Genomic DNA, 57,671 nt, shown 5'->3' with positions numbered 1-57,671 from the left:
TACTTTAATACCTTGCTCTGCTGCATAGCTGCTAAGGCTTGTTATATGCGGTTGTGAACGCTCTGAGCATACGCAGGTATTTTCATCAATAATGTACAAGGTATCTGCATTAGTGATGCCAAGCTCCATACTTTGTTGAAAAGCAGGTAACCAATTTGCTGTGGCTAGCTTTTTATCTGGATCAAAGGTGCTTGCTTGTTGAGAATAAGCAAACACCAAGGCTAATGCTACAGAGGCAACCCAAAGTAGAGTTGCCATTATCAGCCATTTGCTATTTGAATTTAGCAATACCTTGCTCCAGTACATCGATACTTACATCAATTAACTGTACGCGATCGGTGAGTTTTTCAATCATCAAGTTGTCGTTGGCTTGGTTAGCAATTAAGGCCTGTGAATTATCGGCAATAGCACGCGTATTGCCCGCTTGATTTTGCACTACATGTGCAACCGATTGTGAGCTGCTTGCAGCAACATTCACCTGCTCTGTCATCTCGGTAATTTGCAGTTTCATCTGCGAACTAATTGCTGATAACTGCTCTATAAGCGCAACACTACCCTGCATCGACTTAGTTGATGAGGCGCTATTTTGCATCAAACTTTCAAGCGTATTGGTTATTTTATCCGTCGTGTTTTTACTACGCGTTGCTAAGTTTCTGACTTCATCAGCCACTACCGCAAAGCCGCGGCCTTGTTCACCAGCACGTGCAGCTTCAATTGCAGCGTTAAGCGCAAGTAAATTCGTTTGCTCAGCAATTGACGAAATCTCATTAAGCAATTCAGAGATATGCGAACATGCACTTACAAGTTGGCTAATGTTTTGATCTGCTTCTTGAAGGTTATTAGCAAGCTCAGCCGTTTTGCTATCGGTATTCGCCACTTCATTTAATGCCTCTGTGGCACTTAAATGGAGCTGCTCAAACTGTGTTTGTAGTTCATTACTTTCTTGTTCAACATGGGCAAAGCCTTCGGCGACTCGTTCACCTGACTGCGCGATATCCGTCGATAGCTGCTCACGATGAAGTGCTTGCTCATGCAATTCGTCGTGTACTTCAAGTAATTGTTTAGACTGATTTTTTAAAACACTACTTTGGCTTTGAACATCACCTATCACACTCGATACGAAACCCAGTAAACGGTTAAAACCCGCTACAACTTCACTGTGGCTATCATCCGCTCTTAAACTAATATTAATGCTGTTTTCGTCGGCCATTATCTGCTCTGTCGTTGTGCTTAACGATAAGCCAGAACTACGTTCACGATGTAGGGTTTTAGCAATATAGCCGGCTACAATTGCTTCAACAATGGCATACACGGCATGAATAAGTACGGTGCTAAAATACAGTCTGTCTGGGTCAAAAACGTATAAACCGACTTCGTTTATCTGTAAAAAGTAAAAGCTCAAATGGTGAACGGCCACAAAAGCAAGTGCAGTAATAAACACGCGCCATTCAACAAACATGATCAACACGGCCATCAAAATAAATATTTCAAAGTGAACTTCAATGAGACCGTAGCTTTGCTGGATGTGTAAAAACGAAAACATCATGCAACCGGCAGCCACAACATGGGCTGTTAACTTGCTCGTTGGATATTGATGGAGCATCCAAAGCGGTAAAGATAGCAATAATAAACCCGTTACCAAACCGGTAATAAGGGTCGAATAGATAAAACCTAAAATTAAAGATTCAACAAACAATAAAAGGAATAAATAAGTAAAAAGGCGGCGCACACTCGTCATAGATAAAGCCTTAATTATTAAATAATTTACAAAAATACAACTAATCGAGCCAATACGGTTTGATGCGCATCATGGTTCACTTTATTAATTGCAATAATGCTCTAAATTGATCGGTCCCTGCTTTTTCTAGCCATTGAAATATCACACTTTCTGTACAGCTAATAATAGCACCTGCTGCCAATAGCTGCTTAATTGCTAACTCTTTGTGTTTTTCGTTGCGTGATGCAATGGCATCTTCCACTACAAACACCTGATAACCATTGGCAATTAAGTCTAAACAAGTTTGCAGTACACACACATGCGACTCTGTACCCGTTACCACTATTTGCTTACGGTTAAAGCCAGCCAATAAGTTGTTAAATTGAACCTCTTGGCATGCGCTAAAATGTATTTTGTGATAGCAGTTAGTGCCAGTTATAAAAGGTAAGAGCTGTTCACTACTTTTACCTAACTTGGTTGGGTTTTGTTCGGTAAATAAATAGGGAATATCTAAAGCTTTAGCTGCTTTTATTAACTTTTCGGTCTGATTAACAGCTAAGCCAAAGTCGTTAATTACCGGTTCAAGCCCTGCCTGAAGGTCAATAATCAATAACAATGCATTACTTTTTTGGCTTATAAATGAATGGCGCATCACGTTCTCAAATTGCTGATAATTGAACTAGTTATAGCATAGGTTTCAGTTTCAGCAACAAGTAGACCTTATTACTATTTTTTCTTTTCAGAACCATTAATTACGGTCATAATTGTGCTATATTTTGTTAAAAATTATGCGCAAATAATAATTTAGGGTTAATCAGTCAGTGCCTAAACTTTTTCTTTTGATTTTCAGTTTGCTGTTCTTCACGCTTTCCTCTTCGGCGTTGGCACAAAACTATGCTTTGCAAATGCAGCGTATTTCGACCGATGAAGGACTTACGCAAGGCAGTGTAACTAAAATCGTGCAAGATGATTTAGGCTTTATCTGGATTGGTACTTACCAAGGCTTAAATAGGTATGATGGTTATCAGGTAGCGCCTTTTGCTGGAGAGTACATGCTCGATCAGCGACAAATTACCACAATGCATAAAACTGACGACGGAAACATTTTCGTCAGCACTGAGTTTTCAGGTGCTTTTCTAATAGACCCAAAAACACTAAAAGTCGAAAAAATCTATTCTGGCAAACTAGACCCTGAAGATGTTTTCTTTTCGCCTATTTTAGCAATCACTGAAGACGATTACTTTTTTTACTTCGCTATTGCTCAGCACGTTTATTCATACAACAAGCAATCAAAAAAGTTTTTGCATGAGTTTTCTATCAATAAAGAAGAGCACATTGTGCGAGCACTCACCCTGCACGACAACTTTTTATATATCGGCACATCAAATGGGCTTTTCTCAAAAAACCTTGCAGATGATCATATCTCGCATATTCCGCTAACCGATAAATCTCAGGTCACCGAAGATAATAAAAACGTAAAATTTTTAAGGGTCGATGCGCAACTGGGCTTATTTGTTGGCACTGTAGAGGGCATGTTTGATATCCCTTTTAACGCTAACCGTTTATTGGCATTTGATAAGGTAAGGCTGTTAATCCCTAACTTAAATATTTGGGACTATTCTGTTAACTCATTTGGTGAATATATCGTCACAGAAAAAGGATTGTTCGAATTTAATCGCCAAACCATGTCGGTTGAGTTCATCTTAAACTTTGAACAAAGTAAGTTTTTGATGTCTGACAATTCAATTCAAGATGTAATGATTGATAAAACAGGATTGCTGTGGCTTGCATCTCGCTCTCAAGGCGTTTTTACTTGGTCAACACTCGCAAGACGTTTTAAACATATTGAATTAAAAAATAACCAAGCTCGCTTCAATAATAATGTCTGGTCGGTATTACAAGATCAAAATGATACCGTTTGGATAGGTACAGATAATGGCCTAATGAAGTACAACCAACTTACTAAAAATATTACACCATATTTAGTTAGTAACGATGAAAAAGCCTTTCATGGTGAGCATGGTATTTATGGTATTACTGAAGCTAACATTGATGACAGCAACCGTTATCTGTGGCTAATGAAATACATAGGTCTTGCCTTGTTTGATAAACAAAAAGGTGAACTAGTGCCTATAAAAGGCAATGCTGAGGCCATGCACCTTATAAATTACGGCCCTAACTGGGGCTTTCGTGCTATGGGCAATGATCAATTTGCATTTTTAGATGACCAAAATTTTTATAAGTACAATGGTAAAACTGGCGAACTTTCAAAAATTAAAGGACTAAAAGAACAAGTTGACCTAGTTAATGCCCATGCTTTTTTAAAGCCACTGCCAGACCACCCCGACGAATACGTACTGAGTATGTCTGGCAAGTTATACCGCTACAATGAGCAGACTCAAAAGTTAACACTGATATACCAAACAGAAAACTATAACCCTTTAGCGTTCACCACAATTGATGACTGGGTGATGGATTATAACAATACCCTTTGGCTTGGTTCAGCTGACGAAGGGCTTATTGGCATAGATGCTAAAACTTACGAAGTTAAACACCGTATTAATATACAGTCGGGCTTAAAAGCTAAATCTGTTTTTGCATTGCAAATAGATCGTTTTGGTTTTTTATGGTTAGGGACTCAAAATGGCCTTTACCGCCTTGACTTAAGCTCCTTAGAACTTGACCGATACTTTATTCGCGATGGTTTAGCCGTTAATGAATTTAACATTGATGCCGACACCACCTTACATAACGGGCAACTAGCATTTGGTAGTACCCGAGGCGTACTTTTACTTTCACCAGAGGACTTTTTATCGTCGCCTGTAGAGGCAGGTAACATAAATACCGAAATTACCAATGTAACTTTGCTTTCGCGAGAGCTTAACTATCATCCATATAAATATGTGAATACGCCTCTGCAGATCACTTATGATGATATGGGCTTAGCAGTCACCTTTTCTAATTTTGATACCATCAATAAAGATAAAACATCGTACCGAGTGACCCTTGATGGGCCAACCTCACTGCAATACGACAAGCTAACAACCAATGAGGTCTTTTTCACTAAGTTACCGCCTGGTGATTATGTGTTATCAGTGTCGTCGTCAACCGAGTTAAGCGATGCAATATCAGCGTCTAGACAGCTAAGGTTCAACGTTGCACATGCACCTTGGTCATCCCCTGCTGCAAAAGCAAGTTATGTCATTATTGTTTTAGCTGTTTTGTTTTTCCTATTTTGGCAATACCGTGCTCGTCAGCAAATGATCGGCCGTGCGCATGCAGAAGCTGTAAAATCACAACAACAAACCGAACTCGCTTTAAGTAGTACTAAAAGTGGTGTTTGGGAGATTAACCTAGCAGAACAATTTTTAAGAACGACTCGCTTTTCTGCTGAACTGGGCTATGCCGAATATAAAGATGGTATAAGCCTCAACAAGTTTGTGGGCTTAGTGCACCCGCACGATCGCAATAATGTAACTAGCCAGTGGCAACTATTTTGTAAGCAAACAAATAATGAGCAATGGAACACTACTTACCGTTTAAAACATAAAAATGGCAGCTGGCTTTGGTACGAAGACATTGGCCGTATTGTTGCAACCGATGAAAACAACCGTCCATTAAAAATAACCGGTATTTATACCAATATTACAGAGCAACGCGCTAATGCCCAGCAAGCCAGTGTGCTCGGCGAAGCATTTGGGCAAATAAACGACTGGTTGCTAATTTTAGACAATCAACTCAAACCATTTTCTGCTAATGCTAGTTTTGGTGAAGCATTCGCCACGCCAAACAATGTTGCAGAACTTACTAGTCGCGACTTTATTGCAGCCATAGGCCGTGCAAAATACCTTGAATATATAGACGTATTAAAAACACTTAAACCAAAGCAAAATTGGAAAACAGAGGCTGTCATTCGTACTTTAAAAAGCCCTGCACACCCGGTTCATATTAGTGTCACGGCTGTAGCCAAGGAAAGCCAAACAATTAGTCATTATGTAATTGTAATTTCAGACTTAACAGAGCAAAAACGCGCTGAAGACGATTTGCGCTATTTAGCAAATTATGACCCGTTAACGGGCTTGCCTAACCGCTCTTTAATGTATACAAAAATTAGCAACTGTATAAATAACGCCAAAAAATACAATAAACTAGCTGCATTATTATTTATTGATTTAGATAAATTTAAACCAGTAAATGATTCATTCGGGCACGCTGTCGGCGACCAATTACTTTGCGATATCACGCAAAGAGTAAGTCTAATGTTACCTGAAAACGCCGTAATAGGCCGTCAAAGTGGCGATGAGTTTTTGGTTCTTATTAAAGATTTACACTCACCGCAAACACTCAGTGATCTCGTTAAAAAGCTCACTGAAGAACTGGCAAGCAAGGTTATAATTGACGACTTTTCAATCAACATTTCAGCGAGTGTTGGTGTCGCTCTTTACCCATTTGATGCGAAAACAGCAGATGATTTAATTAAAAATTCAGATATAGCCATGATGCATGCTAAGCAATCTGGCCGTAACAATTTTAAATATTTCACAGAGCAGATGAATAACCAGCTGACCAAAAAGCTGTTACTTGAAAATGCCTTGAAAGATGCGTTTAAAGACGATGAGTTATTTAATAACTATCAGCCTATTGTTAATGCTAAAACTAAAAAAATTAACGGCGTTGAGCTTTTAATGCGCTGGAAGAACGAGCAAGGTTTTGTATCACCTGCCGAATTCATTCCTATTGCTGAAGAGATAGGTCTAATCGATGCGCTGACTGAGCAAGCCCTTGATAGAGCGCTAACAGAGCTGCTACCTATGCTGCGTGCTAACCCACAGTTTTATTTATCATTAAACCTGTCACCAACGCATATTTTAAAATCGAACTTAACTGAACGCTTATTACTTATTTTGAATAATCACATGGTTAAGCCTGTACAGCTGCGACTTGAGATTACAGAAAACACACTATTAGAAGATAAAGAGAAAGCTTCTAAGCAGCTGCAAAAACTTAAAAATGCCGGCTTCAAACTATTACTTGATGACTTTGGCACAGGTTACTCGTCACTAACTTACCTAAGTCAATTCCCGATTGATGTGATCAAAATTGACCAAAGCTTCGTGAGAAACATTGGCCAAGATAAAAGTAATGAGTCAATAATAAAAACCATCCATGCGTTGTCATCAAACTTAGGCTTATATTGTATTGCTGAAGGAGTTGAGACAGGAGAGCAAATCAGCTTCTTAACAGAGATGGGCTGCGAAGATTTACAAGGGTACTACTTCGCAAAACCCATGTTGGCCGATGATCTAATTGCAGAAAGTACGATTCAGGGAATTATTGATCGACTAAACGCGCTTTAAACCATTTATTTAAGCAGCGATAAAGCTCATCTTTATTGATTGGCTTCGAGATAAAGTCATCCATACCCGCTACAAGGCAACGCTTTTGATCCTCTTCAAAGGCGTTCGCCGTAATAGCAATAATGATAGCTTCGCCATACAGCGCAGGGTTCTGCTTTATTTCTTGTGTACATTGATAACCATCCATGTGTGGCATTTGGCAGTCCATCAATATAATATCTGCCGCAAAGCTTTTAAGCTGCTCAAGCGCCTGTAAGCCATCGTTTGCCTTTTTGATAGTACACTGGGTGTCTTGCATCATTTTTTGCAGCACGATTTGATTGACAGGGTTATCCTCAACAATTAATACATTTATGCCACTAAGTGTTGGCTTGTCTGTACTTTGTTCTACCGTTGCTTCTGCGTCGCTCACAGTCACAGGCACAATAATAGTAAATTCACTCCCCTCACCTTCTTGGCTCACCAAAGAAAGCCCTCCATCCATCAGCTCAATAATACGTTTACTAATGGTGAGTCCAAGACCCGTACCACCATATTTACGAGTAGTTGATATATCGGCTTGAGTGAACTCAGTAAACAATTTAGTTTGTTGATTTGCAGAAATACCTATACCTGTATCGCGAATTTTTATTACTAGTGCACTATTTGCCATTTGGCATTGCATGTTTATTTCGCCTGACTCAGTAAATTTACCCGCGTTACTCAAAATATTATTGATTACTTGGCTAAACCTCAGTGGATCTAGACGGATATACTCAGGTATGTCCTTTGCTATGCTTAAGTTAAATTCGACACCCGTTTTCACACTGGTATTGCTAAATACTTTTGCTAATTGTTGTAGTAAGGCCTTAATATCTACAGCGCGGTTTTCTAATTTAAGTGCCCCCGCTTCAATTTTCGAAAAATCTAAAATATCATTTAAAATCAACAGCAGGTTATTGGCACTTTGGTGGATCATCGCCAGCTCATCGCGCTCAGTTTCGGGAAGTTTAGGATTTTCTAATAGCAGTTGAGTCATGCCTAAAATACCATTAAGCGGGGTACGGATTTCATGGCTCATATTCGCTAAAAATTGCGACTTAGTACGGTTGGCTTGGTTCGCTACGCGCACTGCTTCGACTAGCTCATTTGTTTTATCATTAACTTGTTGCTCGAGCTGAGCATTAAAATCAGTCAGTTTGTTATTTAACACTTCGTTTTCGTGATTCGCTTGATGCAAGCGATTAAAATTAAGCGCCAGCTTATTTGCTAAACTCGAAAACTGCGACTGCAAACGACTCACTTCTAGCCAAGTTTGTGGTAAGTCGGTATCGGTGATTGCACGCTCAGGTTCAAATTTGTCTATTTGTTCAGCTAGCTTTTCAATTGGAGCGATTAACCAGCGACTTAATTGCGTGATAAACACACTGGTTAATAAAATAATAAACAATATCATCACCAAAGACTGACCCCATGCACTCACCGCAACATTGTTGGCATGTTTGCGATTGAGCATGGTCATTACAATCCAGTTATGCTCTGTTGAGCGAGCTTCTCTGGCGTAAAACTGCTGTTCGTTCTCAGCATCAAACATTTTGAAGCGTGCTTCGTCTGCAAACGAATCTATTTCTTCATCTGTTAATTGTTGTAACTCTTTAAAGTCATCTAATGTGCTAAATACCACTTTGTTGCTGGCATCTAAAATCAACAACTCGCCCTGGTGACTAAATAGACTGGGCCTGAGGCCTGCAAAATAATCAAACATCAGTGAGCCTTCAACGACGCCAGTAAAAGTATCTTCAATATAAATCGGTGCTGATACTGCAACTATTGGTAAAGAGCCAAAACCACGACCTTTAAATATTGTAGAGATATAACCAAGCTCATTATTAGGTGCATTTATAAAGTAATCTCTATCTGCCACATTGGCGCGAATGTTTGACTGCTGCAAACTAATCGCTAACGATTGTGGATAAAAGTGGGTGACATCAGCAAAGGCATCAGCAATTATCTGTGTTCTAAAATCAGGGTATAGGTTTGCCATATTCTCAAGGGCAATTTGACGAGGGACACCGTTGGCAATGCTTCTGGCAGTGAGTACCACCCCTTTTTTATGATGATCGAGGTGAGCATCAATGGTGCGTGCGATTTCTTTGGCTTTTTCTTTTAACTGCGCATTTATCTCATACTCAATGCGCGCATAATGGTTATTGGTTAGTACTACAGAGGTTAATATGACTACCAGCACAACCAGTAAAGTAACAACATAGTTAAGTATTTTATAGAGCGAAGAATAATGTTTATGCCACGAATAGCGACTAAAGAAAAAGCTCAGTAAATCAATAACAGATAAGTAAATTGCAGCATTTAAACAGTACTTAGCAAGTGCAATAGCAATCGTTAGAATTGGTAAACCTAAAAAGAAATGGCCAAAACTCCAAAGTAATGGCAAACCTATCATCAGCCAAAACAGCATACCTCTAAAAAAAACTGGTCGCGATTTTGATAAACAGAAAAGCTGTAAGCAGATGAGCTCTAAAGCAAATACAATGGAAGGCCAGGCATGCCCCCACCTGTAAAAAATAAACCCTGTACTTATAATAAAAGTGATAATTGCAAACCGCCAACCAAGTAGCAGCAAGCTTAAGATCACAAAAAACTGGCCAAGAAGAAACTCTGAGCTGTCTAAAAACCAAATAGGGAGCAGATTAACAACTCCTGCAACACAACCAAATAGTACTGCAGCTAAAAAGTTGAAATATGAAGGCTTATTTTGAAGCAAAAAAGGTACCCTAACTTCATAGTGATACCTTTAAGTTAAAAGAAAATTAAATATTTTGCCACTTTAATTAACATGTTGGCATTCATGACTTTCTATTTGCAGCACACTTTTTCCAATTTTAAAGCGTGACAGCAGTAGTTGTTCGACCTTTAAGCGACACGCTTCATCATGCTTTTCAACGGTACAATGCTGCTTTAAAACAACATGCGCGCCTACAATAATATCTTTGTCTTGGCGCATTACCGTTACATTGTGAACATTCTCTACATGCTCAACAGAGGCAATGCTTTGTTCAATATCAGCTACATTCGGCAGCTTATTTCTGTTCTCAAGTAAACCTTGAATACAACGAATGATCACTTTAACCCCAGTAAACAAGACAAAGGTAGCAATCAACATACTCGAAATAATATCGATTTCTGCCCAGCCAGTTAGGTGGATTAAAATACCAGCAAAGAAGGTTGAAACCGTTGAAATTAAATCAAAAAACGAGTGTAAAAACACTGCATAAACGTTAATACTGGCTTTGCGCCCTTTGTATAACACCCAAGCTGCAGCACCATGAAACAAAAAACCAATAGCTGAAATGACCGACATCAGATAGCTATTAATTTGTAAATCATGGCCATCGCTATGATGAAAGTAACGCTCACCACCCTCATAAAGGATAATCAAGCTAATACTTAAATATAAGATGCCATTGATCAAGCCACCAGTAAGCTCTGCGCGCTGGTAGCCATCATTAAAGTTTTTCGCGAAATATATCGCCATGCTTGAGGCAATAAGCGCGATGAATAAAGAACTGTTATGAACAAACAAATGCCCAGCATCAGCAAGTACAGCAAGCGAATTCGAATAATAGGCGCCAATAACCTGTATCACCATAAACGAGCACGTTATGGCTAAGGCAATCAACAAGCGGCGTCGAGATGCTTGGTGTGTTGTAATATCTGTCATGAAGAAGTGAAATACCTATCAGCTGGAAATGCGGTAATGATATAAAGTCTCAATTGTAATACGCAGCGCACTTAAACGCACTAAAAACTTAGTTAATAGTCCCTTTTTGAAAGTTTTTTGCACGATGTGTTACTAATAAGAAAGGAATTAGCAGCAAACAAGTAAACTGAAACTCTCACTTGTAAGCTAAAAAGCAGTAAAGCGTTAACAATACATGTTGTTAACGCTTTTTACTCGAAGCAGATTTAAAAAGCAGGCAATTAAACTTTAAACTGACTGACTAAATCTTTAAGGTGCTGAGCACGTGATAATAAGCTTTGCGTACCACGCTGCTGTTGTTCAGCGTTATCATGTATTTGCATTGCACTGTCTGAAATATCATGAGCCGACTGATTGATATGCTCAACCACCGTGCCCTGCTCTTCGGTTGCTGCTGCAACTTGGTGATTGCCTTGGCTGATAATCTCAAACTTCTGCTGAATAGACTGAAGTGCAGACACTGCAACGTGCGTAAGTTCTGTGACCTTTTGACTACTTTGCGTACCTTCGGCAATTGCTTCTTGTGATTGCAATGATGAGCTTTGTAAGCGCGAAATCTGCTCTCTAATTTCAGAGGTCGATGTTTGCGTACGCTGTGCAAGTGAGCGTACTTCATCAGCAACCACCGCAAAGCCACGCCCTTGTTCACCCGCTCTTGCCGCCTCAATTGCTGCATTGAGTGCCAATAAGTTAGTTTGCTCTGAAATTGCATTGATCACTTCAACAACCGAGTTGATCTCAGCGGCTTGATTAGCAAACTCACCGATACTTTTATCAACCGTGATCAAAATGTCATTCAGTTCATTCATGGTTTGCGCTGTAGCAGCCATACTTTGATTGGTTTGCACGGTTTCTCGTACTGCTTCTTCCGTGTCGCTTGCTGTACGATGAGCAATATCAGACACCTCGTTAATTGTTTGCCCCATTTCTGTAATAGCTGTGGCAACTTGATCGGTTTGCGCGCGCTGATCTTCGGTAGCAACAAAGGTTTTGTTGGCAAAGTTCGCAAGATCGTCAATCCCCTCTCGCATCGCTTGCTCGGTGACACTGATTTCATCTACCAGCTCAGCTACTTTACCAATAATAGCATTAAAGCCCTTAGCTAGATGACCCAGCTCATTATCAACACTGTCATCTAAACGTTTTGTTAAGTCACCGCCGTGGCCTGCCATACCAAGTAGCTCGTCACCAACACTGCGTATTTTCTTACTCAGCCAATTCGCAAAATAAAGCGTTAGCACTAAAAATATACCAGCAAGCACGACACTTACGATAATCGACATCCAAACTACTGTATTAATCGCGCTTGATATCTCTTGCTTGGGCTGAACCGCGACAAGAGTAAGGCCAGTTCCTTCAATTGGCATAACCCCAGCGTAAACATCTTCACCTGTGAGCTCGACTTGCGATAGAGTAAAGCCAGTATGTTTACTACTCAAAAAGCTTTGTAATGCGCTTAATGAAGCGACGCTTGTGACTTGTTTACCAATATAAGCATCATTTGCGTGTGCAATAATTCGCTTGCTGTCATCAATTAAAAATAAATACCCTTGCTCGCCAATTTTACGCGACGTGACAATGCTAGAAATATCTGAAATATCATAACCAAGCCCTGCCACACCGAGGCGTTGTCCTGCAATTTCAACTAGCGTGTTAACGTATAAAGTGAGGTGTCCGCCCTGCTCACTTACATCTAAAGCGAGCGCTTGGCGTTTATCTGAGCTAATAAAGTCAAAAAACCAACTGTCTCTTGGCTCACTTTGTGAAATTGATTTGAAAAAGCCGTCTTGCGTGTAATAACTCATTGAGTTTTTGCTTACCCAAAACACCGATGAAGCACCGCTTTTTCTTTGTAAGTCAGCAAAGTACGCCATGACACGTTGATGAATTGGCGAGTTTTTCTCACCTTCGCTCATCCACGTATGCAGAATTTGGTTTTCAGCTAACGACTGTGACACAGAGATCGGGTAACGCATTTGAGCGTCAATTTCGGCAGCCACTTTACCCACAGCGTCAGGCAATAATTGCTCTTCTGTTTGATGGTAATAAAGCCGAGAAAATTGGCTGGTATTGATTAAGGCGCTAACCACAGTGACAACAAACAATGCAATTAACACAAAACTAATAAAAATAGTGCGCAGCGATAGATTTCGCATTCAGCAAACCTCATACTTAGTGGTGGAGTTTTGGTTTTAGATCATCCTTGCGTCCTATCAATAATTTTAGGTAACAAGTCTGTGTTAAGCAATTGCTATTTAAGCTTTTACTGTTGTTTTTGTATGAATAATTATCAAACTCAAACAGAATAGGAACAAACGCCAATCTGTACCTTTTTACTAGTTAAAATACTAGATACAAACACCTCACTGAATAAAATCGTGCTTATTATGACCCTGCTTTTATTGCCATTTTTTGTTTGTAGGATTTTGGCGACATGCCATACCAGCGATGAAATGCATGATGAAATGCACTAATTTCAGAGTAGCCACATAAAAAGGCTATCTCAGTAACTGAAAGATCTGTTTCGTTTAACAACGAAACACTTTTTTGCTGTCTTAAACTTGCTAATTCTTTACTAAAACTTGTGCCCTCTTTTGCAAGACGGCGCTGCAGCGTTTTTTCACTCATATTAAGTGCTTTTGCCATTGCTTTACTGGTGGTTTGGCCTTGAATTAAATGCTCTTCAAGTAAAATTCTCAGTACCTGCGTCACATTCGTTTGCGTCACTAGTTTCATCTGACTTGATAACACAGGTTCACTGTCGGTATTTTCGCTAAAAAAAAGGCTGTGGGTCGTTGCGCCGTATTCAATTTTGCAATTAAAGTGCGCATTAATCTCACTGTGTGGCTCTTTACGTTGCAAGCAAATTCGCGTTGGGTGCCAATCTTTTCCCTTTACAGTGCGCGCTATTTTCACACAAAACGCCATAGGCGCTTCGTAGCTTAGCAGTGACATATCCCGCTCACCATCACTAAAGTTAAAGCGAAGTTCATACTCACTACCGTGATCGATCAAAGATACATTATGTGTATCGCCCATCAATTTTTGATACCGCAATATCAGCCGAAAAGCACTCAATAACTGTGTTGACTGAATAATCGCCATGCCTACCACCGGAATAGCGCGTACATTCATGTTACTGCCAACATAAAGACCTAAGTGGGTGTTTGGTAACATGGCTTGCGCTTGCTTCCAAAGCATACTGACACTGGCTTGTGGGTATCGGGCTGTTTGGCTACTTAATTCTGCTAAAGAAATATTTGCCGCTGCAAACAACTCAGTAATTGGTAAGCCCTGCCATTTAAACGACTCAGCCATAGCACGTAGCCACCAGCTTGATAAGGTTCTCATGAGCGTCCTAAATAAACAATTCAATGACCTATATTATCAAGTAAATAAAAGAATAAAAGCCTATTGTTAACCTGTAATTAACAACGGAGACAACAATATGGGCACTGTAGCAAGTAAACGCGAGTTCGCGAACTTTAAAGAGTTTTACCCCTATTACTTACAAGAACACAAAAATAAAGTCTGTCGACGCTTACATTTCATTGGCAGTTGGATTGTTTTGGCTATTTTGTTTGCCGCTATTTATCAGCAGCAATATAGCTTGCTAATTTTATGCCCAGTTGTGGGCTATGGCTTTGCTTGGGTTGGTCATTTCTTTTTTGAAAAAAATCGCCCCGCTACTTTTACACACCCTTTTTATAGCTTTATTGGTGATTGGGTCATGTTTAAAGACATTATTATTCGCAAAGTACCATTTTAGGAAAACACCATGACCATGAAACACACAGTATCAGATCAAGAATGGCAAGCCCGTGTTGAGCTCGCTGCCGCGTATCGCCTAGTTGCTTTATATGGCTGGGATGATTTAATTTTTACCCATATTTCAATGCGCGTTCCCGGCACAGACAACAAATTTTTGATAAACCCGTATGGCATGATGTTTCACGAAATTACCGCATCAAGTCTTATCAAAGTAGATCAACGATGTAATAAGCTGCATGACAGTGAATACCCAGTTAATCCTGCGGGGTTTAATATTCATAGCTGTATTCATATGGCGCGTGATGATGCCCATTGCGTTATTCACACCCACTCACTCAATGGCACGGCAGTGTCTGCCAACAAAGACGGCTTATTGCCTATCTCTCAGCAAGCTGTTGTTGTGCACTCAGGTTTGGGTTATCACGACTACGAGGGCATTGCCCTTAATCCTGCAGAGCAAGACCGTTTAGTGAATGACCTAGGTTCTAATAACTTCCTAATGCTACGTAATCATGGCCTATTAACAGTAGGTAAAACGGTCGCTGATGCATTTTTGTTTATGTATGTTTTTGAAGCTGCATGCGCTGTACAAACTCGTACTTCACAAAATACTGAGCAACTCGTACAAGTACCTAGCGCGATTATTGAGGGTATCAAAGGGCAAACTGAAGTTGCTACTAAGGGACTGGGTGGCGCAATTGCTTGGCCTGCCTTACTGCGCTTACTCGACAATAAAAGTCCGGGTTACGATCAATAAGGATATACCATGCAAATTGATATCATGACTAAAATAGTGCTGCCTTTAGCACTATTTATCATCATGTTTGGCATGGGGTTAGGGCTTAAAAAGCAAGACTTTGAGGCATTATTTATTAGCCCCAAAGCACTTTCAATAGGCTTAAGCTGCCAACTACTGTTATTGCCAAGCGTTGCGTTTTTATTAGCAATGAGTTTTACCCTATCCCCAGAGCTCGCTATTGGCCTGATTTTAGTGGCTTGCTGCCCGGGTGGTGTGACTTCAAACCTTTATACCTATTTATTCAAAGGGGATGTTGCGCTGTCAATAAGTCTAACAACGCTAGCAACATTTATCTCACCGTTTACCTTGCCACTGATTATGCATTTTGCCATGCATACATTGAGTGTGCCGGGCCACGAATTCGCTTTGCCCGTGATTAAAACCATAGTGCAAATGCTGATGATAACGGTACTTCCTGTTTGCTTAGGAATGGTATTTAATCACTTTAAACCCCATTTTAGCTTGAAAATAGAACCCTTTATACGTCGTTTTTCGAGTGTATTCTTAATTGTGATAGTGCTTAGCATTATTCATAAAAATGCTGACCAAATGCTGAGCTTTTTTGCGACCAGTGGCATTGCAACGCTGACATTAAACCTCAGCACGCTGTTACTAGGGTTGTTTTTTGCAAAAATATCGGGCTTAGATCACAAGCAACAAATGAGCATTGCGGTTGAAGTTGGGCTACAAAATGGCACCCTTGCCATTTTAATTGCGAGTACCTTAATCAATAATGCCGCCATGGCAATTCCAGGTGCAACCTATAGCTTATCAATGTTTGTAACGGGTTATATTTTTTGTCGCTTATTTAGCGCGCATCATACAAAACACCTTGCCATTCTCAACAAAGCATAAAAGCCAAAGTGATGACTAAAAACAAGGAAGTTTTTAATCACACAAAAAGTAATAAAAAACAGTTAAAATTTGAGATAACCAAATGAGTCTAAAACACACTTAATAACAAAGTTCATCACCCATCCTAACTATTAATTTTTTATTTATTTTTCATAACTATACCTAAATCATTAGTTATATTTTTTGCTCTGTGGTCAGTCTTGTTTAATAAGATATTTTCGTTCACTATCAACTTATGGCTTGTTATATAGGGACATATTGTGGCCGAACTTAATAACTCTAAATTGCCCGTTCATGTTGCTGAATTAAAGTTTGCACTTGATAACGTACCCGCATACGTTTACATAAAAAATGAGCTCGGGCATTACGTTTATGCTAATAAGCTTACCTTGGGTTTATTTGCTTGCTCTGAGCAAGAATTACATCATAGAAGTGATGTGGACTTTTTCCCGGTTCCTGACGTAAAAAAGCTAGCCAAAATAGACAAGCGGGTGCTCAGCGGTGAGCGGACCCGTGAAGAAGTTGAGCTTACCTTTCCCGACGGACACCAATATATTTTCTGGGAAGTGAAAACCCCTATTATTTGCGACACAGAGCCTAACAAAGTCATCGGCATTTTAGGTATTGCAACAGACATTACCGAACGAAAACACCTTGAAGAACAACTCCTCTACGCTGCCTCCACCGACCCGCTAACTGAACTTTTAAACCGCCGCTATTTTTATATTCGCTTATCGCTTGCGTTACAAATGAGCAAGCGCGACCAAAACTATGGTGCCGTAATATTTATCGACCTTAATAAGTTTAAAAAATTAAACGATCAATATGGCCACAATACCGGCGACGCTTATCTTGTTGAGATTGCTGAAAGAATGAAAACCGTTGTGCGCGAAAAAGACTGTTTAGCCCGCATTGGTGGCGATGAGTTTGTTGTATTACTTGAAGGGCTAGGCCGAAATGAGCAAACAGCCAAACAAAATGCCTATCGCGTTGCCGATAAACTGCAAACAGCCATCGAAGTTGAGTTTATTCACCAAGATCTTAACTATAAGGGCTCAGCCAGTGTTGGCGTCACCATGTTTTTAGGTACACAAAAAACAGCCGATGAAATTGTGGCGCAAGCTGATCAACACATGTATTTGATAAAACATGCACTGAATTATTAATACAATGCATAAAGAATAAAACTGTACTTAAATAGGTAACGATTACAAATCAATAGCGTGCTTTGCTTTGTGGTGGTAATCTGAGCAGTGAAAAATAATATTAATTGTATTAAGGAAAGTACATGGACCCCGTTTCTAGCATTTTAGACCTGTTGTTAAATGTAGAAGTCTTTCTTCTAATTTTTGTTTTAGTGCTACTAAAAAGTAGCGTTAAATTTGTGCCGCAAAATCGTGCCTGGTTAATCGAGCGTTTTGGTAAGTACCATTCGACCAAAGAAGCCGGCTTAAACTTTATTGTGCCATTTATCGACCGTATTGCCGCTGACCGCAGCTTAAAAGAACAAGCGCAAGATGTGCCTTCGCAGTCTGCTATCACCAAAGATAATATCTCGCTTATCGTCGATGGTGTGCTGTATTTCCGCGTGCTTGACCCGTATAAAGCTACGTATGGTGTTGATGACTATGTATTTGCAGTTACTCAGCTATCGCAAACAACGATGCGTTCTGAACTTGGTAAAATGGAACTAGATAAAACCTTTGAAGAGCGCGACATGTTAAACACCAACATAGTTACCGCGATTAACCAAGCATCTGAGCCTTGGGGTATTCAGGTTCTACGTTACGAAATTAAAGATATTGTGCCACCTAATTCTGTAATGGAAGCCATGGAAGCACAAATGAAAGCTGAGCGTGTAAAACGTGCGCAAATTTTAGAGTCTGAAGGTGACCGTCAGTCTGCCATCAACGTGGCTGAAGGTAAAAAGCAAGCCCAAGTCCTTGCTGCCGAAGCTGAAAAAGCCGAGCAAATTTTACGCGCTGAAGGTGAAGCGAAAGCGATTATCGCCGTTGCTGAAGCACAAGCAGATGCACTACGTAAAGTAGGTGAAGCCGCTGACACCGAACAAGGCCAAAAAGCAATTCAACTCGACCTAGCCACTAAAGCCATTGCCGCTAAAGAAGCCATTGCTCGTGAGTCATCTGTGGTATTACTTCCTGAAAGTGGTACTGACGCAAGCTCGCTTGTAGCTCAAGGTATGTCTATTATTAACTCTTTGAATAAAAAGCAACAAAGTTAGGTGGGCTGATGGCATTTTTAGATACCCATTTAGCCGAAGCTCTGATGATTATAGGTGTTATCGCGCTAATTGTTGAAGTTGCTGTACTGGGTATGAGTACCTATGTATTACTGTTTTTAGGCTTATCTTTATTTGCCAGTGGCTTACTAATGAATATAGGTCTACTTGATACGAGTTACACTACCGCGCTTTGGAGCAATATCGTGTTTACTCTTGGTTTTGCTCTCGTGCTTTGGAAACCTCTCAAACGCATGCAGGATAAAACCGATACTAAGCCGATACATAGCGATTTTGCTGAGCTTACCTTTGTCGTTAATGCCAATGTTGATGATAAAGGGTTAACCACACATCAGTATTCGGGTATTACATGGCAATTAAAAAGTCAGTCTCCCATTGCTGCTGGTAGCACAGTAAAAGTAACCGACAAACAAGTTGGCGTACTTTGGGTAGAGGCAGTATAACTCAGCAAGAATCAAACCTTATTTAGAGTCAAAACTCTATTTAGTTTTGTAACCGTGTTTGCTATGGTTAGAAGCACTCACGGTTACAAGCAAGGTTGCGAAAATGAACAATAACAAGGCTCTCGTTGTAGAAGGTGGTGCAATGCGTGGCATTTTTGCCACTGGCGTTCTGGATGCTTTTATTCAAGCTAATTACCAACCTTTTAATCAATGCTATGGTGTTTCTGCCGGAGCCACTAACATTGCCGCTTATTTGTGCGCCCAATACAAACGTAACCATGCAGTGATCACCGATTACTCTTGCCGACCAGAGTTCATCGATTTTATTCGCTTTATTAAAGGTGGCCACCTGTTTGATTTAGACTGGCTGTGGCAAGAAACCATCCGTGATATTCGTCTAGATCTCGACACCTTCGAAAAACAAGCCAGTGAATTTTATATAGTCACAACCAATATACAAACTGGACAGGCAGAATACTTAAAAGCAAATGCGGTTCATCTTGAAGAGCAATTAAAAGCCTCATGTGCGCTGCCGATTGCTTATCGAGAATTTCCTGTTATCGACAATTTACACCTCACTGATGGCGGCGTGGCAGATTCTATTCCTATTCGTAAAGCATACGAGATGGGTAATAAAGAAATCACCGTTATTTTATCTCAGCCTCTTGGCTATAAGAAAAAGCCTTCAAAAGCGCCTTGGTTCGTTAAACGCCTTTATAAAAACACCCCTGCATTAGCAGAAGCCACCTTAAGACGCGCAGAAAATTACAATCAAAGCATTGATTTTATTACCAACCCACCAAGCGATTGTAAAATTAATATTATTGCACCGCCACCCAACTTTGCAGTTGGTCGAACAACCAAATCATTTGAAAAACTCAGTGCGGGCTATGAAATGGGTTTAAATGCGGGCTCAAATTTTTTAACTCAAGTTGCTTAAGCTAACGCTTTAAAAACAGGAACAATTTTTAAGCGTTTTCGATGTCATTGGCTATACTTTAAAGAGTTATGTTAGCCAAGGATTGACCATGAAACTCCCCCTACCTTTTATTATTGCCTGCAGGGTTTTAATACTCTCTACTCTGTGTTTATTTTCATTTTTTAGCCAAGCTATTGAATGGCCTCAACAAGTGCAAACATCACAAGGCACACTCATTGTTTACCAGCCACAACCCGAGAAACTAAACGGTAATACTTTAACAGCCCGTGCAGCAATGTCATTTTCGGTTTCAGGTAGTGACGCTGTGTTTGGCGTATTTTGGTTTAGAGCTAAATTAGATACTGATCGCGAAAACGATACCGTCACCGTTCGCAATATGACTGTCACCGATGTACGCTGGCCTGAGTCAAAAGATGCAAGCGAACAAAAATTTACTGCTGTCGTTAATGAAGCAATAAAAACCAGTCAATTCGAAACCTCGCTTTCACAACTCACCGCCAGCCTTGAAAGTGCAGAAGCAGCAGAACAAAGTTTAACGCAGTTAAAAACCGACCCTCCAACGATTATTTTCAAAGAGCAACTGTCGGTATTATTGAGTTTTGATGGTGAACCTAAGTTTAGTAAAATTGAAAACAGCCAATATGAGCGCGCTTTAAACACCGCCATGACAGTGATTAAAGATAGCAAAAGCAAACTATGTTATCTCACCGATGGGCAATTTTGGTATCAGGCAAAACAAGCCAAAGGGCCTTATGACTATACTCAGTCGCCACCGGCTGAACTTGTAAAAATGCTTCCTAAAGATACCGAAAGCTCAGATCTAAGTGCGCCACCAGCCATTGTTGTTACAACTAAACCCACCGAACTTATTGCAACTGATGGCGCAGCTAAATGGAAAAGCTTAACAGGTGGCGAGCTCATGTATGTGTTTAACACTGAAACCCCGTGGCTACGTGAAATGCAAACGAATAACATGTACGTCTTGTTATCTGGACGCTGGTATCGCGCAAAACAACAAACAGGCCCATGGACCTTTGTACGTGGCGACGAACTACCAGAAAGCTTTGCCAATATTCCACCTGAATCAGATTTAGGGGGTCTCAGAGTTTCAGTTGCTGGCACTGAAGAAGCTGATGAAGCTGTATTAGATGCAAAAGTGCCGCAAACAGCGGCTATTAGCCGTAAAGATACGAGTTTAACTGTGTATTATGATGGCAAACCTAAATTTGAACGGATCCCGGGCACGCAGGTTTCTTATGCCATTAATACCGATGCACAAGTGCTGCAAATTAAAGGCAAATATTATGCAGTCGATAATGCAGTGTGGTTTAAGGCAGACTCCGCACAAGGCCCTTGGCTTGTTGCTGATAGCATTCCAAAAGATGACATCGCAAAAATTCCTCCAAGTTCCCCCGTTTACAACGTCACTTATGTCGAGATATACGAGTCAACTCCTGAAGTGGTGTATGTTGGTTATTACCCAGGTTACATGTGGTCATACCCTTATTATGGCGTGCCAGTGTATGGTACAGGTTGGTACTACCCACCATACTGGGGCGGTGGCTACTACTACCCTCGCCCACCAACTTGGGGTTTTAATATTGGCTATAACAACTGGACGGGTTGGTCGTTTGGCTTAAGTTGGAGCAATGGTTTTTTAAATCTAGGTATGAATTGGAATGTTGGATGGCCAACCCATTATCGACCTTATCATTGCTGTAATGGCTGGTATGGCGGTGGTTACCGCGGCCCAGTTATTATTAATAATGGCAATATCAATATTGGTAACAAAATTAATGTCGGTCATAAACCTGGCCACCATAATAAGCAACCAAGGCATAATATTTATAAACGCGATCAGAGTAAGTCTCGTCTCGCTTCAAAGCAGCAAGTGAAACGCGATTTAAAAACAGCCATCAGCCAACGCGATAAAGCAAACAACGTGTTTGCGGATCAAAAAGGTAACGTGCTCAAGCGTGATGCCGATAAATGGCAACAACGTGTTGAAGGTAAATGGCAAACATTACCTACCGATAAACAGCAACAAATCAAAGATCGAGCACAAAATATTGACCGCCAACAAGTGCAAAATAAATTGCAAAGCATAGATAAAAGTAAAGCGAAGCAAACATTACAGCAACGCCAGCACACTCAAAATAGGCAACAAAATCGTATGCAGCAATTAAATAGGGCAAATAGAGCACGTCAGCAAGGTATGCAGCGCCAACAAATGCGCCGTAATACACAAAGACAAATGCCTCGGCAAATGCCTAATCGCGGCCATTGATGTAAAAACAGGAACAAAACAAAGCCAGTGTAAATATTGGCTTTGTTATCTTAACCAAAGGTAACGCCCTCTGTGGCTACCTTTAAGTCGTAATAGATATGTATCTCAAGAAAAAGCCAGCAAAACAATTGCAAAAACTTGCTTAAAACCATTTCTCTATTAGCTTTAATACTAAGTCCTTACAAAAATTTGCACGCTCATGTTAAATAACTACACCGTTCGTACGCGATTAGCCGTCTTGGCTTTGTTACCGGTTACAGTTTTTGTGATCACCTCTATTTTTACAATGTCTATTATGTCGAACATGGTAAAAGGCATCGACAGTTTGTATGACGATAGAGTCATCCCCCTTGAGCAGATAAAAACAGTATCGGACAATTACGCGGTTAGTATTGTTGATCTATTCCATAAATACCGCGCTGAACAAATTTCAAAAACTGACTTTCTAGCCGCCGTTGAAAATGCAAAAAATGTTGCTGATAGCAAATGGAAAAGCTACTTAGGGACCAAGCTAACCACAGAAGAGCAGCGCTTAGTTAATATCGTGGAAAAGAATCTCGCTGTAGTAGAAAGCGAACTAAGCACGTTTTTAACCCAAGTTAAAAGTAACCAGCTTAAAGCAGTACCTAACGAGGTGTTCGTAAAAAGTCTTTACGATGTGTTTGACCCACTCAGTGAAAGCTATCAAGGGCTAATAAGCTTACAAATCAATGAGGCTAACAAGTTTAAAAACGCCGCAGATAAAGATTTTGCTCAGGTTAGTATTGCAATGACTGCCTCGATTACAATATTGATTATACTGCTGTTGGCAATTGCCTTTATTATATACCGCTCTATTCATAACCCATTGTTATCGCTTAGTGAAACGATAGGCTCTATCTCAGAAAATGCCGACTTACGTCTGCGTGCAACAACCCATGGTAATGACGAAATAGCCCAAGCAGCACATCACTTTAATGCCATGATGGAGCGCATTCATGCCTTAGTAAATGATGTAACCAGTGCAACACTCACCCTTTCATCTGCAGCTGAGCAAATGAACTCAATTAGCGACCAAGTTGCAAGCACAGCCACAGAGCAAGAACATCAATCAGCAATGATTGCTACTGCCATAACGCAAATGAGTAGTGCTATTGAGCAAGTTGCTGCAAATGCATTATCAACATCAGAAAAAGCCACTCACACTGATAAAACAGCCAAGCTGGGTCAGCAGTCTGTGCAAGAAAATATCGATTCAATAAACCGTCTTTCACATATCGTTAACGCGAATACAAAATTAATCAATGAGTTAAATACACAGTCAACCGATATCAATCAAGTGGTAATGATGATCCAAGGTGTTGCAGAACAAACCAATTTACTCGCTTTAAATGCTGCTATTGAAGCGGCACGCGCAGGTGAATCGGGTCGCGGTTTCGCAGTAGTAGCCGATGAAGTAAGGCAGCTTGCGCACAACACGCAAAAAGCTACGGCCAGTATTAACGAAATGATCAGTAAACTACAAACAATGGCGCAGCAAGCAGTGACCGCCATGGGTAATGCTGACGAAAGTGCTAAACAAAGTGTTGAATACGCAGAACGCTCATCACAATTACTGACTGAAATTACTCAAGAAATGGCACTTATCGCCGATATGAACAACCAAGTATCCACCGCAACCGATGAGCAAACCACTGTTGCTAACGAACTTAGTTGTAATATTAATGAATTTAGTAGTAGCATTTCATTGGTTAGCGAAAGCTCGCAACAAAATGCACAAGCCAGCCAAGAACTGGCCTCATTGGCTTCGCGTTTACAACAGCAGGTACATGTTTTCAAAGTATAATCGTATAAACCTGCGCTCAAAAAAGGACTTAAATTAATGAACAGGGCAATAATAATCTTGCTAATGACGTTTGCTCTGTTGAGTCTACAAGCCTTTTGCCATGAACAAATTGTTATACAGCTTGCAAAGCCAAATTATACCGATGCGGTAAAAAACCAATATATTCACGATATTCTCGACCAAAGCTTTGCCGCAATGGATGTGGATGTAGTGCTGCTATACAATGTTAAACCAATGAATAATAAACGTATTATAGAGCAGCTGAGTCATAATAAAACGATTACCTTAGCATGGCTTTCTTTACCTCACGAGCAAGTTGATTCATTAGTCAGAACGACTATTCCTCTCTACAAGGGCTTACATGGCCAGCGCTTACTAATTATTCGTCATGAAGACCAAGAAAAGTTTAGCAACATCGAAACCCTTGCTGAATTAACTCCCTTGGTTGGCCTGCAACAACAAAGTTGGTCCGATTATACCGTACTGAAAAACAATGGTTTAACGGTCAATGGCGAGCTTGATTACCCAGGGATGGTAAAAGCCCTTGAAACAGGACTCGGTGATTACTTTCCACGCTCAGTACTGGCAATTGGCACCGAACTGAATAGACTAAAACAGTTCAATTTTGTCATTGCGCCAAACATTATGTTGCAATACCCCAGCGACTATTACTTTTACTTAAGCAAAGAGAATCAACATATTAGAAATATACTAGAACAAGGTATGCAAAAACTGCAGCAATCAGGTGAACTTGAGAAGCTCTATTTGCAATACTTTGGTGATGTTGAAAAACAATTTTATTTAAAGCAACGTCACATCATAACGCTAAAAAATAAGGAGTAAGCATGCTAAAAGCGCTGCTAATTATCATTATGACATTGGCGATTTTTGCTGCGGGTTTTATAGCTGGAGTGTACAGTTTACCTATTTTAACTGAACAACCAGCACCCGATATTGCTATTTTAAAGCAGCACCAAGGTCGATCGCAGTTTAGTGCAACGTTTAAGCCCGACCTCAAAGGCTCAGATCGATTGCATTATGGTGATGGCAAGGTGTATCTAACGAATGATGCTATTTCTATGCAGGGCACGTTATCACCTGGACCTGACTATCAACTTTATCTATCGCGAAACTTTATTGATAACGAAGCCGATTTTTTAGCACAAAAAGGCACAATGCAGCGTGTTGCAGGAGTGCGTTCGTTCAATGGTTTTAAATTAGTTGTACCACAAGGTATCGATGTCAGTGATTACAATACAGTAGTTATTTGGTGTGAAAGTTTTGAGGAATTTATAACCGCAGCACAGTATCAGTAGCTGGATTAATAAAAACAAAGCCGCCTTTGGAGAGGGCGGCTTTAAAGCGGCAGCTATGGGTGTGAGCTGCCTAATCAAGAGTCATTAAGCTGCATCTTCTGTGCTTTGAGTCTCATCGCTGTGGCGAATTAAGTAATCAAATGCACCTAAGCTTGCCGTTGCACCACTGCCCATGGCAATAATGATTTGCTTAAACGGCGTTGTTGTTGCATCACCTGCAGCGTAAACACCCGGTAATGATGTTGCACCTTTGCTATCAATTTCGATTTCGCCAAAGCGAGTCAGTGATAACGCTGAATCTTTTAACCACTCAGTGTTTGGCACCAAGCCGATTTGCACAAAGATACCTGCAAGCTCAAGTGATTTTTCATCGCCAGAGATGCGGTCAATGTAGCTTAAGCCTGTTACTCGTTTACCATCACCAACAACTTCAGTCGTTTGCGCGTTTTTGATAATAGTAATGTTGTTTAAGCTATTTGCTTTACGAATAAGTACTTCATCAGCACGTAAGGTATCAGCAAACTCCAGCACGGTGACATGCTCAACAATGTTTGCAAGGTCAATTGCAGCTTCAATACCTGAGTTACCACCGCCGATTACTGCTACCGCTTTGCCTTTAAATAACGGACCATCACAGTGAGGACAGTAAGCAACGCCATGACCGCGATACTCTTTCTCCCCTGGCACATTCATTTCACGCCAGCGTGCACCGGTTGCTAATACCACTGATTTAGCATTTAAAACCGCGCCATTTTCTAGCGTAATTTGATAATTATCTTGCTTAGTAAGCGATGCCGCACGTTGGTTTTGCATAACATCAACGTCGTATTCTTTTACGTGCTCTTCAAGTTGTGCAACCAATTTAGGACCTTCGGTCGCTTTAACTGATATAAAGTTTTCAATTGCTAATGTGTCTGAAACCTGACCACCAAAACGCTCTGCAACCACACCCGTATTTAAGCCTTTACGTGCTGAATAAATTGCCGCAGAAGCGCCTGCTGGGCCACCACCAACAACAAGTACATCGAATAACTCTTTATCGTTCAGTGCTTCGGCTTGGCGTGCAGCCGCTTTGGTATCTACTTTATTTAGAATGTCGGTCAAGTTTACAGCGCCTTGACTGAATAACTCACCGTTTAAGTACACAGCCGGTACTGCTAACACATTACGCTCGTTCACTTCGTCTTGGAACAAGGCGCCATCAATCATCGTAGCCGTAATATTTTCATTGTGTGCCGCCATCAAGTTAAGTGCTTGCACTACTTGCGGACATGTTTGACAACTTAATGAGATATACACTTCAAAGTTAAGCGGCCCAGGCAATGATTTAATTTGTTCAATTTCAGTCTCTGTTGCCTTGCTTGGATGACCGCCTGTATGCAGTAGAGCAAGGATCAAACTGGTGAATTCGTGGCCCATAGGCACACCCGCAAATGTGATTTGCGTATTGTTAATAGGTGAAGATACCACCATAGACGGACGACGTACGTCTTGGTTAGGGTTATCTCGCACCGAGAATTTGTCGCTTAACGAAGCTAAATCGTTTGCTAAGTTTTTAAGTTCTGTTGATTTATTGCTGTCATCCAAGGCGATAAGCAGCTCAACAGGGCTGGTAATAGAAGCAAAGTGGCTTGTTAATTGGTTTTTGATATTCGTATCTAACATGGCTTAGCCCTTGAGTTCAGAATAAATAATCTAGAAAAATTTTAAATATAACTGCCCACCACCCGCTAATGTGCTTAATGTGAGTTGTGATGGGCAATTAAGGTTGCATTGAGATAGCAAAGCAAAGCTTTGCTATCGTTTAATGCAGTGGCAAATTAGATTTTGCCAACTAGGTCTAGTGAAGGAGCAAGTGTCTCTTCACCTGGCTGCCATGATGCAGGACATACTTCACCATCGTGGTTAGCAATGTACTGTGCAGCTTGTACTTTACGTACTAACTCTTTCGCACTACGGCCGATACCTAAGTCGTGAGTTTCGATTACTTTGATTTCGCCTTCAGGGTTCATTACGAATGTACCACGAAGAGCAAGACCTTCGTCTTCAATCATCACACCGAAGTTACGAGTAATACGACCTGTAGGGTCACCAATCATTGGGAATTTGATTTTACCAATTGTGTCAGACGTATCGTGCCATGCTTTGTGAGTGAAGTGTGTGTCAGTAGATACTGAGTAAACTTCAACACCCATTTCTTGAAGTTGCTCGTAGTAATCAGCAACATCACCTAGCTCTGTAGGACATACGAAAGTGAAATCTGCTGGGTAGAAGAAGAAGATTGACCACTTACCTAGCACGTCTTTTTCTGTTAGTTCTACAAAGTCACCGTTGTGGTAAGCTGTTGCATTGAATGGTTGTAGTTTTGTGTTAATTAATGAAGTGCTCATAGTATTCCTCATTGATGTATTTAAAAATGTTTAATTAACGCAGCCTTGCGTCTGCTTGATTAATACAATAGAGGTATGAGCGATTAAAATAAAATTGATTGTTTAGATTAAATTGATTTGTTTTTTAGATTGAAGTGCACAGAATAGCAAAAACTATAAAGCCCTCAATCACTTATGTAACAAAGGGCTTTCACTTCAGGGAATAAAATTACTTACTAAAACCGTATAAACTCTTTGGTTTAATGTAGTTAGGCTCAATTCCTTGCTCTTTTGCGGCTGCTAACATCACTTGCTCAATCCAACCTGCATCCATAATGTTCATATAGTTACCATCTGGGTCAAAGTTAATGTTAGACCCCATAACAACCATAAAGGTATCGGTCACTTCAGTGTTGTCTGCTGGTACTTGAAATTGATGAATCGAACCGCCTGGCTCAAACAAATAGCTACCAGCCACTTGTAAATCGTCTGGGTATTCTGTGTAGTGCCAGCTGCCCGCCAAGGTATATAAATGTACAACACCAGTATGAAAGTGCTTTGGCAAAACCGTACCCGGCTCAAATAAAACACGTAATACCCATACCCCATTTTCAGAATCGAGCATGAGTGGATAAATGTGCACGCCCGGTAAAGCGTTTTTAATTAGCTTTTCATCATTAGTATGAATAGTCAGTAAGAAATTTTGATGATTAATAATATCTGGTAATGCCATATGTGTGCCCTCTTTTCACTTGCTTCAATAAGTTAACTAGTTATCTTTAATTTGCTGTGGCGGTATCTGTGCGTGGCTCTTCTTTACATAGCCCTTGTTCATACGCCCACTGCAATGCATGTTGCATACCTTGCTGTAAGGTAAATTCTGGTTTATAGCCAAAAATGCTTTGCGCCTTTTCATTACTGTACGCTGCACTTTTACGACTTAGCATGCGCATGGTCGACGGATTGATATCTGTGGTTTTACCAACAAGGTGATAACACCACTCAATGAACCCTGTTAGCTTTAACGCCAAAGCCAAATTCACTACTGTGACGTGCTTTTTCCCTTGTGCCTGTGCCAAGTAATTAAAATAAACTTGATTAGTCACTTGCTCAGGGCCTGATAGATTAAAAATTTCACCGCTTGCATCGTCACTCATGGCACTTTGGTAAATACCTTTGACTAAATCATCAATATAAACAGGCCCAAACATGCCCTCTGGTACCATAAACATGCCTTTGCCGATTTCTTGTAATGGGTAAGCTATCCATGGCCTTGAGCCGGGCCCATAGACATCGCCCGGGCGAATTATTGTGACATTGAGTTTTTTACTGGCGTGATAGCTTAGCGATAAATGCTCGCTCATCATTTTCGAATCGTTATAGGCTCTGCCATCAGGGAACAAAGGCGCATCTTCTTTAATATCAGTTTGCCAATCACTGCCATAGACAGCCGTCGACGAAATTTGAATAAAGCGCTTTACTGTGTTTACAACCACCGCTGCATCCAGTAAGTTTTTCGTCCAACCCACATTCGCCTGCCATGTTTGCTTATAGCTAAACGCATTTGAAACAATAGCCGCTGTATGAATAACTAAATCGCAGTCATTCATTAATGAGCGCCAACTCGCTGGCTCATTCAAATTACCTGCAACAATGTTAAATTCTTCACAGGGTGTTAAATCAACGCCGCATACATCGACTCCATGCGCCTTAAAGTAGCGCGCAAGTGTGCGGCCAATAAAGCCATTACCACCACTAATAAAAACTTTTGAGTAGTTCATTGTGTGTTCCTCTAAGCACGTTACAGCCTTAATTGCAGCTAGCAGGCCAAATGGTTAATACATTGTTAAACTTTAATGACCTGTATTACTTTACTTTTCACGCAATTTTTTTTACTTTTTACGCCAACGCACTAAAAAAGAGCACACTATGCCCCGTTTAACACAAGCACCTGATCTTATTAGAGTATCTGCTCTACACGGCTATATTGAACTGATCGAAAGTAAATTGGTGAACCCTGACGCACTATTATCGCGCGTTGGTTTAGACAGAAAACAATTACAAGATGCCAATAACTTTGTGCAGTATCAGCAACTCATTCAGCTATTAGAGCTCACGGCGAAAGAATTAAACCTGCCTTATTTCGGGCTAGAGTTAGGCCGTTGGCAAAGCTTGAATATTTTAGGGTCTGTTGGTTATTTGATGGGCAATTGCGACACCCTTGAAATGGCGCTAAAAAATTTAACTAAGTACTATCATGTTCATCAAAATAGCGCTGACTTACTCCTTGAAGTAGACCAAGACTATGTAAAGCTATCTTTTTTAGTTCGCACTAGCCTAAAGGTGAGTGTTTATCATGGTGCCGACTTAGCCTTAAGCGTTGGGGTCAATTTATTAAAGCAGTTAACCGATGATCAAATAAAGTTGTCTCGTTTGGAGCTTCCCCATAGCTGTGATGACAACCAAAGTGTTTATCGCCAAGCGCTAGGGCAAATTCCAGTATTTAACTGTGCGCACACAGCAATTGTATTTGAAAGAAAATACCTAAAGCTCCCTATTAAGAACTCAGATAAGCAATTGTTTTCTATACTTAGCCAGCAGCTTGGACAGCCAGCAGACACAAAACGCGAAAATATTGCAGATCATGTTGAAGTACTGATCAAACAATACTTACTGCACGAAGAATTTGGCGTAAACCTAATAGCCGAAAAGCTATCAATGAGTGCTCGAAGCTTGCAGCGTCACTTAACAAAGCATGACACAACGTTTCGTGAATTAGTTGATGATGTACGCTGTAATCTGGCACATCAATATTTAACTGAATCTAGCCTCAGTTTATCGAACATTTCGGATATCCTAAGCTTTTCTAATTACAGCGAATTTACTCGCGCATTTAAGCGCTGGTATGGCATCCCACCAAAAGATTATCGTAAGACACACTCGAGTTAATGGCGTAAAAAGTTAAAAACGGGTCGTTTAAAGCTAAGTTTTCTGTTAACAATTTATATATATTGACTAGCTAGTTTCGCTAATTAGTGGTCATGCAATGTTAAGAAGAGTGTTTATTACCGGTGCCAACAGTGGCATTGGGTTCGAATTGGCAAAGCAATATATTAGCCGTGGTGACGATGTCGCTTTATTTGACGTACATTTCAACGAACAAACAAAACAATCGTTAAGTGAGCTTGCTGATGATTACCAATACATTGAGTATTTTGCTACGCATATCTGCGATAATGAAGCGCTGCAAACTCAAGTAAATAATGCAATCGCAGCGATAGGCAAACCAGATTTAGCCATTTTTAGCTGCAGTACCAATGAGCAACTAAGTAAAGAAAATAGTATTGCTTGTCAGTACTTTGCAACACTAATAACGCCACAATTAAGCATGAACGGCCACCTAGCAATTACATCCCCCCTTATTGATGCAACTAAATTTACGCCAGAGCCAAACGCTTTGATTTTAGCCAAAAAGCTACGCAAGAAATTTAAGCCAAATAACATAAAAATCAGCTTAATTTGCGCAAGCAAAACATCTAAAGCCATAACAAACCCAGCCAATACTGCAAAACACATTTTGCGCAGCTTGGATAAACAAAAATTAATGGTGATCCTAGGCTTACAATCTAAACTAACCTATATCATGAGTCGTTACTTACCGAATTGGATAATGGGTTCTGTGATGGATCGCCTCATAAAACAACAATTAATAAGAACAACACGCTAAGGAATCCCCATGAACACACATGATAACCTAACGCAATTAATAGAGCATACGTGTCAAACTTATGCTGACCTTCCTGCCTATAACAGTACGGGTAAAACACTCAGCTATGCCCAAGTTGAACAACAGTCTCGCTACTTGGCACAGTGGTTTCAACAACAAAGTGGTCTTGTTGCTGGAGACAGAATAGCCATTCAACTACCTAATATTGTTGATTACCCTATTGTTACCTATGCAGCAATTCGTGCAGGTTTAATCATAGTCAATACCAACCCGCTTTATACTGCTCGTGAAATGCAACACCAGTTTAATGATGCAGATGTGAAAGCCATTGTTATTCTTGATGCTCTTACCGATAAATTAGCAACGGTTATCAATGATACGTCGATCAAAACAGTTATTGTTGCAGCGGCTGTTGCTGAGCCAACATTGCAAGAGGGTCAATTTTCGTTAAACGAACTCATCCGCCAAGGTGAAAGACTCGCCCCTCTTGATGCTCATCAAGCAAGTAGTGACGATATTGCTGTTTTACAATACACCGGCGGTACCACAGGGGTTGCCAAAGCTGCGATGCTTAGTCATGGCAACATTTTAGCCAATGCCGAGCAAATGAATGAGCGCTTTGACGATATTTTAAAGCCCGGTCAAGAAACGGGTATTTGCCCGCTCCCGCTTTATCATATTTACGCCTTTACAGTGAATATGGTTGGCCTATTTGCCATGGGGCAATTTAACGTACTGATCCCAAATCCTCGTGATTTAGATGCGTTAGTAAAACAAATCGAACCATTTGAAATTAATTACTTTTCAGGTATTAACACCTTATTTATTGGCTTGTGTATGCACCCAGGGTTTAAAGCACTGAATTTTTCAAACCTAAAAATGACCGTTTCAGGGGGCGCAGCTTTAACACATGCTGCAGCTGATGCCTGGATGAACACCACAGGTTGTACAATCACAGAAGGCTATGGCTTATCAGAAACCTCGCCTGTTGCAACCTTAAACGACTTTAAAAAAGAAGAAATTGGTAGTATTGGCCGCCCACTCTCAAACACGACTGTGGAAATTTGGGATGAAAACGACGAGCCTGTTGCTGACGGTGAGTCTGGCGAAATTGTTGTTAAAGGCCCGCAGGTGATGATGGGTTATTGGCAGCGCCAAGATGAAACCGACAAATGTATGAAGCGAGGTTTTTTCAAAACCGGTGATGTGGGTCTAAAACTACCAAGTGGTAATTACAAAATTGTAGACCGTTTAAAAGACATGATTATTGTTTCTGGCTTTAACGTGTACCCTAACGAAGTTGAAAACGTACTTTGTCAGCACCCAGCTATCTGTGAAGCAGCCGTTATTGGTGCAAAAGATGAAAAAACCGGTGAGCGTGTCTGTGCCTACATTACTTTAAAAGAGCAGATTGATGAGCAACAGGTGAGTGACTATTGCCGCGAAAACTTAAGTGCTTACAAAGTGCCTAAATCAATCATTTTTATGGAACAATTGCCTAAATCGACGGTTGGCAAAATTCTACGTCGAGAATTACGCCAATAATAAAGCGATCGTTTTAGCCGCCTAACTGGTATAAAATAGTTATTAAATAAAGCATACCGTTAGGTATGCTTTTTAATTTAAGCGGTTTAAAGGTCATTATGGAAAAGTTTATTAATCACATTCAACTTGGTTACTTAGGTTTACTACCATTTTTAGGCTGCGTAGGTTGGCCACTTATTGCAGGAAGTAATGCCGTCAATTTAGACTTTTTCACTTTTTATAGCATCGCTATTTTAGCCTTTATGGCTGGCAATTTATGGCATGCAGGTCAGCAAACGCATGCTGATGCTATTAAAGCGATTATTCCTATCTTACCGATTGGCTTTTTAAGCTTTTTACCAGCAACTTGGACTCTAATCTGGCTCGCAGCAAGTTTTTGGTTAGTGCTGTTATTTGAAAAAAGCGCACCGCAGTGGCAAACCTATCACGTTGATTATCAAAAAATGCGTTTTGTTTTAACGTCTGTGGTGTTTGTATGCCACATATTTGTAATTGGCATGAGTATCTATCCTGAGTAGCCCTTTTCTTGCGTTTGCGGTAACATCCGCGGCTCAGTTTTTTAAGGACTTGCTATGATAGATCAACTGCGTGCTAAACTAGACCACCTTGGCGAAAATTACGTAGAAAAAAACGTTCACTTTAAAATAAAAGTGATCCCGTTTTTTTGTGCGATTCACATTAAAAAAGATCATAAAAACCAAGGCAATTTAAAGCTATATTCAAATCAGTTGATTGAAATATTTTTAGCTACCATGTTCTTGTTATTCGGCTTAATGCTTTTTGACACAGACGCGGGGTTTACCCATGGTCCTATTCATATCGTTATTGCCGTATTGATTAGTTTTAACTTAATCTTTAAGCAAATAGCCATTGAAGGGCTTAAAACTCGCTTAGCCCTTTGCCCTGAAATCGCGCAAGAAACAACGCCAGAACAAGGCAAATAGCAACATGTTTTTAGACCCTAGTTGGCGCATATTAACGGTTGGCGATGGTGATTTATCATTTTCGCACTCTATTGCTCGTTATATAAAACCTGCCAAGCTTGTTGCTTCAACTTATGATGATGCAAACATCATAGAACAAAAATATGCCGACAATGCCCTTAGCGCCTTGCAACAACTTAACATTGAAACACTCACCGAGTTTGATGTAACAAATCCTGACTCGTGGCAGCGCTTAGATGGCGCTTGTTTCGATGTGGTTATTTTTCAATTTCCACTTATACCAGCGTTTAAAGGTGAAGCTGCATTTAAAGCAAATACCCAACAAGGTGGTATGAATGTTTTAAACCGTGCTTTGTTGCATCGCTACCTAGACTACGCAAGCCAGTTCGCATTAGATAAAAACGGCCCGATGCTCTGCTTCATCACCTCTAAAGATGTAAAACCTTACCGCGAATGGAATATTGAAGGCAGCTTAAATCAAGGGCTGACTTGCCAATATCTTGGCCAAATGCCATTCGATATTAACTTATTCCCAGGCTATAAAATTCGCAATGTTGATCGCGATAAACACGTTAAAGACACCAGTGGCATTACCTATGTATTTAGCGAAAAAACTGACAATAGCATTACTGAAAAGCTGACTTTACCCGCTTATTTAGGTGATAAACACTGTGCATTATGCCGAGTAGGCCCTTATATGGCACAAGAAGATGAAGACAAACATTTGTTAAGCAAAAAACATAAACAAATGGAAAAGTTTGAACAGGATTGGCAAGCATGGCTTGCACAAAACAGCGAGGAGTAACCATGAACTTTGTGATTGTAGGTACCAATTTTATAAGCGATACACTACTGAGTGCAGCTAAACAAATTGAAGAATTCTCCTTATACGGTGTGTGCTCTCGAGAGCAGCAAACAGGCGAGGCTTTCCTTGCAAAGCACGACGCTATAGACGCAAAAGTGTTTACCAATATTGAGCAAGTATGCCAAGACCCATTAGTCGATGCTGTATACATTGCTGCACCAAATAGCTTACACAAAGACTATGCTGTAATGTGTTTAAAAGCCGGTAAACATGTTTTAGGTGAAAAGCCTTCGGCTGCTAACAGTAAAGAACTAGAGGCTATCATTCAGGCGGCAAAAACACATCAACGCTTATACATGGAAGCGATGATGACCACCCATTTACCAAACTTCGCACGCTTAAAAAATGCCATCGAAAAAATTGGCACACCCCGCAAATATATTGGTCAATATAGTCAGTACTCATCACGTTACGATAAATATAAAAATGGCGAGCGGCCAAATACTTTCTTGCCAGAATTTGCTAACGGTGCATTAGTCGATTTAGGTATCTATCCGCTGTATATTTTACTCGCATTATGGGGCGCGCCTCAGAGTGTAAAAGCAAGCGGCGTGTTACTTGAAACCGGCGTTGATGGAGCTGGCGATGTATTATTAAATTACGCTGATAAGCAAGCGGTGATCAGCTATTCTAAAATCTCGCAAGGCGATAATTTTACTGAGATCCAAGGTGAAAAAGGTCGTATTCGTATCGAAGCAGTCTCTTTATTAAAGCGTATGCAATTTATCGATAACGATGGCACGGTTGAAGAACTCTCTGAGCCATTTGATGAACACTTTATGCGCCATGAAGTAAGCCACTTTATTCAAGCGGCCAATGCCGGACAAATTGAGTCTTCAGTAAATACCCATACACTATCAAAACAAGTTATGGTGGTGCTTGATGAGGCGCGAAGCCAACTTGGCGTTGTGTACCCCGCAGACCAATAAATGTATTATTCAAGGGCAGTTGACACTGCCCTTGTCATTTTAAGCCCCCTTAATTACAAGCTTAAATAATGACCTCTAATTAGCTTACTCGTAATTTTTATTGAAATTAGATTTTTGTACTATGGTTAATAATATTTACTTTTAATGAGAAGGGTAATATTTTGACTATTCGCTTTTTACTCAGAGCTGTGTTCGCAGCAACCATTGCCCTTGCTGCAGGCCTACTCCTCATTATTTTGTTTTTGCAATCAGGCCAAGATGAAAGTATGGAGTCGGCCCAACAGCGTTATGAACTAAGTCATCTTGCTAAGTTTTCATCTTCAAACTCGATTCACCTTACAGAACTTGCTCGTCAACATGTTGTAACCTTAGATCCTCGCTATGAAACTGAATACCACCAGCTTGTTGATCAAATTCAAGGAAAAGCAGCTTGGCTAAATGGAGAAAAGAAAAGTTATGAACAGCGTTTAAGAGCGTTTAATGTGGCTGCTGATGATTTAGCTCTCTTGAAAAAATCCAACGACTTATCACTCAAATTAGTTGAAACAGAAGAAAAAGCATTTGGCTTAGTCAGTGATTTACTTGGCCGTGATACAAATAACTTAACCGTAAGTGAGCATAAAAGGTGGGTACAAGCTATCGAACTTTTAACCAATGATGCTTACATGGCCGAAGTTGAGAAAATTCAGCAACCCGTGAAAGCATTTTTAAGTTCCATCGAGGAAAAAAGTGCTGCAGAAGTTAAAAGCAATCACGACCGTGTTGTCACCCTAAGTTTAATTAGCACAGCTTTAGTCCTGACTATTATTGCTACCTTGATATTGTGTTACTGGCAATTAGAGAAAAAAGTGATTAAAGCAACTCATGCCTTAATTGATGAAGCTAAGCGTATCTCTGAAGGGGATCTATCTCGCTATATTAACCACAAAGCTGATGACGAAATAGGCCAGCTTGCGAGCAGCTTTAATATCATGGTTGATAAGCTGTCTCAGCTTCTTAAAGAAATACATGATCAATCAGAGCAAGCGCAAGTGGCTGCAAAAAGCCTCGACGAAATTTCACAGCAAGCTAAAACGCTAAATGATATTCAAAGCCAAGCGATTGAGGTGATTTCAAGCTCAGTCTATGAAAACTCAACGGCCGTTAAAGAAGTCTCTCAAAACTGTGCAGAAGCGGCAAGCAGTGCCACCGCAGCTAATCAGAAAACCCAAGAAGGTCTACAGGTTGTACAACAAGGAGTTAGCTCTGTTGAATCAGTGGCCGATACACTCACCAAATCACTAACAGACCTTAACCAACTCGAGTCCTCTGTAAATGAAGTCACGGTTATTTTAAGTGTTATCAGTAATATAGCCGAACAAACTAATTTATTGGCACTGAATGCCGCAATCGAAGCTGCGAGAGCAGGTGAACAAGGCCGAGGTTTTGCCGTTGTTGCTGATGAGGTAAGAACTTTGGCTAGTCGAACGCAAAGCTCTACTCTTGAGATCCAAGATAAAATTGACTCATTACAATCTGCAACCAATGCTGTGACGCAGAGGATACGCTCTAGCGATAATCAAATTAAAGAGGCAGTGATAAACTCAGAAAAAGTGGGCCATATGCTCGATGAAATTAGCGTACAAGCAAAAGCCATTTCTGATGCAAACATGACCATAGCTTCTGCATCTGAGCAGCAATCTCAAGTGACAGAAGAAATCGCCCAGCGCTTAAACGAAGTACAAGATACCAGTCGAAAGTCGCAGCAACAAACGCAAAGCATTTCGGACTCATCGAGTAAGCTGGCTAACTTGGCGAATAATTTAAACGGGCAAATTAATCGCTTTAAATTAAGCTAGTCGCTGATCCAGCTCAGCGACTAGCGATTAGTTTAAAATCGGTAAGTTACAGATGCACCGATAGTTTGCGGGTTAACCACAGCCACGTAGCCTTGTGGGTAACGACCACTGACAGGTTCTTGTGAGGTGTATGCTTCTTCATCTAAGGCATTGTTGATGAAGGCACTTATCAACCATTGTTCAGTATCATAAGTCATCGATAAACGCGTAATAGTGTAATCACCCGCAACACGCTCTTCTGTGTTTGTTAAGTCGCCATAAAACTCATCAACATAATTGGCACTTAAATTCACTTTTAGACTATCGGTAAACCAATGCGACAGACCTAAACTCGCCGTTAACTCCGGTGCAGAATTTAAATCATTGCCAACGGCATCAGGAAAGGCTGATGATTCATCAATTTTAGTTTTCAATAAACCGAAACCGCCATGTAACTGCCACTGATCGCCCAACATGCTGTAGGCTTCAACTTCTAAACCATAGCTATGAGCATCTTCAATATTAGTGATTTTACGTGCTGAGCTAAGCGCTTGATAACCGTTGAAGTTATTGTAAAACACATTAGCACTAATATTCATATCGCCATTATTTAAAACGCTGCGCGAACCAATTTCATAGGTATTAACGGTTTCTTCATCGTAGTAGTAATAATCTTCAGCGGTAAAATCGAGTGCGCCACCACCCGCGTTGTAGCCACGACGCGCACTGGCAAATAACGTCGTTTCGTCACTAATATCATATTGAATCGCGAGCTTTGGTAAACGTAGTGTGTGTGAATTATCAAGTTGCTCAACGAGCATATCACCACGAAATGCCATATTGAAATTACGTAATTGTTCTTCACGCTCAATACGCAGGCCCGCTGTTAATGTTAATTCGCGGCTTAGGTTAAAGCTTGTTTCACCATAAACTGCGGTCGATTTACTGCTATCGTCGCCGTAATAGTTTGTTGCTCCCACACTTTCAAAGTCTTGGTCGCGGTCAAAATAAGCAAGGCCAATAAAGCCTGAGTAAAAATCATTGCTTAAACCAAAGTTAAGCTTGGAATCTACTGTGATATTACTCTCATCCATTGATACATCAGATTCTGCGCTTTCAAGTGGCTCGTATGCTTCAAAGCCCCATTTGTAATCCATGTAAGCAACTAAAACATCTAACGATAAATCATCGTTAATCTTGTAATCAACATTTACTTGCGTGGTATCAGATTCAGTATCCATAATACGTTGATATAGTGGCTCATAATCAAATGGCTCATCCGCTAAAAAGTATTTACGACCCGAATTTCCTTCTTCACTGTAAGTTGAATAAGTTAGCTGTACAGCAAGATCTTCGCTTGGTGTGTAAAGTAATTTAGCGCGTGTGCTGCTGGTATTTAACTTGTTTAATTCACGATCAGTTGGATTTGTTTCGTATACCGGTGGATTTGAAAACGTTTCGCCATCAACATACTGAGTCGATAAACGAAATGCTAATACATCTTCAACTAACGCCCCTGATACCACTGCGGCAGTATCTAGGTAACTATCTTGGTTGCGATAACCGACACGCACTGCCCCTTCAAATTCTTGAGTTGGTGCTTTGGTTGTCATGTAGACAGCCCCCGCAATACTGTTACGACCATTGCTGGTTGATTGCGGCCCTCGGTAAACTTCAATTTGTTCTACATCCCACAGACCCGTATCACCGGTTAAATCGGCTACAAATGGTTGGCTAACACCATCAATCAAGGTTGAAACACGAGCCTTAGAGCCACCACTAAATGAGTTGAAACCCGTTGCACCACCATTACCTGACACACCTCGCATATCTGGTACAGAGCCCGTTAACACAACGACGTTCGCCATTTCTGACAGCGCTTCAGATATCGAAGCAAGTTGACCGTTTTCTAGTAAAGACTTATCAACAACCGCCACTGACGACATGGTCTCTTTAAGTGACTTCTCTGTTTTTTCTCCTGTAACAACAATAGTATCCATTGATTTTCGACTGCTTTGGTCGTCATCAGCCCATGCTGAGCCCTGTGCAACAAGTAATGATGCAAGCATAACTTTGGTGAGTGAATTAAGTTTAAATGCAGTAGCCAATGTCCTTTCCCCGTAAGAGATTATTAGAATTAAACAAATTAAGTTTGATAAAAAAGCGCTAGGAAATTAACACAAGCTTAATGATATTGCAATTGAGTTTAGTTATCATTTACAATGACATTTAACATCAACTACAACTATAATCTTATGCTCATTTTTACCGTTACCCTGCTGGTCGTTTTCGCTGTCAGTATTTTCTACTGCACCAGAAAGCAGCAGCGATTCTTAACAAAACCAATTAAAAAACAATGGCGATTACTTTCAATTACGTTAACCGTTTGCGCACTAATTCTTGCCTTTCAACAGTTATCAACCACGGCAGCCGTGTTCTTCATCATCTTTAGCATCATGCTAATGTTGATGCTGATCCCTTTTACTAGCCTGCTGCAAAGAAAAGGATAATTCATGACAAGCTCATCTAAACGCCAGCCGACTTGGTTAGGAAAAACCCTAGCAGGTACATTTTTAGGGCTGGCACTCTCATTTATATTCGTTGCTTTTTTTGCTTGGTATGGCCCAGGAGGCATTGATGCTCGCGATAAAGTGCAATTTAACATGTGGATGATCACGCCTGTTTGGCTAACCATTTTTAGTTTTAGTTATTTGTTCAACTCAGCAAAGCAAGCGTGGCTTGTCCTTGGCAGCTTAACTGTGCTGCTTTATGGCGTGTTTTTTATGCTAAGGAGTGCATCATGAAAGTAAGATCGGATATTCTTCGCACCTATCAAGGTGTACACACATGGACAGGCATCATTGCAGGTTTAGTACTGTTTATTGGTTTTTATGCGGGCAGTTTGACCATGTTCAAACACGAAATACAGCAGTGGGCAGCACCTATACAAGCTCCTAAAATCACCAGCTCTAATTATGACTACCAAACACTGGTAGATACTGCGATTAATGAGCGAGGCGAGCAACTCGCCAAAGGCTTTAACCTCGATTTACATACCCAAGATGCACCTCTTTCGTGGTATATCAAAGGCAATGCCCGAGGCATGGAGCTTGATAAACAACTTAACTTCGCCCACCTAAATGCTGATGGCACATTAAACGTCAGCGCACAAACCGAAAACGAACTTGCCGATTTAGTTGATTATTTACACCGTACAGCAGGCTTTATTGGTGAAATTGGCCATGACCAATCTGGTGTTTATATTCTTGGCATTGCCTGTATTTTGTACTTTTTAGCTTTGGTCTCTGGGGTGATTATTTTACTGCCGACATTAGTTAAAACCTTTTTTGCACTACGTAAAGAAAAAGGGCCTAGTCGATTTTGGCTCGATAGCCATAACCTTATCGGTATCGCCAGTTTACCTTTTCATTTAGTCATTGCATTTACTGTGGTGGTGTTTGCGTTTCATGATTTTATTTATGGTGGTTTAGCGCAATTTTATGATGGTAAGCCATTGTTTCAGCGCCCTACACCTGCAGCGCAAAGTTTTCATATTGAAAACTTACCACGTGTTGATGAGCAAGTACTTGCAGCGAAAAACTATGCCCCCGGCTATGAGCCAATCCACATTCGCTATAGTAATTTAAACTCGGCATCACCTTCTGCGGTGTTTATGATGAGTAACAATAATGCGGTAGTTCGCGGACCAGATACCGATTACTTATTTATGAACCCGTACACGCTAGAAGTGGTTAACTCAAGCTACCCGCAAGGCGAAGATGCAGTGTGGGGTAACATGGTTGCCAGTATTTTCTCACTCCATTTTGGCACCTATGGTGGAGATTGGGGTCGTTGGGGTTATTTCATTATGGGGTTACTTGGCGCCTTTTTATTCTATTCGGGTAATCTATTGTGGATAGACAAACGCTTCAAAAAAGATCCTAATAAACGCAGTACCTTGTTTATGGCTAGGCTCACCATTGGCGTTTGTTTAGGGTCAATGATAGCCGTCGCTTTTACACTCGTTGCTGCCAAATGGCTACCTACTATTGTGAGCAACACAAACTACGCCACCCTATACAGTTATTACGCAGCTTTTTTTGCTTTTGTAATATATAGCTTCTTAAAGCCTGTACAAAAGGCAACCACTGCTGGCTTTTACATGCTAGCGAGCCTGTGTACGTTAATGGTGTTATCTACACTTTTAAAACTTGCCTCAAGTGACGTTAACACTCTCTTTTACTCAAGTTATATGGTCGACATTGTCGCTGCTATATTTGCTGCTATTTTCTTTAAAATGGCCAAACGCCAGCATCAAAAACAGGCCACGCAAACCATCATGCCAGCCTTTGAACAAGCAAGTCGAGTTTAAGCATTCTGAGTATGGGTATCAAAGCGATTTGATACCCATAATTTTGCTTTATCGAAAATCTGAGCCCGTTTAACGAAAAACATTTCTTCTCCAATAAAACATCAGTAGAATCGCCGCAAACTTGAGCTATTAACTTTCATAAGGACAGTGATGCAGCGCACCATTCCACCGTTTTTTATTGCTGTTATTTGCGTGCTTCTCGCAATGGTTACCATTCAATCTGGAGCCTCTGTTGCAAAGCAATTATTCCCTTTAATTGGCCCTGAAGGTACCACAGCACTTCGCTTAGGTTTTTCAGCTGCTATTTTGTGCCTTGTGTTTAAACCTTGGCGCGCATTTCCACCTTTGGGGCAACGCATGCCAATCATCGTTTATGGCTTAAGTTTAGGTGGCATGAACATTCTATTCTATTACGCCATTGAGCGTATTCCTTTAGGTATTGGTGTTGCGCTAGAGTTTACTGGCCCCCTTGCGGTTGCTCTTCTTTCGTCACGTAAAAAACGCGACCTATTTTGGGTAGCCTGCGCCATTGCTGGCATTATTTTATTACTCCCAGATATGAAAGGCGAAGACAGCCTTGACCCTGTAGGTGTTATTTTAGCCCTTGCGGCGGGAGCCTGTTGGGCGTTTTATATATTGTTTGGCAAAAAAACCGGAAACCAAGGCTCAGGCGGAATGACCGTTGCTATGGGTATGAGCGTCGCCGCGATTGTACTTGTGCCTTATGGTGCTGCTTCTCAAGGAGTTGCACTATTGAGTTGGGAAGTTTTACCGCTCGGTATTTTAGTGGCAGTCATGTCAAGTGCACTGCCCTATACCTTAGAAATGGTGGCACTACGCAATATGCCAGCGCAAGGCTTTAGCATCATGATGAGCCTAGAGCCGGCGATTGCAGCATTGGCTGGCTTTATAATCCTAGGTGAATTTTTAAGCTTGTGGCAATGGCTAGCTATTTTATTAGTGATTACCGCCTCAGTTGGCAGCTCGATGTCAACCCAACAAAACGACAAATAAACTCTCCACCTATCTTTATTTAAGGGCGCATGATGCGCCTTTTTCATTTTATTTAATCCACAAGTTTAAATTTATCTTACAAGCTATTTAAAATTGTTAATAATAAAACTTATTTGTATAATACAAACAATTCTCATTACTGTACAAATAACGGAACCAGAATGCTTATCGTAAGAAAAACAAAGATAGCTGCAGCCATAGCGAGCTTTTTAACCCTCTCATTATGTGCGCAAACAGCTTTAGCTGATGACGCTAACATTGAAAAAATTGTTGTTAAAGGGCAAAAAATAGACCGAACTTTACAAGAAACACCAGCGAGTGTTGCCGTGATAACGAGTCAAACAGTAGAACGTGAAAACTTAAATGACTTTTACGATGTATTGGCGCGAACACCTAATACATCAGGCACCGATGGTGCTGGGTTTAATATTCGTGGAATCGATGCATTTAATGTCACTGGCGGCGGCTCTGGAGGACTGGCTAGTGTTTATATTGATGGCGCCCCTGTTCCATATCGAATGATGCAACAGGGCGGCTTCTCAACATGGGATATTAGCCAAGTCGAGATATTACGAGGTCCGCAATCAACTTTACAAGGACGTAATTCTTTAGCAGGCGCAGTGGTAATGAAAACCCGTGATGCTATGCATGAGTTTGATTTTAAAGGCCGCTTAGGGGTTGGCGAATATGGAACACAAGAGGCCGCTGTTGCTTTTGGTGGCAGCTTAATTGAAGACGAGTTAGCATTTCGTGTTAGCGGTGAAAAACGCGACTTTGATGGCTACAATACCAATGTTGCAACAGGCAAAGAGTCTGACTTTGATAACAACGAATTTTATCGTGCGAAGCTGCGTTATACACCTTCTGCATTACCTGAATTGGAAGCACAATTTAGTTTTATGCACAGCGAAAATGACAAAGGTATCGACTGGGTTATGGTTGAAAGTGGTCATCAAGACTACCCTATTAATGATATCTACAAAGACAGGTACGTATACTTAGATTCGCCGACTTATGAATGGACAGATACTGACTTATACATTTTAAACTTTGATTACGATCTAAATGATCAATGGTCATTTGCTTCTATCACTACTTACTCTGACGCTGCCTATGGGTATGAGTGGGATGGTGATGCGAGTATGAATCCACCTAAATCGACTCTAACAGATGTAAGAAAAGACGAAACAAAAACACAAGAGCTACGATTTACTTATGATGGCGATAAACTTTCGGGTTTGATTGGCTTCTATTATTCAGATCTTGATGTTTTTGATAGTAGTGGTGGTGAGCGAGGCATTACATTTGCAGATTTAGGTGTGCGTTCATTATTAACTGCACCGGCTGAATTCGGTGGTCTAGGTTTACCTGCAGCATTAGCTGATCAAGTACTGCAATTTTATGCCGCAGCAGATCCTGTTTTTATTGGCCAAAACTCTGATTACATTCAAAGAGTAAAAACTAAAGCGTTGTTTGCTGATTTTACTTATGAAGTTAACGACAACTGGGATATATTTGCCGGACTTCGTTACGACAAAGAAGAGCAAGCCAACGGTACAATTGCAGACATCCATATCACAGAGCAAACTCAAGCTGTACTGCCAAACCCAGAAGATTTCGCAACCAACCCTATGCTTGCCCAATTGGTAGCTGGTATTAACCAGCAGCTTTTTGCAATGGCAGATGGCGCATCAGGGGATGAACCTGTAGAGAATGCTGATTTTGACTCATGGCTACCAAAGCTGGGCGCAACATACCGCTTCAATCAAGATGTTTCTACAAGCTTCACAGTACAAAAAGGCTATCGCTCAGGCGGTGTCGGTACCAATGTAGCAAAAGCAACACCATTTACTTTTGATCCTGAGTATACATGGAATTATGAGCTTGCATTTCGCTCAGTCTGGTTAAATGAAAAGTTAGTAGTCAACGCCAATATTTTCTACCTTGATTGGACCGACCAACAAATTGCGGTTTATCTATCTGGTAATCAATACGATAGAGAAACTCGCAATGTCGGTAAATCACACGTTCAAGGCTTTGAAACAGAAATTAGTTATGAACTTACAAATAACCTTAGCCTTTATGGCGGGTTAGGTTATTCAAAAACCAAAATTGATGAGTTTGTTACTGATGTCAATGGCTCAGACGAAGATTACCAAGGCCGTCCTTTCGCTGGGGCACCAGAGTGGACTGCACTTGTTGGCTTAGATTACTTTAACGAGCAAGGTTTCGTTGCAAATATCAATGCAAGCTATACAGGAAGCTCACAACGCTTGTCTATTCCCAAAGAAACAAGTGACAGCATTTTTATTGATCCACGAAATGAAGCCTACTGGTTAGTAAATACGCGAGTTGGTTATCAATGGGATAATTATGGCGTTTATGCACTAATCGAGAATCTACTTGATGAACAATACGTTGCTCTTGAACCAGCTGGTTTTAACAATCAAACATTAAGCTCACCAAGAACCGCTAGTATTCGTTTCGAAGTAAGTTTTTAATAAAATACGGCGGCTAAGGCCGCCTTTTTGAGGGGCATAAAAATGACTAAAAACCACACCTTCTCTGCAACTAAGCGGCGCCATTTTATGGCTTGTTTACTTGCCTTGCTGACTGCGATTGTGATGATTCCAGGGATGACAACATACCTTCCATTTGCTATTGAAGAACAAATTCTTATTCCAATAATGTTGTTTCCTTTAATTTGGACAGCCTTGTTTATATATGCCTATATGGCTGAAAAAGCGTGGCACCCTTTTGCATTGATGTTATTTATCTTGATAAGTCATGGTTGTCTGAGCTACTTAGCATTGACTGGGGGGCAGTCATGAAATCAATCAGCTTGAAGAAACTTTTCTTAATGCATAGCTGGGTCGGTATAGTGACTGCCATCTTGCTGTTTATTGTTTGCTTCACTGGTGCGTTAGCAGTGTTAAGCCGCCCAGAACTAAAGATTTGGGCAAATCCAGAGCTACATCAACTCAGTACACTTCCAAGCGAAAAAATCACTGAAATAATTAATAAATACCATAAAACTGTGCCAAAAGAGTTTGGCGAAAATATTCATGTGTATTTACCAACGGGGCACAATACACATTTACTAACCGTATTGTTTGAATCACACCATGGGGATGAAAACTACAGTGAAGCGGCTGCTTATGCTTATCAGTTTGATCCGCGTAGTTATCAATTAGTGAATGAATATTATGGGGCAACGAGTTACTTTTACGAACACAGAAAAACAGATGCCCCATCATTTATCGGGCATTTTCATGCAGACCTACATTTAGGTAGACCTATAGGCTTAATTTTAACCGGATTCTTAGGGTTAACATTGCTTGTTTCTACAGTGACTGGTTTATTTATACATCGACAATTATTTAAAGAGCTATTCACATTTAGGCGCAAAAAACCGCTTGATGTCATTATTAACGATGGCCATAAAATTATGGGGATTTGGGGCAGCTTATTCCATGCAGTCATTGGTTTTACAGGTGCTTTTTTAGGGCTTGCTACCGTTATTTTGCTACCCGCAGCGGCATTTGTTAGCTTTGGCGGCGATCAAGAGAAATTGATTGAAAAGTTCACAGCCATTCCAGAACCCATTATCAGCGAACAATTTCAAGCCACAGATATAAATGCTATTTTGCTAGATGCACAAGTACGCTACCCAAAAGCAAAGATAATTGATCTCACTATAATGGCGCATAATGATGCAAATGCAGAAGTCTACATGAGACTAATTGGTGGTGAGCAAGTGGCTTCACAATTGTTGAAGTACCATGGCTCTGGTGAATTTGTAAAATCAATGAGCAGTTTTGGCGATATACCTGGAGCATCAATCAAATTACTAGAGTTATTGTTTCCGCTTCATTTTGGTAATTTTGCAGGCTTGTTTGTTAAATTGGTTTGGGTATTGCTAGGGCTGAGCACTGCATTGTTACCGCTCTCAGGTATGATGATGTGGCTTGCCAAACGCAGCCGGGGCAATAACCCCACACTCAGTCAACAAGCGTATAAGCGCTGGAACAGAGTTATTATTGGTACTTGCGGTGGCCTTGTATTAGCTTGTGCTATTTTATTCCCTGCTCAAATACTATTAAATAACCTTGTCGATAGTATCTTGCATAACAAGGTATTTGCTCCATTATTCTTTTATAGCTGGTTAGTATGGTCTTTATTGGCTCTATTACCATTGAACTATCAGCGCTTTTTACAAATCACGCTTATAGTCATTGGTGTAGCATGTTCGGCCATCTTACCTCTTAATCTAATACTTTCATCAAGTCACGCTTTTAGCGCAGCTAACCTGTTAGTGAGTGTCGTTGATATGAGCTTTTTTGTAATCGGCGTTACCGTGTTATATGGCGCTTTTTGTAAAGTGAATATTCAAGATATCTCTAAAACGAAAAAGTTAAAGCAGGAGTTAACAGTATGAATTTACTTCTCCTTATTGCCGCAATAATATTACTTTTAGGTAGTAATTTACTGATTAGAAGCACAATAAGAACCTATAACCTCTTATCACCGTGCTTACTAATTATTGCAACAATATTACTAACTCTCATTTATGGTTTAGTTGCAGGTGTTTTCATTGCTATTGCGAGTTTCCTCCTGACAGGCTTATTAACTGCACTGTGCCTTGGAAAAGCAAACTGAGTTGAGAAGTACTACCACTGGATTTTTTAGTCGCCATCATGTCTAGCATATACGCTAGACATGATGGCGCTTCGCAATATACCCGAACAAGACTTTAGCATCATGATGAGCCTAGAGCCCGCGATTACAGCATTGGCTTGCTATCTTATTAGTTATAATCACATCGGTTGGCAGCTCGATGTCGAGTAATTTAGAAGATCAGAAAAGTCAGAAAAACAGCTAAATTAACATTTTAAATGCTTTTTTTAATACTTAAAGACTAAATTTTAGACTCAAAAACAGCTTTTATCGGCATTCGTAAAGTGAGGGTTCTCACTATAATGCTCACTATTAATACAAAGTGGTCTTATCTCTTTGTGTCGGAATAAACCTAATAGTGGGATTTACTTATGTCGATAAAAACTAACTTGTTACTTTCAAGCCTTGCGGTTGCAAGCACATTAGCTGCATCAAATGTTGTAGCAGCTAGCTGTCAGGGCGAAATCTTAGCAATGAACTCGGGCCGTGGTGAAACCGGTGTTGTATTTAGCCTTGACGAGCAAAACAAGTCGGCTACGGCACATTCAATCGCTCAGTTTAGCTCTGCAGCAATTGCCTATGATGCTTCAACAAATCGTACTTATTATGCTTCTTCACCTATTCCGCTAGAGTACAAAGTTGATGTTAGTCACCTTGATGTTAGTGATGAGGAGTATTCTCACCTACCTATTCGTGCCGATAAATTCAAATATAGTCGCTTAGCCTATTTAGATCATGCAACAGGTGAACATGTTGTGGTTGGTACAACTAAATCTGTAATTGGTATGACCTATGATGCAAGCTCTGATTCACTACTTGCAGTTAGTTTTACCAAGCTTTATAGCATTGATAAAAACACTGGCGAAGCAACTGTTCTTGCAGATTTTAGCGACATTGATGGCTTAAGCCGCGCTGATTTAGTCGTTAAAAATGGCGAGCTTTTGCTAATAACCACAACCTCAGTTTACAGTATTGACCGCACAAACTTTGCGGCTACCGAGCTTTCAAAACATGAGCTAATCGCGGTAGGTGGTGCGACAGTTAATAACAATGGCGACCTTGTGATCAGCCGCTCTGTCATCAATGACCATGGCGATAAAAACGAATCTAAGCTATACCGTTTAGATCCGTACTCAGGCGAAACCTGCCTTGTAGCAACACTACCAGTTCGCATTAACGACTTAACGACCAATACGCAAAATGCTGTAGCATGTGATGTAGAGCCTAGCTGCTCATTACCAAGTGAATTAATCCCTTACTATTCAGAAGCAGTGATTAAACAGCTAGATAGCAACTGGAAAAGTTATGACTTTGGTGATCAAGAATTTACCGCACCAGCTGTATTTACATCTGCGCCAACATTTAATGGTAAACACGGTGGTACAAACCGTTTAACTGACGTATCACCAGTGGGATATTCTGTATCTTTCCAAGAGTGGCAATATCTGCAAGATGGTAAAGGTCACCCTGGAACTGAGTCGTTTGACTTTTTAACGATGGATGAAGGTCGCTACACAATGAGCGATGGCACTATCGTTGAAATTGGCAGCTTTATTTTAAACGATACTAAAGCTTATAAAGCGGTAGAATTTAGCGAAGCATTTACAGCAAAACCACATATATTCTTGCAAACACAAACTTTTAATGGCCCTCATACAGTTTATACGCGCGTTGCAGGCTTAAATAATGCAGGTTTTAGTGCCGCATTTTTTGAACAAGATACTTTAAATGAAGGCCACCGTAATGAACGTGTTGCTTACTTTGCGATTCTTCCTGGCTCAGGTACGACAGGTACTCTTGAGACTCGCGCAGGTAACAAACAATATAGCTTGTATCAAGCCGGTATTAACCATGAGGGAGCTCAAATTGGTGAGCACTTCTATTTCTTACAAGAAGATCAATCTTTAGATTCTGAAGTGGTTCATGCCAAAGAACAGGTACAAGTAATGGATATAGAGGAAGTGAGCCTTGCTCAATCTATTACAACCAGAGGTCCAGATAACTTTAGTATCCGCAGAAAATAAATACTCCTAAATCTAGGCGCCTCAGGGCGCCTTTTTCTTGCCCAATTAGTAAACTGCCTTTTCATATAGACAAAACTCTTCGACATAATTTGTTACACTTATTTGTATTAACATATCACTTTTGCGATGAATGGTGATGATAACTATTATCAGTTGTGATAACTTACCCGCCGATTGTTTCCTTATTAAAAACAATAACCCTATAAAAATTTGCTAAATAACACGCGGAGATAAAAATGAAATTCACTCAGTTGCCTATTGCAACCGCTATTCTTTGTGCACTTTACCCTCAAATCAGTTTTGCAGAGCAAACGACTGACGTAGAGGCCAATCTCGAAAAAATCGAAATTGTGGGTATTCGACAAAACCGTATTAGTGAAGGAGCGACAGGTTTAGCGCTAGAAATTGATGAAACTCCGCAATCAATCAGTGTGATCTCTGCTGAGCAACTAAAGAATTATTCCGCTTTTAACATTAATGATGCTTTACGCTTAGCACCTGGTATCAATGTTGAAGAATGGGAAACTAACCGTACCAACTACACATCACGTGGTTTTGAAATTAAGAATACACAAATCGATGGCGTTGGCTTACCGAATGACTGGGGTATCGTTACCGGCGCAATGGAAGCATACGGCTACGAAAAAATTGAAGTTATTCGTGGTGCCAATGGCTTACTCACTGGTGTAGGTAATGCATCAGGCACGCTTAACTATGTGCGCAAGCGCCCTAAAAACGAAAACGGCGGTGAAATCGGTGTCTCTGTTGGTTCATGGGATTTTAAACGTTTACAAGCTGACTATTCTCTTTTACTAACCGAATCAGGTAGTTGGGCTGCTCGTTTTGTGGCTGCTGCAGAAGATAAAGAGTCATACCTAGATGGCCTTGAGAACAACCGCGAGTTTTTCTCTGCAGTGGTAGATGGTCAGCTTACAAATAACTCAACGGTTACTATTGGTTATTCATATCAAGATGCAGATACCGATGGCAATACCTGGGGCGGCCTTGTTTATAACTACACAGATGGCACTCAAGCTAAATGGGATGTCAGCGACACAACCACTCAAGAGTGGACAATGTGGGACACCATTAACACCTCAGCGTTTGTTGAATACAACTATGTTTTTGCAAACGCGTGGCAACTTCAAGCGAGCTACAACTTTCGCGGTTTTGAAGAGCAAGATAAACTTTTTTATGCATATGGCACTATTGATAAAGATACTAACCTTGGTCTAAGTGGTTCTCCTGGTCGTTATGATAGTGAAATCGATGCTGATTTATTTGAAATCAAAGCATTTGGTGCCTTTGAGTTGTTTGGTAAAGAACACCAAGCAAGCTTTGGGGTAAGCCATGCAAAAAGTGATGATGTGATGTATCAGCACCCGTTTGATTTTGCAAATACACCAGCGGCCGGACCAACTCCTGCATTTCCGTACGATTTAGATGCGATCCCTGAACCTGATTGGTTAACGCCGGTTCTGTATTCAGATATTGAACAAAAGCTAACCCGTTACTTTGGCTCTGCTCAGTTAAATATTACGGATAAATTATTTACCGTGGTTGGTTTTAACGCTATTGAATTTGAACGCTCAGGTATGAATGCCGGTGCATCTATCGATAATGATGAGAGCGAGACAAGCCCATATGTTGGTTTTACCTATAAGTTAAACGACGATTTAAACTTATATGCTAGTTACTCAGATATTTATCAGCCGCAAGAGCAAGCTGATTACAACGGCCAATACTTAGCACCTACCAAAGGCACTAACTTTGAAACCGGTGTTAAGGCTTCTTGGTTTGATGATGCCCTAATGACAACATTTGCCTACTTTACTGCTGAGCAAGATAACTTTGCGCAATATGCGGGCCTCACTGAAGATGGTATTTATTACTATGAAGGTGTGTCTATTGAGTCAGAAGGCTATGAATTTGAAGTCACAGGTAAAATCACCAACGCTATGAATATCGTCGCATCTTATACGCATATTGATGTAACAGATGAAAATGGTGCCGACACTAATAAGTGGGCACCTCGCGATGTTGTCGGTGTAACAGTAGATTATGCGTTAACAGATGCAGTGGTTGTTGGTTTAAATGGCCGTTGGCAATCTAAAATCGAAAGCACTGATTACAATGTTAAGCAAGGTAGTTACGCGCTGCTAAACGCCTTCGCGCGTTGGAATATTAATGACCAAGTTGCAGTACAAGCAAACGTTAATAACATTACTGATGAGCAGTACATCAATAGCTTACAAACTGTGGGTTATTATGGCGCGCCAACAAACGGTAGCCTCACCCTGACTTATAAGTTCTAAACGCTGCTTAGAAAAAGTGTCGCTCTTATGGGCGACACACATCTATTAATTAGGGCAATTACCTAATTCATAATACCCAGCACTAGTTTGCGCTAAGGTACTGGTATAAAAAGTGTTATAAAGACCTAGGTTATCACCTGAGCCCACCGCATATGCGTAAGAACCATTCGTGGTTGCGCGATTTGCTTGCACATGCGCATAGTTGCTTGAAGTAGTTTCGCTGCATTGGTAATCACCATTCGGTGTTGAGTCACACGCATCACCCACACCATCTGCATCACTATCAAGCTGATCACTATTGGCCACCAGCGGGCAGTTGTCTAAGCTATCACTGACACCATCGCTGTCAGAGTCACTCGTTTCACCATCAGGAGTGCTGTCACACACATTACCAATCCCGTCATTATCGTTATCGGCTTGATCAGCATTCGCTACATTCGGGCAATTATCTGCGCCGTCGAGCACACTGTCGTTGTCTGCGTCATTAGTCGGTTCAGTGGTGGTTTTGCATGCTTGTAATGGCCCTGCACAACTTGAATCATCATCAGCAATCCACTGACATTGATTTGTGCCCGCTGAATACTCGCGCATTGTAAAGGCAGCGGTTCCAAACGCTAAATAACAGGCAGAATAACCTTCGCCCCAGCTAATATGGCCTTCGTTGATATGAAGATTGTAATCGCCTGTCACGCCAGCATCGATGACAAAACTAATGATATCTGTTGATGTCAGCGCAGTATCATCTGTTGCGGTGATCACTGCGTTATTATTGCCACCAGCTAGATTGCATTGCTCAGCAAAATACTCAAGGCCATTCACTGTAGCTGTCACATCACCATTGCTAAAACTGACCACGACAGTACTTAAGTTTTGATTATCATCAACTACCGTGCCTGTCACTCTAGCGCACTGCCCGTTTACACTAGCCGCAGTGTCACTCAGTAGTGGTGCTGTAGCCGCAGGCTCTGGCCCAACACGTACCGTAAGATTAGCTTCATCACCTTGTTTCGCTTCATTATCTGTGGCACTGACACGCACTTCATAAAGACCATCGCTGAGTGCATTTGTCACCCCACTAAAGGTATTATTCGCATCGACTTGCACATTGAGTGACTCAATTAAGCTTGCCGCGCCTCCGGCTAGGCTATACACGTTAATATCAACATTGGTTACACTGCCTTCTGGGTCAATTGCACTCCCTGAAATGGTGAGCTGGTTATTACTGTCTGTGGCAGTTAAATTACTAATTTCAGGGCCAACATTACGATCAACTCGTTTATTATTAGCAGCAAAGTAGTCACCGAGATAGGTTGCAAAATTAATACTGTTTGCTGCCACATAATCGCCAGACGCACCTTGCCCGCCCGACCATGAGTGATCCAAATTATTAAACCACAGCATAGCAACCCGATTGTCTTGCCAAAGTGACTGCTCAGCGGTACGTGTTGCATCATCACTTATTGTCGTCGTGCCTGAAAGTTGATTAACCCCATAAAGGGCAGCAAAACCATCTGCGTTTTGTTGGTTATAACAGGTATTGACTGTGGTATCGGCAGTGCCGTGACCAATTGCCGCTATTTGTGTGGCAAAATGATCTTTATAACTGCCAGCATAGCTTTCACAGCGGGATACAAAGGTGTTTTCAGACACTGTTTCACAGGTCGAAATCGCCCCACTTGAACTTGTGCCGATGGTTGGCCCAGCACTTGGTGCAACCCCGGCAAATATATCAGGCGCCACACAAGCCGTTTGTGCAGCCATTGCGGCTCCAGATGATAAGCCTGCAATATACACTTGTTTAGGGTCAATATTACGCGCTGCATCACCACTTAGTGTATTGGCTAAATTAATCAGATTTTTATAATCGCCAGAGCTGCGATTGATTGCTCCTTGCCAATATGACCAGCAGCTGTAGCCCGCTTTATTCATAGCATCAGGAACGGCTATTACCATGCCATGGGCTTCGGCTGCATCTTCGAGATTCGCAGTTAAGTAGTTATTAATGGGTTGTACGCAGCCATGCAGTACCAGCATCAAAGAATGGCCATTGCCTATGCTTGATTGCGAATCAGGAGTGTAAATATGAACATTATTAAAACCGCCAATGCTGACATTTTGCTGCCAACTCCCTGCAAAACTTGGCTGTGAGAAAATAGCAGCACAGAGCACTGCGAGCGGAGTAAACGACGCTGATTTTCGTTTACATAATTGTGTTACTTTTTGCATATATCGCCTTTATAGTCGTTATCATTGTTGTCTGTCAGTTGATGACTAACTCAATGTAGTAGAACTATTTAAAAAGCGACCTATAACTATAGTGCTACACCTATAAGAAACCTTAACCCCAAATAACCACTTTTTTATTAATGCACTTTAGTGGATTAAAACAAAAAAGCGCTGCAGGTTTCTGCAGCGCTTTTACTAAAACGAGTAACTCTTTGTAAATTAGTATATCGTTAGCTTGATATTGTTTATTCCTCTTTCTGCCACAGGTCGACCTTGTGGACCAAGGTGATGTGCAGCATGGAACTTAGACCCTATTGCACTAATTCTGTGTAAGAAGCTAATTTCTTCATCATATTTAAGTGCTAATGTATTATCAGGGCGCTCACCATCATCAGGCTGCATAACTCGCGCATATAGATCCGGAGTTGCAGTAGAGAAAGTGATTTCACTTTGCTGAGAGCTTAATGTAAGCCACTGAATATCCGAGAAGTACCCTTTAAACTCTGGTAATTCCCAGCGCTCGCCAGCAACGCCTTCATTATAATCATTTTCCCAAACAGAGTAGTTTACGCCCTCTAAGCGATTAGCCCATACACGGTAAGGGCCATCACCTAACCAACGTTTATGCTCAATTGCTTTTTTCGGATAATTAAAACCAACGCCATGAAGGATGTATTCACCGTCAAGCCAGTAATCAACATCCATTGATAAATGACCTTCTGGGTGAACAGTCCAAGTTAGCTTTGTAATGCCTGCTGGCGGGTTCATCACTTCAATCACTAAATCATTAGCAATAATTTCAGACTTTAATTCTGTCGGTTTTTTATCTTGTTGCGCTTCTTTCTCAGCATTTGGATCATGAGTTAGCCATGAACCAATACCATTATAAACCCCTTTATTTAGTGAGTTATCAGAACGAAGTAGCTTAGGACCATTTGTCAGCGCCGCAGTTTGACCTTGCTTACGGTATGACTTTAATAGACCTGTTGTTGCATCAAAAATAATTGTTCTATCAGCAGCCTTAACTGTTAACTCAGATTCGTTTTGACTAACAATTTGAGCTGGTTTAGTCGCTGATGCCTGATTTTCAAATTGCTCTTGAGTTAATTTTGCAAGTTTAGCTGCACTTTGGATAGGCCAAGCATCTGTCCAAATTGAATTCTGCTGCTGGTCAAAAAATTCAACCTCTAACCAACCATTTTGCTGCCAATTGTCAGGTAAGTTCAATTGTACTGTTCCTGTCGAGTCTGGCTTAATTGCAGGTAGTGTGGCTTTATTGCTCGCCACAAGCTGCTTTTTATCAGAAAACGCAGTCACTGGCTGATATAGACGCCATTCGAGCGACATAGTTGATAGATCAACAAAGTCATACAGGTTTTTAACTTGCAACTGACCGTCAAAAGAACCGGCAAGTAACTGGCCATTCTTTAAGTTTTCAACTTGGATTGGTGACCAAATCTCTTTAATTGTAAAAAAGCTCGCTTCTTTTTCACCATAAGGTCCAACAATACCATCTGGCGCATGGTTAAAGTCGGTATCAACACGACCATTTTGATCTGTACGCTCAACACCTTCATCAGCAAACACCCATAGGAAACCACCGGCACCAACAGGAGTTGACATCATGAAGTCCCAAAAATCTCTCAAACCTGCACCATGGCCACCATCATACAAGCCATGTAAGAACTCGGTTGGGAAAAATACTTCATTACGGGCTTTTTTAGCTACCAGTTCCGAGTAAGTTGGGTAATGATCAGTATCGATATTACGGAACAACTCCCAAGGATGAAGAATTGGACGGTTTTGAATGTCATAAAGGTGATAATCATCATCAACATCAGTATTAAAACCGCCTTCATTACCGTTCGCCCAGAATAAAATACTTGGGTGTGCTTGGTCGCGTTTAACAAGCTGTGCAACTAGGCGTCTTGCTGATGGCGTATCAATAACTGGCTTTTGCCATGTGCCTAACTCATTAATAACATAAATACCAAGACGATCTGCCGCTTCTAAAAAGTGCACATCGGGTGGGTAATGCGACATTCTAACAGCATTCATGTTCATGCTTTTCATCGTCTTAATGTCATCGATGCTGGCTTGTTTAGTCATAGTACGTCCAGTTGCTGGACGGAAGCTGTGACGGTTAACCCCTTTAAGGATAATTTTTTCGCCATTTAAATATAAGCCGTCATGTGGGCGTAATTCAAAAGTTCTAAAGCCGAAGGTTTTATCGAAACTATGTATAGTTTTAGAGCCTTCTTTTAAATCGATACGCACTTGATATAAATTAGGCGTCTCGGCGCTCCAAAGCTCAGGAGAGTCAACATTAGTGGCTAAGTGCACTTCGTTACCATTAAGTGTGGCGTTAAACGTTTCACTTACAGGGTTGCCATCTAAATCTAAAATTTGTGCTTCAACTACAGAAGCATTTGATTTATCAAGTCCTTCGAGATAAACATCCATTTTAAATTCACCAGATGCTTTTGCATCTAATGAAACCCAATCAATATGAGATTGTGGCAAAGATTGCAAAAAGACTTGACGATAGATACCACCGAACACCCAATAGTCTGCTGCGCGTTCTGCTGCTTCAATACTTTTGTTAGCCGAAACTTTATCTACCACAACCTTTAGCTCATTAGCTTCACCACTTTTTAAAAATGGCGTTATGTCATAGCTGAATCGATAAAAACCACCTTGGTGGGTTGGCCCCACTTGTTGTTGGTTCACAAACACAGTGGCATCTGTCATCACACCATCAAAAACAATTTCAATTTTGCGACCAGACCAATCAGCAGGTAGGGTAAAATCACGACGATATATACCTTGCTCGCTATGTTTATCTGGGATGTAGCCATAATCATAGTTACCAAAGCCTTGTTGCTCCCAGTTAGAAGGAACATCTATTTTGCTCCACTCACCACAATTTTGCCCTTCACTACAGTAAAAGTCCCATTTCACTGCATCATCACTGCCGGTACCACTTAACATCATGATGTCTGTTTTTGCGTCATCATCAAGCTGAGTGTCAACGCTTTGTTGGCTATTACAGGCTATAACCAAGAAGCTCAAGCAAGCGATAAACGCATTTCTTAATATACTGGTTTCAAACCATGCAGGCTTGCTTATTAACCTTAGCTTTTTTTCAAGCCGGCCAAAATAATCCTTCCTCATATGTGTTCCTCTAACTGTTGAAATTATAATGTTTTTAGAAAATTTTAAGTCTACACAAGCTTATATTACCACTAATTATATACATATCATAATACAATTGCCACCGGTAGCATTTTGAATCCCACTCTCCTTGCGTGCTTGTTTTGCTAATCATATCTAAAGCCAAAAAACGACTTAAAACTCTGATTTTAGTTAATAAATTAATAAATACGTCATTTACTACCTAGCTTGCACCAAAAAGAAATTAAGCCTTGCACAACAACTGAGCACTCTCTTTCTGACGTAAGAAATAATACGAATAGCTAAGTAACTACACACTTAAGCTCTTTATTTGAAAATTCACCTA

At 40.7% G+C, this 57,671-nt stretch carries 43 protein-coding genes (1 of these 43 only partly in view); 29 read left to right on the top strand and 14 right to left on the bottom strand.

The genetic code is table 11. The features are described 5' to 3' along the window. From AUR67_RS07005 to AUR67_RS06995, 3 genes are all read right to left on the bottom strand, one after another. A protein-coding gene (locus AUR67_RS07005) for a DUF6436 domain-containing protein (protein WP_082665597.1) crosses the window boundary here: on the bottom strand, positions 1-258 show its 5' portion. It extends 228 nt beyond the left edge of the window; the window shows 258 of its 486 coding nt (coding positions 1-258); it begins with the start codon at positions 256-258; its stop codon lies off the left edge, out of view. Positions 259-271: 13 nt separating this feature from the next. After that, positions 272-1,738: a methyl-accepting chemotaxis protein gene (locus tag AUR67_RS07000; RefSeq protein WP_058584728.1), complete on the bottom strand. Its 1,467-nt coding sequence runs from the start codon at positions 1,736-1,738 to the stop codon at positions 272-274. A 76-nt stretch (positions 1,739-1,814) separates the two neighbouring features. Continuing rightward, positions 1,815-2,369, bottom strand: coding sequence for an isochorismatase family protein (locus tag AUR67_RS06995; protein ID WP_058584727.1), 555 nt, complete (start codon positions 2,367-2,369; stop codon positions 1,815-1,817). A 253-nt stretch (positions 2,370-2,622) separates the two neighbouring features. Between AUR67_RS06995 and AUR67_RS06990 the strand changes: the two genes are divergently transcribed. Beyond that, on the top strand, positions 2,623-7,074 hold the full coding sequence (locus AUR67_RS06990; RefSeq protein ID WP_082665596.1) for an EAL domain-containing protein: 4,452 nt from the start codon (positions 2,623-2,625) through the stop codon (positions 7,072-7,074). On the opposite strand, the gene AUR67_RS06985 is transcribed toward AUR67_RS06990, so the two are convergent. The 4 genes from AUR67_RS06985 to AUR67_RS06970 all read right to left on the bottom strand — a co-directional run bounded on the left by AUR67_RS06985 (position 7,049) and on the right by AUR67_RS06970 (position 14,182). Then, on the bottom strand, positions 7,049-9,529 hold the full coding sequence (locus AUR67_RS06985; RefSeq protein WP_235591804.1) for a response regulator: 2,481 nt from the start codon (positions 9,527-9,529) through the stop codon (positions 7,049-7,051). The genes AUR67_RS06990 and AUR67_RS06985 overlap by 26 nt on opposite strands. 369 nt (positions 9,530-9,898) lie before the next feature. Then, complete coding sequence (locus tag AUR67_RS06980) at positions 9,899-10,792, bottom strand: cation diffusion facilitator family transporter (protein WP_058584724.1); 894 nt, start codon at positions 10,790-10,792, stop codon at positions 9,899-9,901. Between the two features lie 260 nt (positions 10,793-11,052). Beyond that, positions 11,053-12,987 carry a methyl-accepting chemotaxis protein gene (locus AUR67_RS06975; protein ID WP_058584723.1) on the bottom strand — a complete coding sequence of 645 codons (1,935 nt, stop codon included), beginning with the start codon at positions 12,985-12,987 and terminating at the stop codon, positions 11,053-11,055. Between the two features lie 229 nt (positions 12,988-13,216). Then, positions 13,217-14,182: an AraC family transcriptional regulator gene (locus tag AUR67_RS06970; protein WP_058584722.1), complete on the bottom strand. Its 966-nt coding sequence runs from the start codon at positions 14,180-14,182 to the stop codon at positions 13,217-13,219. 97 nt (positions 14,183-14,279) lie between these two features. Here AUR67_RS06970 and AUR67_RS06965 point away from each other — a divergent pair, with 97 nt between their 5' ends. The 11 genes from AUR67_RS06965 to AUR67_RS06915 all read left to right on the top strand — a co-directional run bounded on the left by AUR67_RS06965 (position 14,280) and on the right by AUR67_RS06915 (position 25,327). Next, complete coding sequence (locus AUR67_RS06965) at positions 14,280-14,600, top strand: DUF962 domain-containing protein (RefSeq protein ID WP_058584721.1); 321 nt, start codon at positions 14,280-14,282, stop codon at positions 14,598-14,600. Positions 14,601-14,609: 9 nt separating this feature from the next. Next, positions 14,610-15,359, top strand: a complete 750-nt coding sequence (locus tag AUR67_RS06960; protein ID WP_058584720.1) for a class II aldolase/adducin family protein — start codon at positions 14,610-14,612, stop codon at positions 15,357-15,359. A 9-nt stretch (positions 15,360-15,368) separates the two neighbouring features. After that, positions 15,369-16,256, top strand: a complete 888-nt coding sequence (locus AUR67_RS06955) for a bile acid:sodium symporter family protein (RefSeq protein WP_082665595.1) — start codon at positions 15,369-15,371, stop codon at positions 16,254-16,256. Between the two features lie 260 nt (positions 16,257-16,516). Further along, on the top strand, positions 16,517-17,422 hold the full coding sequence (locus AUR67_RS06950; protein WP_058584719.1) for a GGDEF domain-containing protein: 906 nt from the start codon (positions 16,517-16,519) through the stop codon (positions 17,420-17,422). Positions 17,423-17,544: 122 nt separating this feature from the next. Beyond that, positions 17,545-18,498, top strand: coding sequence for an SPFH domain-containing protein (locus AUR67_RS06945; protein WP_054562473.1), 954 nt, complete (start codon positions 17,545-17,547; stop codon positions 18,496-18,498). 8 nt (positions 18,499-18,506) lie between these two features. Then, positions 18,507-18,959, top strand: a complete 453-nt coding sequence (locus tag AUR67_RS06940) for an NfeD family protein (protein WP_058584718.1) — start codon at positions 18,507-18,509, stop codon at positions 18,957-18,959. 103 nt (positions 18,960-19,062) lie between these two features. Continuing rightward, complete coding sequence (locus tag AUR67_RS06935) at positions 19,063-19,899, top strand: patatin family protein (RefSeq protein ID WP_058584717.1); 837 nt, start codon at positions 19,063-19,065, stop codon at positions 19,897-19,899. An 88-nt stretch (positions 19,900-19,987) separates the two neighbouring features. Then, positions 19,988-22,186, top strand: a complete 2,199-nt coding sequence (locus AUR67_RS06930; protein WP_058584716.1) for a hypothetical protein — start codon at positions 19,988-19,990, stop codon at positions 22,184-22,186. Between the two features lie 199 nt (positions 22,187-22,385). Further along, the gene (locus AUR67_RS06925) at positions 22,386-24,011 is read left to right on the top strand and encodes a methyl-accepting chemotaxis protein (RefSeq protein WP_058584715.1); all 1,626 of its coding nucleotides are present in this window, start codon (positions 22,386-22,388) and stop codon (positions 24,009-24,011) included. 36 nt (positions 24,012-24,047) lie between these two features. Further along, entirely contained in the window at positions 24,048-24,854 is an 807-nt protein-coding gene (locus tag AUR67_RS06920) for a substrate-binding periplasmic protein (protein WP_058584714.1), read from the top strand. A gap of 2 nt (positions 24,855-24,856) precedes the next feature. After that, positions 24,857-25,327 carry a DM13 domain-containing protein gene (locus tag AUR67_RS06915; protein ID WP_058584713.1) on the top strand — a complete coding sequence of 157 codons (471 nt, stop codon included), beginning with the start codon at positions 24,857-24,859 and terminating at the stop codon, positions 25,325-25,327. Between the two features lie 84 nt (positions 25,328-25,411). Here the strand turns inward: AUR67_RS06915 and ahpF are convergent, their stop codons facing one another. The 4 genes from ahpF to AUR67_RS06895 all read right to left on the bottom strand — a co-directional run bounded on the left by ahpF (position 25,412) and on the right by AUR67_RS06895 (position 29,477). After that, on the bottom strand, positions 25,412-26,992 hold the full coding sequence (gene ahpF, locus AUR67_RS06910) for an alkyl hydroperoxide reductase subunit F (protein ID WP_058584712.1): 1,581 nt from the start codon (positions 26,990-26,992) through the stop codon (positions 25,412-25,414). 155 nt (positions 26,993-27,147) lie between these two features. Then, complete coding sequence (gene ahpC, locus AUR67_RS06905; RefSeq protein WP_054553958.1) at positions 27,148-27,717, bottom strand: alkyl hydroperoxide reductase subunit C; 570 nt, start codon at positions 27,715-27,717, stop codon at positions 27,148-27,150. A gap of 208 nt (positions 27,718-27,925) precedes the next feature. Next, positions 27,926-28,429: a 2,4'-dihydroxyacetophenone dioxygenase family protein gene (locus AUR67_RS06900; RefSeq protein WP_058584711.1), complete on the bottom strand. Its 504-nt coding sequence runs from the start codon at positions 28,427-28,429 to the stop codon at positions 27,926-27,928. Between the two features lie 46 nt (positions 28,430-28,475). After that, positions 28,476-29,477: an NAD-dependent epimerase/dehydratase family protein gene (locus AUR67_RS06895; protein WP_058584710.1), complete on the bottom strand. Its 1,002-nt coding sequence runs from the start codon at positions 29,475-29,477 to the stop codon at positions 28,476-28,478. A gap of 148 nt (positions 29,478-29,625) precedes the next feature. Here AUR67_RS06895 and AUR67_RS06890 point away from each other — a divergent pair, with 148 nt between their 5' ends. The 8 genes from AUR67_RS06890 to AUR67_RS06855 all read left to right on the top strand — a co-directional run bounded on the left by AUR67_RS06890 (position 29,626) and on the right by AUR67_RS06855 (position 37,544). Next, positions 29,626-30,645, top strand: a complete 1,020-nt coding sequence (locus AUR67_RS06890) for an AraC family transcriptional regulator (protein WP_058584709.1) — start codon at positions 29,626-29,628, stop codon at positions 30,643-30,645. A gap of 97 nt (positions 30,646-30,742) precedes the next feature. Beyond that, entirely contained in the window at positions 30,743-31,423 is a 681-nt protein-coding gene (locus AUR67_RS06885) for an SDR family NAD(P)-dependent oxidoreductase (protein WP_082665594.1), read from the top strand. Positions 31,424-31,432: 9 nt separating this feature from the next. Then, positions 31,433-32,968, top strand: a complete 1,536-nt coding sequence (locus AUR67_RS06880) for an AMP-binding protein (RefSeq protein WP_058584707.1) — start codon at positions 31,433-31,435, stop codon at positions 32,966-32,968. 98 nt (positions 32,969-33,066) lie between these two features. After that, a complete protein-coding gene (locus tag AUR67_RS06875) occupies positions 33,067-33,486 on the top strand; it encodes a DUF3429 domain-containing protein (protein ID WP_058584740.1) in 420 nt (139 codons plus the stop codon). A 54-nt stretch (positions 33,487-33,540) separates the two neighbouring features. Continuing rightward, positions 33,541-33,912 (top strand): hypothetical protein, encoded by a 372-nt coding sequence (locus AUR67_RS06870; protein WP_058584706.1) that lies wholly within the window; start codon positions 33,541-33,543, stop codon positions 33,910-33,912. 4 nt (positions 33,913-33,916) lie between these two features. Continuing rightward, on the top strand, positions 33,917-34,717 hold the full coding sequence (locus AUR67_RS06865; RefSeq protein ID WP_058584705.1) for a class I SAM-dependent methyltransferase: 801 nt from the start codon (positions 33,917-33,919) through the stop codon (positions 34,715-34,717). Positions 34,718-34,719: 2 nt separating this feature from the next. Continuing rightward, positions 34,720-35,706, top strand: coding sequence for a Gfo/Idh/MocA family protein (locus AUR67_RS06860; RefSeq protein ID WP_058584704.1), 987 nt, complete (start codon positions 34,720-34,722; stop codon positions 35,704-35,706). A gap of 161 nt (positions 35,707-35,867) precedes the next feature. Continuing rightward, positions 35,868-37,544 (top strand): methyl-accepting chemotaxis protein, encoded by a 1,677-nt coding sequence (locus AUR67_RS06855; protein WP_058584703.1) that lies wholly within the window; start codon positions 35,868-35,870, stop codon positions 37,542-37,544. 32 nt (positions 37,545-37,576) lie between these two features. On the opposite strand, the gene AUR67_RS06850 is transcribed toward AUR67_RS06855, so the two are convergent. Beyond that, positions 37,577-39,592, bottom strand: coding sequence for a TonB-dependent receptor (locus AUR67_RS06850; protein ID WP_058584739.1), 2,016 nt, complete (start codon positions 39,590-39,592; stop codon positions 37,577-37,579). A 153-nt stretch (positions 39,593-39,745) separates the two neighbouring features. Between AUR67_RS06850 and AUR67_RS21160 the strand changes: the two genes are divergently transcribed. From AUR67_RS21160 to AUR67_RS06805, 9 genes are all read left to right on the top strand, one after another. After that, on the top strand, positions 39,746-40,033 hold the full coding sequence (locus AUR67_RS21160; RefSeq protein ID WP_161936933.1) for a hypothetical protein: 288 nt from the start codon (positions 39,746-39,748) through the stop codon (positions 40,031-40,033). Positions 40,034-40,036: 3 nt separating this feature from the next. Continuing rightward, positions 40,037-40,327 carry a hypothetical protein gene (locus AUR67_RS06845; protein ID WP_058584702.1) on the top strand — a complete coding sequence of 97 codons (291 nt, stop codon included), beginning with the start codon at positions 40,037-40,039 and terminating at the stop codon, positions 40,325-40,327. Beyond that, positions 40,324-41,895 carry a PepSY-associated TM helix domain-containing protein gene (locus AUR67_RS06840; RefSeq protein ID WP_058584701.1) on the top strand — a complete coding sequence of 524 codons (1,572 nt, stop codon included), beginning with the start codon at positions 40,324-40,326 and terminating at the stop codon, positions 41,893-41,895. The genes AUR67_RS06845 and AUR67_RS06840 overlap by 4 nt, the downstream gene beginning before the upstream one ends. A gap of 150 nt (positions 41,896-42,045) precedes the next feature. Next, positions 42,046-42,909 (top strand): EamA family transporter, encoded by an 864-nt coding sequence (locus AUR67_RS06835; RefSeq protein ID WP_058584700.1) that lies wholly within the window; start codon positions 42,046-42,048, stop codon positions 42,907-42,909. A gap of 161 nt (positions 42,910-43,070) precedes the next feature. Continuing rightward, positions 43,071-45,410 (top strand): TonB-dependent receptor, encoded by a 2,340-nt coding sequence (locus AUR67_RS06830; RefSeq protein WP_058584699.1) that lies wholly within the window; start codon positions 43,071-43,073, stop codon positions 45,408-45,410. A 42-nt stretch (positions 45,411-45,452) separates the two neighbouring features. Then, a complete protein-coding gene (locus AUR67_RS06825) occupies positions 45,453-45,740 on the top strand; it encodes a hypothetical protein (RefSeq protein ID WP_058584698.1) in 288 nt (95 codons plus the stop codon). Beyond that, on the top strand, positions 45,737-47,347 hold the full coding sequence (locus AUR67_RS06820) for a PepSY-associated TM helix domain-containing protein (RefSeq protein ID WP_058584697.1): 1,611 nt from the start codon (positions 45,737-45,739) through the stop codon (positions 47,345-47,347). The genes AUR67_RS06825 and AUR67_RS06820 overlap by 4 nt, the downstream gene beginning before the upstream one ends. 610 nt (positions 47,348-47,957) lie before the next feature. Continuing rightward, positions 47,958-49,610, top strand: a complete 1,653-nt coding sequence (locus tag AUR67_RS06810; RefSeq protein ID WP_058584695.1) for a hypothetical protein — start codon at positions 47,958-47,960, stop codon at positions 49,608-49,610. A 236-nt stretch (positions 49,611-49,846) separates the two neighbouring features. After that, positions 49,847-51,925 carry a TonB-dependent siderophore receptor gene (locus AUR67_RS06805; RefSeq protein WP_058584694.1) on the top strand — a complete coding sequence of 693 codons (2,079 nt, stop codon included), beginning with the start codon at positions 49,847-49,849 and terminating at the stop codon, positions 51,923-51,925. A gap of 45 nt (positions 51,926-51,970) precedes the next feature. Here AUR67_RS06805 and AUR67_RS06800 read toward each other — a convergent pair whose 3' ends face one another. Then, positions 51,971-54,151: a PHB depolymerase family esterase gene (locus AUR67_RS06800; protein ID WP_058584693.1), complete on the bottom strand. Its 2,181-nt coding sequence runs from the start codon at positions 54,149-54,151 to the stop codon at positions 51,971-51,973. 219 nt (positions 54,152-54,370) lie between these two features. Continuing rightward, the gene (locus tag AUR67_RS06795; RefSeq protein ID WP_058584692.1) at positions 54,371-57,325 is read right to left on the bottom strand and encodes a glycoside hydrolase family 2 protein; all 2,955 of its coding nucleotides are present in this window, start codon (positions 57,323-57,325) and stop codon (positions 54,371-54,373) included. Positions 57,326-57,671: the final 346 nt, after the last annotated feature.

Source organism: Pseudoalteromonas sp. XI10 (genome assembly GCF_001469895.1).
Classification (GTDB): Bacteria; Pseudomonadota; Gammaproteobacteria; order Enterobacterales; family Alteromonadaceae; genus Pseudoalteromonas.
The sequence above is the reverse complement of the archived record's forward strand: the minus strand, read 5'-3'. Positions and strand labels throughout refer to the sequence as shown.

What these genes read in the sequence shown, in the direction of transcription:
- AUR67_RS06940 (WP_058584718.1), top strand. Translation starts at nt 18,507, where the DNA reads ATGGCATTTTTAGATACCCATTTAGCCGAAGCTCTGATGATTATAGGT.
- AUR67_RS06860 (WP_058584704.1), top strand. Translation starts at nt 34,720, where the DNA reads ATGAACTTTGTGATTGTAGGTACCAATTTTATAAGCGATACACTACTG.
- AUR67_RS06985 (WP_235591804.1), bottom strand. Translation starts at nt 9,529, where the DNA reads ATGCTGTTTTGGCTGATGATAGGTTTGCCATTACTTTGGAGTTTTGGC.
- AUR67_RS06865 (WP_058584705.1), top strand. Translation starts at nt 33,917, where the DNA reads ATGTTTTTAGACCCTAGTTGGCGCATATTAACGGTTGGCGATGGTGAT.
- AUR67_RS06880 (WP_058584707.1), top strand. Translation starts at nt 31,433, where the DNA reads ATGAACACACATGATAACCTAACGCAATTAATAGAGCATACGTGTCAA.
- AUR67_RS06900 (WP_058584711.1), bottom strand. Translation starts at nt 28,429, where the DNA reads ATGGCATTACCAGATATTATTAATCATCAAAATTTCTTACTGACTATT.
- AUR67_RS06970 (WP_058584722.1), bottom strand. Translation starts at nt 14,182, where the DNA reads ATGAGAACCTTATCAAGCTGGTGGCTACGTGCTATGGCTGAGTCGTTT.
- AUR67_RS06885 (WP_082665594.1), top strand. Translation starts at nt 30,743, where the DNA reads ATGTTAAGAAGAGTGTTTATTACCGGTGCCAACAGTGGCATTGGGTTC.
- AUR67_RS06920 (WP_058584714.1), top strand. Translation starts at nt 24,048, where the DNA reads ATGAACAGGGCAATAATAATCTTGCTAATGACGTTTGCTCTGTTGAGT.
- AUR67_RS06935 (WP_058584717.1), top strand. Translation starts at nt 19,063, where the DNA reads ATGAACAATAACAAGGCTCTCGTTGTAGAAGGTGGTGCAATGCGTGGC.
- AUR67_RS06800 (WP_058584693.1), bottom strand. Translation starts at nt 54,151, where the DNA reads ATGCAAAAAGTAACACAATTATGTAAACGAAAATCAGCGTCGTTTACT.
- AUR67_RS06875 (WP_058584740.1), top strand. Translation starts at nt 33,067, where the DNA reads ATGGAAAAGTTTATTAATCACATTCAACTTGGTTACTTAGGTTTACTA.
- AUR67_RS21160 (WP_161936933.1), top strand. Translation starts at nt 39,746, where the DNA reads ATGACATTTAACATCAACTACAACTATAATCTTATGCTCATTTTTACC.
- AUR67_RS06945 (WP_054562473.1), top strand. Translation starts at nt 17,545, where the DNA reads ATGGACCCCGTTTCTAGCATTTTAGACCTGTTGTTAAATGTAGAAGTC.
- AUR67_RS06965 (WP_058584721.1), top strand. Translation starts at nt 14,280, where the DNA reads ATGGGCACTGTAGCAAGTAAACGCGAGTTCGCGAACTTTAAAGAGTTT.
- AUR67_RS06845 (WP_058584702.1), top strand. Translation starts at nt 40,037, where the DNA reads ATGACAAGCTCATCTAAACGCCAGCCGACTTGGTTAGGAAAAACCCTA.
- AUR67_RS06810 (WP_058584695.1), top strand. Translation starts at nt 47,958, where the DNA reads ATGTCGATAAAAACTAACTTGTTACTTTCAAGCCTTGCGGTTGCAAGC.
- AUR67_RS06980 (WP_058584724.1), bottom strand. Translation starts at nt 10,792, where the DNA reads ATGACAGATATTACAACACACCAAGCATCTCGACGCCGCTTGTTGATT.
- AUR67_RS06825 (WP_058584698.1), top strand. Translation starts at nt 45,453, where the DNA reads ATGACTAAAAACCACACCTTCTCTGCAACTAAGCGGCGCCATTTTATG.
- AUR67_RS06820 (WP_058584697.1), top strand. Translation starts at nt 45,737, where the DNA reads ATGAAATCAATCAGCTTGAAGAAACTTTTCTTAATGCATAGCTGGGTC.
- AUR67_RS06835 (WP_058584700.1), top strand. Translation starts at nt 42,046, where the DNA reads ATGCAGCGCACCATTCCACCGTTTTTTATTGCTGTTATTTGCGTGCTT.
- ahpC (WP_054553958.1), bottom strand. Translation starts at nt 27,717, where the DNA reads ATGAGCACTTCATTAATTAACACAAAACTACAACCATTCAATGCAACA.
- AUR67_RS06870 (WP_058584706.1), top strand. Translation starts at nt 33,541, where the DNA reads ATGATAGATCAACTGCGTGCTAAACTAGACCACCTTGGCGAAAATTAC.
- AUR67_RS06915 (WP_058584713.1), top strand. Translation starts at nt 24,857, where the DNA reads ATGCTAAAAGCGCTGCTAATTATCATTATGACATTGGCGATTTTTGCT.
- AUR67_RS06925 (WP_058584715.1), top strand. Translation starts at nt 22,386, where the DNA reads ATGTTAAATAACTACACCGTTCGTACGCGATTAGCCGTCTTGGCTTTG.
- AUR67_RS06840 (WP_058584701.1), top strand. Translation starts at nt 40,324, where the DNA reads ATGAAAGTAAGATCGGATATTCTTCGCACCTATCAAGGTGTACACACA.
- AUR67_RS06995 (WP_058584727.1), bottom strand. Translation starts at nt 2,369, where the DNA reads ATGCGCCATTCATTTATAAGCCAAAAAAGTAATGCATTGTTATTGATT.
- AUR67_RS06960 (WP_058584720.1), top strand. Translation starts at nt 14,610, where the DNA reads ATGACCATGAAACACACAGTATCAGATCAAGAATGGCAAGCCCGTGTT.
- AUR67_RS06895 (WP_058584710.1), bottom strand. Translation starts at nt 29,477, where the DNA reads ATGAACTACTCAAAAGTTTTTATTAGTGGTGGTAATGGCTTTATTGGC.
- AUR67_RS06975 (WP_058584723.1), bottom strand. Translation starts at nt 12,987, where the DNA reads ATGCGAAATCTATCGCTGCGCACTATTTTTATTAGTTTTGTGTTAATT.
- AUR67_RS06850 (WP_058584739.1), bottom strand. Translation starts at nt 39,592, where the DNA reads ATGCTTGCATCATTACTTGTTGCACAGGGCTCAGCATGGGCTGATGAC.
- AUR67_RS06805 (WP_058584694.1), top strand. Translation starts at nt 49,847, where the DNA reads ATGAAATTCACTCAGTTGCCTATTGCAACCGCTATTCTTTGTGCACTT.
- AUR67_RS06930 (WP_058584716.1), top strand. Translation starts at nt 19,988, where the DNA reads ATGAAACTCCCCCTACCTTTTATTATTGCCTGCAGGGTTTTAATACTC.
- AUR67_RS06795 (WP_058584692.1), bottom strand. Translation starts at nt 57,325, where the DNA reads ATGAGGAAGGATTATTTTGGCCGGCTTGAAAAAAAGCTAAGGTTAATA.
- AUR67_RS07000 (WP_058584728.1), bottom strand. Translation starts at nt 1,738, where the DNA reads ATGACGAGTGTGCGCCGCCTTTTTACTTATTTATTCCTTTTATTGTTT.
- AUR67_RS06890 (WP_058584709.1), top strand. Translation starts at nt 29,626, where the DNA reads ATGCCCCGTTTAACACAAGCACCTGATCTTATTAGAGTATCTGCTCTA.
- AUR67_RS06990 (WP_082665596.1), top strand. Translation starts at nt 2,623, where the DNA reads ATGCAGCGTATTTCGACCGATGAAGGACTTACGCAAGGCAGTGTAACT.
- AUR67_RS06830 (WP_058584699.1), top strand. Translation starts at nt 43,071, where the DNA reads ATGCTTATCGTAAGAAAAACAAAGATAGCTGCAGCCATAGCGAGCTTT.
- ahpF (WP_058584712.1), bottom strand. Translation starts at nt 26,992, where the DNA reads ATGTTAGATACGAATATCAAAAACCAATTAACAAGCCACTTTGCTTCT.
- AUR67_RS06955 (WP_082665595.1), top strand. Translation starts at nt 15,369, where the DNA reads ATGCAAATTGATATCATGACTAAAATAGTGCTGCCTTTAGCACTATTT.